The following is a 57671-nucleotide window of genomic DNA, read 5'->3' as shown; positions in this document are numbered from 1 at the left end:
ATTTTATCAAAAATCCTTTACTTGTTTATATGGAACCATATGCATCCTCAACTGCGGAATTGGTAACGGAGTTTCTTGAATATCAGCCAAAACGCGGTAAAATTGAAATGATTGAAGCTACAGCACTTTTAGCGGGTATTATTGTCGATACCAAAAGCTTTACATTACGGACCGGTGCACGGACCTTTGATGCTGCTGCCTATTTACGGGGCCAGGGTGCTGATACCATTCTTGTTCAAAAGTTTTTGAGGGAAGATGTAGAAACGTATATAAAAAGGTCAAAGTTAATAGAATCTGCTTCCTTTTATCGGGAAGGTATTGCGATTGCCAAAGGAAATGAAGATGAATACCATGATCAAGTAATGATCGCTCAAGCGGCAGATACGTTGTTAACGATGGATAGTGTGATAGCTTCCTTTGTGATATCGAAGCGCAGCGAAGAAGTAATTGGAATAAGTGCCAGGTCTTTGGGAAAAGTCAATGTCCAGATCATTATGGAAAGCCTCAAAGGCGGAGGCCATCTAACAAATGCCGCCACTCAGATTTCAGGGCTGACAATTGAAGAAACAGAAGCGCAATTAAAGCTGGCAATTGATGATTATTTTGAAGGAGTGAAAAAGGAATGAAAGTAATTTTTCTAAAAGATGTTAAAGGTAAAGGTAAAAAAGGTGAGGTCAAGAATGTTGCCGATGGCTATGCGCATAATTTTTTAATCAAGCAGGGCCTGGCGCAAGAAGCGAATCAGACAAATATCAGTACACTGGATGCGCAAAAGAAGAAAGAAGAAAAGCTTGCAGCCGAAGAGCTTGCTGAAGCGAAAAAATTAAAAGAAGTAGTGGATAAAATTACGGTGGAGTTAACAGCTAAAGCAGGTGAAGGCGGCAGATTATTCGGTTCTATTACAACAAAGCAAATTGCCGAAGAACTGCAAAAGAAGCATGGCATTAAAATTGACAAGCGGAAAATGGAATTGACGGATGCAATTCGTACGCTTGGCCACACCAAGATTCCTGTGAAGCTTTATCATGATGTAACAGCAACATTAACAGTTCATGTTAAAGAAGGAAACTAAATTTGCCAGTTCGAATTTCCTGACAAACATGTTAAAATAATAAATGTTAAACAAGTGATGTGATCGGTATGAACTGGTCACTTTTTTCTTTTTGAGATATGATAGTTTTAATTCTTTAATAAATGATCCTCTAAATAGGAGGTTTTTGATATATGAGCGATTTATATGCAGACCGCCTGCCCCCTCAAAACATTGAAGCTGAACAGGCTGTTCTAGGTGCTATATTCCTGGAACCATCTTCATTAACAATGGCTTCTGAAATCTTAATCCCTGAAGACTTTTACCGTGCTGCCCACCAAAAAATCTTTAATGTGATGCTAAAGCTGAACGACCTTGGTAAGGCAGTTGACCTTATCACCGTTACCGAGGAGCTTGCCGCTGCAAAGCTATTAGAAGATACAGGCGGTGTCAGTTATTTAAGCGATCTTGCCGGCTCGGTTCCGACGGCTGCAAATATTGAATATTATGCTAGAATAGTAGAAGAAAAGTCCTTATTAAGACGCTTAATTCGGACGGCTACCGGAATTGCCTCCGATGGGTATTCCCGTGAGGATGAAGTAGAAGCATTATTAAGTGAAGCGGAAAAAAGCATCCTGGAAGTGGCACAAAGGAAGAATGCCGGTGCTTTCCACAACATTAAGGATGTTCTTGTGCGTACGTATGACAATATTGAGCTCATGCATAACCGGGTTGGTGATATTACCGGGCTTGAGACTGGATTTGTTGAACTTGACCGGATGACAGCAGGATTCCAGCGCAATGACTTAATCATTGTCGGCGCCCGTCCTTCTGTAGGTAAAACAGCGTTTGCTTTAAATATTGCCCAAAATGTTGCCAAAAAAACAGGTGAAAATATTGCAATCTTCAGTCTTGAGATGGGCGCTGAGCAGCTAGTTATGCGTCTCTTATGTGCTGAAGGAAATATCGATGCCCAAAGGCTTCGTACTGGGTCACTGACCGATGAAGACTGGGGCAAGCTGACGATGGCGATGGGAAGTCTTGCAAGCAGTGGGATCTTTATTGATGATACTCCTGGTGTGAGAATCAGCGATATTCGTTCCAAATGCCGTCGATTAAAGCAAGAGCACGGCTTAGGAATGATTTTAATCGACTATTTGCAGCTAATTTTAGGGAGCGGCCGGTCCGGTGAAAACCGCCAGCAGGAAGTATCCGAAATTTCCAGGTCATTAAAACAGTTAGCCCGTGAGCTTCAAGTGCCTGTCATTGCCCTTTCTCAGCTTTCGCGTGGTGTCGAGCAGCGTCAGGATAAGCGTCCGATGATGTCCGATATCCGTGAATCAGGTAGTATCGAGCAGGACGCTGATATCGTTGCATTCCTATATCGTGATGACTATTATGATAAGGAATCCGAAGCTAAGAACATTATTGAAATCATTATTGCCAAGCAGCGTAATGGTCCGACCGGAACGGTACAGCTGGCATTCGTAAAGGAATATAATAAATTCGTCAACTTGGAGAGGCGCTTTGATGATTCTGCCGTCCCTCCTGGAGCATAAATAGGATTAGGCTAGCCTGAATTTTAGAGGCTAGCCTTTTTGATATAGTTCTAAATTAGTATTTTACGAACATATTTTTATAGCTTTATATAAAATGTTCGTGTTTTGTTGACTTTCTCACCGAATAATTGGTAAACTATCTATGGATTAAATTAGAAAATTAAATTGAAGCATAAATTTCGGAGGTGCCTTTAATGTCATCAGTTGTGGTTGTTGGTACACAGTGGGGAGACGAAGGAAAGGGAAAAATAACGGATTTTCTTTCTGAAAATGCAGAAACGATTGCCCGTTATCAAGGAGGCAATAATGCAGGTCACACCATTCAGTTTAATGGCGAAACCTACAAATTGCATTTAATTCCATCAGGGATTTTTTATAAAGAAAAAATTTGCGTCATCGGTAATGGAATGGTTGTCGACCCTAAGGCACTTATTGCAGAATTGGCTTACTTACATGAAAAAGGGATTACTACAGATAACTTACGTATTAGTAATCGTGCCCATGTAATTCTACCTTACCACTTAAAGCTCGATGAAGTGGAAGAGGATCGTAAAGGTGCAAATAAAATCGGAACGACCAAAAAGGGGATTGGCCCTGCTTATATGGACAAAGCAGCACGTGTCGGAATCCGAATTGCGGATCTATTGGAACGTGATGTGTTTGAAGAAAAGCTTGAGCAAAACCTTGCAGAGAAAAATCGCTTGTTCGAACGGATTTATGAGACGACAGGTTTTAAGAAAGAAGATATTTTAGACGAGTATTATGAATATGGGCAACAATTTAAGCAATATGTTTGTGATACATCTGTTGTGTTAAATGATGCTTTGGACGAAGGCAAGCGTGTTCTTTTCGAAGGCGCACAAGGCGTCATGCTTGATATTGACCAAGGGACATACCCATTTGTTACTTCATCTAATCCGGTTGCCGGCGGAGTAACCATCGGTTCCGGCGTTGGTCCATCTAAAATTACCCATGTGGTCGGTGTTTGTAAAGCGTACACTTCCCGTGTCGGTGACGGACCATTCCCTACGGAATTAAATAATGAAATCGGTAATCAGATTCGTGAAGTAGGACGCGAGTATGGTACAACAACAGGACGTCCCCGCCGTGTCGGCTGGTTTGACAGCGTCGTTGTCCGTCATGCCCGCCGCGTTAGCGGTTTAACGGACCTGTCCCTCAATTCAATTGACGTTTTAACAGGTATTGAAACACTAAAGATTTGTACTGCTTATAGCTACAAAGGTGAACATATTACAGAATATCCGGCAAGCCTAAAGGTATTAGCTGAGTGTGAACCTGTTTATGAAGAACTGCCAGGCTGGACAGAAGATATTACAGGCTGCAAATCATTAGATGAACTACCTGTTAATGCCCGGCATTATGTAGAACGTGTCACACAACTCACAGGGATTCCATTAACAACTTTCTCTGTCGGACCAGACCGCAACCAAACAAATGTAGTTCGCAGCCCTTGGAGACAGATTTAATCATTACTAATAAAGCCCTCCTTTCAGGAGGGTTTTTATATTTCTTGAAAAATTTTATTAAAAAAGTATTGCGCAATTTTTATTTTCTGTGATATTATAAAAAGCGTCGTCACAAACGAGATAAGTTTGAGAGCCATTAGCTCAGTTGGTAGAGCACGATCGAATAAGCTTCCAAGAATCACCATCAGGGCACACGCCGAGCCGCAGCTTGAATAAGCTTACTGAGGCGGGGGCATCTGACAAAGATTTGTGTACGATAATAAGTATGAGCCATTAGCTCAGTCGGTAGAGCATCTGACTTTTAATCAGAGGGTCGAAGGTTCGAGTCCTTCATGGCTCACCATTTTAATAATGTATGGCCCCTTGGTCAAGCGGTTAAGACACCGCCCTTTCACGGCGGTAACACGGGTTCGAATCCCGTAGGGGTCATCGGCATTTGGCTGGTCAGTAAGCGACTGGCAAGGACGGTCTCCTTGCTGACTGCCATATTTATTTATATCTGGTCCGGTAGTTCAGTTGGTTAGAATGCCTGCCTGTCACGCAGGAGGTCGCGGGTTCGAGTCCCGTCCGGACCGCCATAAAAGTGGCTCAGTAGCTCAGTCGGTAGAGCAAAGGACTGAAAATCCTTGTGTCGGCGGTTCGATTCCGTCCTGAGCCATCCCAAAAAGAAGCTTCCGAATGTAAGCTTCTTTTTTTGTGCCTTTATTTTCCAAACGATGTAATGCCTTTGTAATGAAGAATCCAGTAACTTGCAAATATACCGCGTAATTTGTCCTATTTTGTAAAATGAAGTCACTCCTCTTAAACTTCTAAAAAATCCTTATTTTTAGGTATTAGAACCTATCTTCCCTCAAAAAACCGCATGAAATTTTAACTGTTATCTTTTTAATAAACATCAAAAAATGTCAGCTATTATACAATTTTGTTACATTATAGCGACTGATAAATTTTTTAATAAAGATTATGTTAAAGTATAGTAGTTAAAATTCCGGAATATTCTTTCGTAGATATAAAGAACTAGTTTTAGAGATTTTGCGAGACAAAGGTGAAACAGGTTGGTCAAAATGGTTCAAAGGATGTTACCTATCATATATCAGAACAAAACGGAACAACAGTCATGAAGGACGCAATCAGCGAGCAGGTTCTCGTGCCGTCCATAAATCAAATTATTGTGAACGGAACCAGAGCTATTTCTTCACGCGGTGAGGGAACCTTTGCCTGGCCGACAGCAGGCGGCTATGTTTCAAGCCCAATGGGATTCAGATGGGGAAAAATGCATAAGGGAATTGATATTGCCAGGCCAAGTAATCCAACAATTAAAGCTGCTGATAATGGTATTGTTGTTTCAGCAGGCTGGGATAACGGCGGTTATGGAAATATGATTGTAATTGACCATCAAAATGGTTTCCAAACTATTTATGGTCACTTAGCATCCATCAGTGTAAGGGCCGGTCAATCCGTGGAAAAGGGTTCGAGCATAGGAATTATGGGCCAAACCGGTGATGCAACCGGAGTACATTTACACTTTGAAGTGCATAAAAACGGGGGCTTACAAAACCGCTTTCTTATCTCAAATAATAAAAATAAAGGTCTCTAGTCAATGCTGGAGACTTTTTATATTTGTCGGAAAAAGGCGCCTCCCTCTCTTCTTACAATTACTACCTGCTGTTAATAGATGAATTAAAGCTCATAAAATGGTAAAGTAAAATAGAGTAGGTATGACTGTTATTCGTTTTTGAATCAATAGATATTTTTAATATAAAGGAGCAATAGGTATGGAAAAGAAAATTCTTGTTGTCGATGATGAAAAGCCGATTGCGGATATTTTGCAGTTTAACTTAAAAAAGGAAGGTTATGATGTTTATTGCGCCTATGATGGTATGGAGGCGCTAACGATGGTAGAAGAAATCCAGCCTGACTTAGTTCTCCTGGATATCATGCTTCCGCTAAGAGACGGAATGGAAGTTTGCCGTGAAGTCCGTAAAAAATACGAGATGCCAATTATTATGCTGACGGCAAAAGATTCTGAAATTGACAAGGTGCTGGGCCTTGAACTTGGCGCGGATGATTATGTGACGAAACCTTTTAGTACAAGGGAATTAATTGCACGGGTTAAAGCAAACTTACGCCGTCATCAGCAAATCATTTCCCAACCGGATGCTGAGACGGAGACGAATGAAATTGAAATAGGCTCCCTGGTTATTCATCCTGATGCCTATGTCGTTTCAAAGCGTGGTGAAACGATAGAATTAACTCACCGTGAGTTCGAGCTGCTTTATTATTTGGCCAAACATATTGGGCAGGTCATGACGAGGGAGCACTTATTACAAACCGTTTGGGGCTACGACTATTACGGTGATGTAAGAACGGTCGATGTCACGGTCAGGCGGTTACGGGAGAAAATTGAGGATAGCCCGAGTCATCCAACATGGATCGTCACTCGCAGAGGTGTGGGATACTATTTGCGGAATCCTGATCAGGAGTAATTGCCTTGATGAGAAAAGTCGGTTTTTTTCGTTCAATACACGTTAAATTTGTCATCATCTATGTCCTGCTTATTTTAGTTGCCATGCAAATTATTGGAGTGTATTTTGTCAAACAGCTTGAAGAAACCTTAAGGACGAATTTCCAGACTTCATTAAAAGCACGTGTTAATTTGCTTGCTTATAATATTGTTCAAGAGATGGAAAAAGAGCGGACAACTGAAGATCCGACACTTGAAGCAGACGTAAAGAAAATTCTTAGGGACTTTTCAGCTGTTGACATTTCTGAAGTTCGGGTAATTGATGGCAGATCATTAAAGATTATTGGAACGTCGGATCCTAATAATCAAGGACTGGTAGGCCAAAGGACTACAGATCTTAGAATCAAACAATCCTTGGTCTTAGAAGAAGACCAAAGTAATATTTTAATTGACCCGAGAACAGGACATCGAATTTGGGTCCTCTCCACTCCGATTAAATCGGGTAAAAAAGTGATTGGCGCAATTTATCTTGTCGCAAAAATAGAAAGTGTCTTCGAACAAATGAAGACGATTAATCGGATTTTTGCAACAGGTACAGCGATCGCCTTATCGATAACCGCTGTTCTGGGTATTTTATTAGCCCAAACCATTACAAGACCCATTGCGGACATGAAAAAGCAGGCACTGGCGATGGCAAAGGGGAATTTTTCACGTAAAGTAAGAGTGTATGGCAATGATGAAATAGGTACATTAGCGATTACCTTTAACAATCTAACGAAAAAGCTTCAGGAAGCGCAGGCAATGACTGAAGGAGAAAGAAGAAAGCTTTCGTCTGTCCTCTCTTATATGACGGATGGCGTGATTGCGACCGATCGAAAGGGCCGGGTAATTTTAATTAACGATCCTGCGGCAGAAATGCTGGATGTTTCACGTGAAACAGTTCTCTCACAGCCAATTGTTTCTTTATTGGGGTTAAGTGATACCAATTCCTTTGAGGACTTACTAGAGGAAAATGATTCTTTAATCTTGGATTACAGTACAAAAGCAAAACGCTATATTCTCCGAGCTAACTTTTCCGTTATTCAAAAAGAAACCGGATTTGTGAATGGCTTAATTGCTGTTCTTCATGATATTACCGAACAGGAAAAAATCGATGCCGAGCGAAGAGAGTTTGTGGCCAATGTATCACACGAGCTAAGAACGCCGTTAACTTCAATGAGAAGTTACTTAGAGGCCCTTGCTGATGGAGCCTGGAAAGATGAAGAAATAGCCCCGAAATTTTTAGAGGTAACCAAGACGGAAACCGAAAGAATGATTCGGATGGTTAATGATCTGCTCCAGCTTTCGAAAATGGACAGCACGGATTATCGGCTTAATAAAGAGTGGGTGAATTTTGTTGTTTTCTTTGATCGAATTATTGATCGATTGGAAATGGCAAAGAATTCAAATGTGACCTTCAAAAGACAGCTGCCAAAGCATGCCATCTTTGTTGAAATCGATGAAGATAAAATGACTCAGGTACTTTATAATATTATTTCAAATGCCATCAAGTACTCACCGGAAGGCGGACAAGTCAGCTTCTCTATTAAAGAAGAAGAGGAAAAAATCATTGTCAGCATTTCCGATGAAGGGATGGGGATTCCAAAAGAAAATATCGGAAAGATTTTTGACCGTTTTTATCGGGTTGATAAAGCAAGGACCCGTAAATTGGGCGGAACCGGGCTTGGTCTGGCTATTGCGAAGGAAATGGTGAATGCGCATGGCGGGGCGATATGGGCGACGAGTGTAGAAGGAAAAGGGACGGTTATCTCCTTTTCACTGCCTTATGAGCGATTTGAAGAGGATGAATGGTCATGAGATACGAAAAAATAAAATCAGCTATTTTAGGGATACTCGTGTTGGTGAGTATTGTGTTGACTTGGAACCTTTGGACGTATCAGCCCAATTATGAAACGATGCAAAACAGTAATTATGTAGCAGAGGTCAATGTAAGTGAAAAACAAGAAGTACAAAAAATTGTCACACCCGATCAGATTCTCTACCATATTAAGGGTGCACATTACGGGACCAACAGTAACACGGATATTGAAAAGATCATTAAAGAATTAAGCTTATGGTCTTTCTACGATGTCAAAAATTACACCGATAAAGTCAGCAATTTTAAAGAATTGACTCAAGGAAATGGCAACACTGAAATTGCCTTTCCCGGTGAGGTACCGATTGAATTATATCGGAACGTTCTAAATTTCAAGGAAAAAAAGATCCCTTCTTTTAATTTTGATCGGATTATCATCAATGTTGAGAATTCTGACAAAGAAAACGGAATTGTATATTTTGTTTCCTCTGTCAATCAGCAGGTTTATATAAGTCATATATCGCCTGCCTATCTCAGTAATTTTAATCATAACTTTTATAAAAATGCAGAACGGTTTCCACGCTACTTTGCTTATAATTTAAGCGATAAGCGAACGATTTTTTTACCTGAGAAGGAAACGGATATGATGGAGTATAAATATTTGCCGGTTACACTGCCATCGGATGATTTCAAAGATGCCCTATTCAGCGACCCGAGCTTTGTTCAAAAAAGCTTTATCCAGCAAGGGGAAGAGTACACAAACGGTTCAAGTAAAATGACCGTGAATAACAGCAGCAATATGCTGATTTATGTTAATCCGACTGCAGAGAATGATTATATTGAAAAACCTTATGAGCTGTTAAAGCGAAGTATTGATTTTGTCAATGAGCATGGCGGATGGTCAGACTCTTATCATTACGTTTCTAAAAATGAAACGAACGGCTCTGTAACCTTCAGACTATACAGTATTGATGGATTTCCAGTATTTAATGAAACAGGCCTTTCGGAAATCACAGAGGTTTGGGGCAAGGACGAAATTAATAAATATGTCCGGCCAAATATTTCATTGGAGCTTCCATTAAGGACGGAAATGCAAAAGATGACCCTTCCCTCCGGTCATGATGTACTGAAGTTACTGCAAGGCCGTAAGAATTTTAGGCCCGAACTCCTTGAGGACCTGGTTTTGGGCTATCAAATGGGAAGAGATTCAGAAGAAAAGAAATTAATCCTCTTAGAACCTGCCTGGTATTACCGCTATGATAAAACATGGGGGCAGCTTTCAATGGATGACCTGGGAGGATTAAAACATGGATTGGAGTAAAATTAAAACGATATTTATCATAACCTTTTTAATTCTGGATGTTTATCTCTTATACCAATTTTTGAAAAACCGTGATGCCAATAAGTATGAAGTGATTACGGAGGCCTCTGTCGAAGAAAAACTAAAAGCTGATGAAATTCAGTATGTAGACCTTCCTAAAGCTGTGATTAAAGATCAATATTTAAGCGCAAAACCAAAAATGTTCAATAAAGGTGATATCGCTAAACTAAAGGGACAAATGGCTACTGTAAAGGATGGAACGACGATTGAGTCCGTATTAGAAAAACCAGTGCAAATTAGCTCAAAATTTGAGCCTTCGGACCTTTCATCCTTTATAAAGGACAACCTTCTTTACGGTGATCATTATCAATTTTGGGAGAAAAGCAACAAATTGAATACCATTACTTATTTTCAAGAAAATGATAATTATCCATTTTATGAAAATATTAATGGGATGATCACCTTCAAGATTAATTCAGATAATCAAATTGTTTCCTATGAACAAACCTATCTTGAAGAGATTGACAAACTTACGGCAAAAGAGGAAATACTCCCGCCATTAAAGGCAATTGAAACATTGCATCAAAAGGGCTTGCTGAAGCCTAAAAGCAAAATTACAAAAATTGAGCTCGGGTATTCGACCATAATCCAGCTTGCAGCCTCACAGGTTTTAGCACCGACATGGCGATTTGTGGTGGATGATAAAGACAGTCTCTTTGTTAATGCGTTTGAGGGGCAGATTATTCAATTTAATAGCGATGAAAAAAAGTCAGTGGAGTGAAATAGTATGTCATTAAGTTACAGCGTCTTAGCAAGCGGCAGTACGGGGAATGCCCTTTATGTGGAGTCTGATGAACATTCATTTCTCGTAGATGCGGGGTTTAGCGGGAAGCAAATGGAAGCCCTTTTCGCACAAATTGACCGTGATATTAGTAAGCTTACCGGTATATTCGTCACTCACGAGCACAGTGATCATATTAAAGGAATTGGAGTGCTGGCACGCAAATATAAATTGCCTGTTTATGCGAATGAATTGACATGGCGCGCCATGGATGGCCTAGTCGGTGAAATACCTCTTGACCAAAAGTTTATTTTTAATATGGAAACGGTAAAAAGCTTCGGAGCAACGGACATTGAATCGTTTGGGGTATCACATGATGCGGCTGAACCTATGTTTTACGTTTTTCATGATGGCGGGAAGAAGCTGGTTTTGATCACAGACACAGGGTATGTCAGCGACAGAATGAAAGGGATTATCTCCAATGCCGAGGCTTATATTTTTGAATCGAACCATGATGTCCAGATGCTGAGAATGGGCAGGTATCCATGGAACATCAAGCGAAGAATCCTTAGTGATGTCGGGCATGTATCCAATGAAGATGCAGCAATTGCCATGAGTGAAGTAATCGGCGACAACACCAAGAGGGTCTACCTTGCCCATTTAAGCCTTGATAATAATATGAAAGACTTGGCGCGAATGTCAGTAACACAAACACTGCAAAGCCAAGGTTTAATTGTTGGCGAACAGTTTGAGCTTTACGATACAGATCCGAAAATACCGACGATATTGACCGCAGTATAGAGATTCATGTATACAATGAAATAATCCGGGAATAAAGAGTGAAGAAGCTGTTAAGCCTCCTCACTCTTTATTTATAATGAAAAAAATTGGAAGAATTTTATAAATTTTTATATCAAGGAGTATAATTGTTTTTATAAGCCAAAATAGTAATTAGCAATCTTTTCGAAAGAGAGGAATGGTGTAAAGTGGGTTATTATGATGATCATTCACAGGGGCGCTATAAGGAACAGAAAGGAAGCAAAGGCAGGTATTTTATTTCTAGTTTAGCGGGTGCAATTATTGGTGCACTAGTAGTTGTTCTTGCCATTCCAACATTGTCTAACCAAGGATTACTTCCGTATAAAATTCAAACGGGCCAAAATCTTGGTACAGAAACGAATAATAATAATCAAGGGATCAACACTGAACAGGTTTCAGTTAAGGTTAGCACTGATACCACGAAAGCTGTTGAAAAAACCGGTGGTGCCGTAGTTGGAATCACCAATATCCAATCAACAAATTTTTGGTCTGACAGTGGAAAAAGCTCCGACCAGGCTGCAGGGACGGGCTCTGGTGTTATATACAAAAAAGAAGGAAATAATGCGTTTATTGTCACCAATAATCATGTTGTGGAAGGTGCGACTAAACTAGAAGTAAGCCTTAACGATGGGACAAAGATTCCGGCAAAACTTCTTGGAACTGATATCTGGACCGATTTAGCTGTGTTAGAAATTGACGGAAGCAAAGTGAAAGAGGTTGCAGAATTCGGTAATTCTGATGCCTTAAAATTAGGGGAACCGGTGATTGCAATTGGAAATCCACTTGGTCCGACCTTCTCTGGCTCGGTAACTGAGGGAATTATATCAGGGCTCAATCGGACGATTCCGGTAGACATTAATGGAGATGGTGTGGTGGATTGGCAAGCAGAGGTTTTGCAAACAGATGCTGCCATTAATCCCGGTAACAGTGGCGGTGCGTTACTCAATATTGCTGGTCAAGTCGTCGGGATTAATTCGATGAAAATTTCCGAACAGTCGGTTGAAGGAATTGGCTTATCGATTCCAATTAATTCGGCAAAGCCAATTATTAACGACCTTGAGCATTATGGAAGTGTAAAGCGCCCATATATGGGAGTCGATTTGAAATCAGTTTCGGAAATTCCTGCTTACTATCAGCAAGAAGCTCTTAAACTTCCCGGAAATGTCACCTATGGAGTAGCTCTTCGTCAGGTAGTGCCAAACTCGCCGGCCTCTCAGGCAGGTTTGAAAGAGCTGGATGTGATAGTTGAATTGGATGGAGAAAAAATAAATGATGTCATCGATCTTCGGAAGCATCTGTATCAGAAGAAGAAAATTGGCGAAACTATGAAGGTAAAGTTTTACCGGGCAGGAAAATTACAAGAAACAACCTTAAAACTAGTTGCGGATACTTCTTCGCAAAAATAGGAAAAAAGCAGGAATGTGACGTTCCTGCTTTTTTCTATGGTAATATGATTGAGGAATCTTGCTTTTGTATGGTAGCAGAATGAAAAGTATAAAATAAAGCTAATGGAAAATTATTTAGTTCGGAAGGTGAAGTGGAAAATGATTTATTGCTGTGAGGAACATGTGGATATTGCTTTAGATACGATTGTGGATGAATATGAAACATTTCCGTTATTAACAAAAATTCCTGGGGATAACTTATCAACAACCTGTGAATATTGTCGAAATATGGCTACATATGTTGTGGCGAACGAGTGATCCCATACAAGATGTGGATAAAAATTGTGGACATGTGGATAACTTCTGTGGATATCTTGTTTGTAAGCTGTTTGTAATCATTTTGAAAAGGGTTGTGGATTGTGAATATCTCGATTGTAACGGTCGGCAAATTAAAAGAGAAATATTTGAGGCTCGGTATTGATGAATATTTAAAGCGGTTATCGGCCTATGCAAAGGTGGAGATTACCGAGGTTGCAGATGAAAAGGCCCCTGAAGAATTAAGCGAGCTGGAAATGCTGCAGGTAAAGCAAAAAGAAGGTGAACGGATCTTAGCAAAGATTAGCCAAGACACATATGTGATTGCTTTAGCGATAAACGGGAAAATGCAATCGTCAGAAGAACTTGCCAATACATTGGATAAATTAGCTACATACGGAAAAAGCAAAATTGCCTTCATCATTGGTGGATCATTAGGGTTGAGTGAGGAAGTATTGAAAAGGTCGAATGAACAATTGTCTTTTTCAAAAATGACCTTCCCCCATCAGCTCATAAAGCTGATCCTTGTGGAACAGATTTATCGGGCTTATCGGATTAATCGCGGGGAACCATACCATAAGTAAATGAGGTTATTAATTAATCAAAAAATTGAATAACATGTTTCTTAGGGGAAAGCTGTAACACACAAGAGTTTGTATGTTACAGCTTTTTTTAGATTCACATATGAGTTTAACGCCTTAAATATTGGCTAGGTGTAAGATAGACTTAAGCTGCTCCATCCCTCCCCATTCTTCAAACTTTCTCTTTCCGATTCTATCTATTTCTTCAATTGTTATTGGTTTATTTGGTTCTTCCCGCATTGCACCTGAACCTGGGAATACAAGATATACTATTTCCCTTTTTGTTGTGCCTCCGCCATTTCTTGGATTTCCCATCATCCCCAGAAGACAAGCCAGTTTTATTGATCCTTCCCCTATCCTGCTTATCCCTGCCTCATCGGTGGGCCACGCATCAGCAAATATGGCAAATGCCATTCGTCCGTTGGCTTTATTATAGACCATACCAATGTCTCCAAGAACCACATCCTCCTCGAAGGATTTAGTTCCCCAACTTGTATATGAAGGATAGGGAAGTACAAAATAGGGAATTGTTTCGGAATCAACATATCTTTTAGGATCGTTTTCATCATAGAAAATAAATTCAAGAGAAGTCTGGATAACATAATAGCCAGGAGCAGGATCTGTTGACTTCTGTTTAATATAATCTCCTGGATTTTCAGGGTCTGGGATTAGTGACCACCAGACATTTCCAAAAGAATCAAAACCAATATCATTCGGATGACATGCCCTATAGGCACCATCAGCATCAATATCCATTTTGCTCGTGAAGAAAAAACCCTTTTTATCTCGTATTTTGCAAATTGGTATATCTACATCCAAATTGGCATCATAAATCATTTCAATTATCGTTATTTTTTTATCCCAATTATCATATTCACTGTCATTCATCCAATCTATCCTCCCTCTGGACAAGGGGCTATTCAATCAGGTTTTCCAGTTGATCTTGTGGTAAATATATCCTCCATTGATCAATTTATTAAATTGATAGAGGAAGCTTTGACACCGAAAACCACACTGCTGTTGATGGGTTTCTTTTGTGATGAAAAATTAAACTTAATTGAAGTAAAGGAAACGGTAGATTTAATAAATAAAATATTATCACAGTAAAAGTGGGGGAATTCCTCCTCTAAAAATATTAAAGAAATATTTGCTTAAATGGGTTACGACTGTTGGATTTTTATTGAGGACAATGATGTTAAGTGGTCTAAATAGTTAAATAGATTTATACACTTATTGTAGTTAACTGGTTCCTTTTAAGGAGCCTTTTTATTTAAAATTAAGACATATTTTTATTTGAGAAATGAATGTAAAAGAAGTAAATCCTCATGCTCATTATTCAATTATTAGTGACCAAAAACCCTTGTATTGCTGAAGAGGTTTTAAAAATTATATTATGCTAATGTTTTTCAGAGTTGCTTTCTCTCATCCGATCTTTCCTTTCCAATATAAACCTCCTGCAATACCTTTATTCCTGTTTTTTACTTCCCCTATTTTTTATCAATTTTTGATTTGCAAGCTGATTTTTAATTTATTTATCTAATATCGGGCCAATTTAAAGCTTTACAATAAGAAATAACATTATTTACATAATTTTGAGTCACCTCAAGTGGTGGTACTCCATTATATTTTTTTATTTTATCTGGACCGGCATTGTAGGAAGCTATTGCAAGAGTCCAATCATTAAATTCACTGAAAAGTGCTTTTAAATAACGTGCAGCTCCATCGAGGGATTCCTCTGGAATACACGGGTTAACGCCAAGGAAATTCGCTGTTTCAATTTGAAATTGCATTAATCCAATTCCGCCATCTGCAGAAACTAGATTGGGATTTCCCCGACTTTCAACAACCATAATACTGTAGAGGATTTTGCTGGGGACTTCATATTTTTGGGCAGCTTCTATGATGTTTTTTGCCCATCTTTTGGCTTGTGGGCCACCCAGAATTTGATCAGGTATTAATTCGCTGAAGGTTTCGCTCAAGAATGGTTCATCTTCGCTAATCTCTTGGATTTTAAGCACTTGATCAACAAATATTTGGTCAGAGGAGAGATTATTTAATTTTATTAGCTGCCTAATGTTGACTCCGAATTTTTTCGATATTCCCCAAAGTGTATCGGATGGATTCACAATATACATTTGGAACTTTTTGGCTTGTGTGCCGCCTGAAATCTGATCAGGCTTCATTTCATTGAAAGTTTCGTTCAAATTCTGCTTTTCCTCGCTAATCTCTTGGATTTTAAGCACTTGATCGACAAAAATTTGATCAGAAGAGAGATTATTTAATTTTTTTAGCTGCCTAATGCTGACTCCAAACTTTTTCGATATTCCCCAAAGTGTATCTGAAGGTTTTACAATATAATATAATTGGAATTTTCCCTTTTCCGATTTTTTCATTTGAACAAAAAACTCCCCTTCTTTCAAAATGGTAATTTACGGTTCTGAACTCTTTTTTGTTGCAAATATTGATTCTCATTATGGGATCCTTTTTTCCGGTTAATAACAGTGAGTCTATTATTAGTGGAACAATATTACGGGTTTAAATTTTTATTAAAATACGATTGCCCCGCATCTATCGTTATAGCTTGGCCAGTAATTGAAGTTATTACGTGAGTGACTGAGTAGAAAGCATTAGCCACTTCTTCAGATGTTGTTATACGCTTTAATGAAGTTGTATTAGCAATGGCGCCCAAGTCTCTGCCAACCGAAGATGATGCTCCAGTCTCTACTGTTCCTGGCAGGATCACGTTTATTCGAATACCGTATTGTCCAAGATAATCTACTAAAGATATGACGAAGCCTAGTAAACCTGCTTTCGCTGCACTATAGGATACTAACTTGTAACTGCGGGTAGCGTTAATGGAGGATGTTAAAGTAATAGATTTATCATTTGATTTAGAAGCAATAACTAATGGGAAGAATTTCTGTACAAGGGCAATTTGAGCAGTTAAATTTAAAGCAATGGATTCTTCAATTGCTGTTCTAGATAAGTTTCCAAATCCTACAAATTCTTTTGGGGAGGGACCCCCTGCGAGAGATAATATATGATCGATAGAACCACAAGAATCTTTTATATTGTTATATAAGTTATTTAGTGATTCATCGTCTAAAATGTTAAATGGATAAAAAGTAACATTAGAGTATGACTCCAACTGCCTCCCTTTCTCTTCGTTAATATCAGCTGCTATTACATGAAATCCTTCTTTGGCATAACGTTTGACACAAGCAGAACCGATCCCGCCTGAACCACCTATTATTAATACTGTTTGCTTATACATAAGTGGCTCCCTTCATAAATTAAGATTCAATAAAGGTATTTCACATATTGTTTAACATTTTACTTATATTTTCAATGTGATAATTTTTCTCTAGAGCTTTTTCAACCATATATGGAAGTGCTTTTAATGACGATTCAGTTGGGTGCATCAAAATGATTGAGCCATTCTTGATATTTGGGACAATTTTATCAATGATCTCATTTGCATTTTTAATTTTCCAATCGAGTGTATCCAGTGACCATAAGACAGTAACCATCTTAAGCCGTGCAGCTATTTCAAGGACTTTCGTATCAATATAGCCAGACGGGGGAGTAAAGTATTTAGGCGTAACCCCTAATACTTCATTGATAATTTTATTCGTTTGAGTTATCTCCATATGGATTTCTTCTACTGATAATGTTCTCATATCCCTATGAGAATAGGAGTGATTTCCAATTTCCTGATTAGAATTTTTAATCATGAGTGCATATTCAGGGTACTGTTCCACCCACCATCCCTGGAGAAAAAAGGTGAGGCTGATATTTCTTTCCTTCAGGAAATTTAATAATTCGATTAAATACTCATTTCCCCAAGCCACATTTACAATAAAAGAAATTTTTCGAAGGGTTTCATTACCATGATAGATAGGAAACGGGATTTTATTATCTTCCATAAATGTTCTTCCCCTTGTTTTCTGATTCAATACTATATGTTAAATACAAACAAAATGCTTGTTTATATGTCACGTCTTTTAATTTTCTCAAAGAAAGAGCCCATTTCCCTGAAAAGGTGGTCCAATTATCTATCCATCCTTCTAATTCGCACATACTATGTTTTTAGCTTCTTTTATTAGCTAACGCCTTAAAAAGTAAATTACAGTTGGTGAAAAAACATGAGTGTACAGCAAATTGATATTTATTTGGATGGTCAACCGGTGAAAAGCCATTATTATATAAGCAATGGATGTATAATGATTCCAGCCTTGTTCTTTAAGCATGCTAATGTCTTAGTAGACTACGAGAGGGAGAATCAATGTATAAAGATGAAACAAAATAAGACAACCATCACCTTCATTAAAGACCAATACGAGGTTTTAGTACAAAACGAAAATCAAATAAAAAAAGAAACTTTGGCGGTTGCCCCCTTGGAGCTCCATGGAAAATTTTTTATACCGTTTCAATATGTCACTCAACATCTGGGGATGTCTTTTTCGGAATGCTCATCCCCCAATAGAATTGATTTGGTGGCGAATCATTCTGCCCGCTCTCATCAAGCAGTCTTCTATAAGGGGCCAGCAAATAAAAAAAGAGTGGCTTTAACCTTTGATGATGGTCCGGATCAAGTTTACACGCCTAAGATCTTGGATATTCTAAACGGAAAAAAAATTAAAGCGACTTTTTTTGTGATTGGTCAACAAATTAGCAAAACACCCGAAATGCTCAAACGAATTATGAATGAAGGCCATGAGATTGGGAACCATAGCTGGAGCCATCCAAACTTTATCGAACTAATGGCGTCCGATCTAATAAAGGAAATTAAATCCACCGAGGCTGAAATTCATTCACATACTGGAAAATTCACGCCCAACCTTCGCCCCCCATATGGCTTTGTTACGAAATCAGATATTCAAATCATCAACGATTTAGGTTATAAGGTAATCATGTGGACAGTAGATACACTCGACTGGACTGGATTAACAGACAAGGAGATTATTTCAATTGTAAATAGGGATTTAACGGAAGGGGCGATAATATTACAGCACTCTTTTCAATCCTCAACAAGCAAGCTCGATGGGACAGTCAAGGCTTTACCTGTCATTATTGATAAGTTAATAAACGAAGGGTACGAAGTTGTCACCATAAGTAAATTGTTCGAATGATTTTATAAGTTTCTTAACAAACCAAAGGGAAGTGAATCTATGCGCGTTTTATTCTTAGAAAGTCATCCTATGTGGATTCATGGATTACCAAATGGATTTATCGACGCGGGACATGATGTAAAAATTTCCGGTCCAATCGATCAGCTCGATATCCATAAACTTATTTCAGAATTTCAGCCCGATTTAATCATTACAATGGGATGGGGTCCTGAAAACACAAGGATAGACAAACAAAAGAAAATTTATGAAAGTACGGTACATGTTAATGTTCCCCATGTATATTGGGCAACAGAAGATCCGACATCTACAGAAATATTTACGATGCCGTATATTCGTAGAACTCATCCTGACTTTGTGTTCACAATTTGCCGGGACCGGGTCAGTTACTACAGAAGACTGGGAATCCCTTCAGAACATTTAGATTTTGGCTATCATCCGAAAGTTCACCATCCTTTAGAGTTTGATGCTCAATATTATTCGCCCGTCTCTATTGTTGCTAACGGATATCCAAAAAAGCTTTCCTATTTCCCCCATCATTTTAGACACCAATCTATGAAAAATTTAATTACACCACTGCTTCAAAATAATATTCAAATAAATTTTTATGGGAATAACTGGGACAGTATGGGCCCTCATTTGGGGGTGGAAATTCCTAAGGACTGGATCCGGGGTTACATTGATTATACTGACGCAAATAAAGTATACAGCTCTTCTGATATCATCATTGGACTGCAAAACCTGCCTACACAATTAACACAGCGAACATATGAAGTACTGGGCTCTGGAGGGGTATTTTTAACCAATAGCACACCTAAAATCAATCGGCTTTTTAAATCCGGAGAAGATTTGCTCACATCCTCAACACCTGAAGAAACGATTGAGTTAGTAAATTATTTCCTTCAGCACCCTGAGGAAAGGAAAAGAATACAGAAAAATGGACTTGAAGCCGTACGTAAACACTCCTATAAAGAAAGAGCCCAATATATGTTGGAAGTTTTGGACAAAGAGGGAGTCTTTCACAAAGGGAAAAGTTTGTACAGTTTAGATACAGAAAAAAGAACAACCTATCAACAGGATAATTTTGAAATCTATATTGTCCAAAATGGAGATACTTTGTCTTATATTTGTAAAGAATTTGGAGTAACGATTAATCAGTTAAAGCAGCTAAATGGATTAACCTCAGATATGATTGATACCGGCTTTCCTATGAAAATTAGACTACTAAAGAACCAAGGTGAAAAATCTTGTGAATAAAAAATATGACTACTATACAATCAGCTATGGAGATACGTTAGGTAAAATTGCAAAGGATATTGGTATTTCAATAGAAAAACTAAAAAAGGATAACTGTTTAACATCAGACTTTATCTATGCTGGCCAACTTTTAAAGATTGATAGGGAGTATACAGGATCAAAAGCAATGCCGTCTGTTTTCATTTCCAAGGGTTTAAAAGATGACAAAATGATTTCCCTTACCTTTGACGCCGGTGATAGCGCGGAGAATACAGAAAATATATTGGATGTCTTAATAAGAAATGATGTCCAGACAACCATGTTTTTAACAGGAGCCTGGGTTGAACAATTCCCAAAACTTGTTAAAAGAATTGTTTCAGACGGACATGAGATCGCCAATCATTCTTATAGTCATCCGGATTTCACGAAATTATCCCAAAATGAAATGATCATGGAATTAACAAACACTATTTCAAGTTTTGAAACGATTGTTGGACAAAAAGGGAGCTCTTTATTTCGCCCGCCGTATGGTTGTTGGAATAAAACCCTTTTGGAGGCTGCGGGTCAAATTGGCATCCCTTTTACCATCTATTGGAGCATAGATACGATTGATTGGCAGGAACCAACTCCAGATACGATTTATAATCGAATTTTCTCAAAACTTACAGGTAATGACATTGTATTAGCTCATTTAAATGGGAAGCCTACTGCCGCCGCAATGAATCTTGTCATACCTGAGCTCAAAAAACGTGGATATCAATTAGTTAAAATAAGTGAGATGCTTTGGGACTAAGTCTTTATAGGAGAGAGAAAAATGAGAGTGTTGTTTTTGGAAAATAACCCCATGTGGATTTATGGACTTCCAAAAGGCTTTTGTGATGCTGGACATACAGTCATCGTTTCCGGTCCTTTGACTTCTGAAGGTCTGAACGATATGATATCCAACTTTCAACCGGATTTAATATTTACGATGGGGCATACGTCTGAACATACACCAGAAAAACAAAAAATGATAAAAGAGTATGTTTCGCCTACAAAAATCCCTCATGTCTATTGGGCAACAGAGGACCCTGGGTATACGCTGACTTTTTCGCTGCCTCTTATTCAGACCATCAAACCAGACTTTGTATTTACTATTTGCCCCTCCAGGGTTGATTTTTATAAAGATCAACAGATTCCAGCAGCACATCTGGATTTTGGATATCATTCAAGTGTTCATTTTCCTGACATTTCTGAAAAGTATGAGGTTTCGCTTGCCGTTGTAGCTAATGGTTACCCCATGCTTTATGAAACAAGACCTGATCACTACCGTTTTAAAGCACTAAGGTCACTGCTCAGTCCATTTTTGGAAGAAGATATTAGAATTGATTTCTGGGGCCGTTACTGGGATCAAATGGAGCATATCCTTGGCAAAAAGATTCCTGATGAATGGATCCATGGGTTTCTCCCTTATACGGAAGCAAATAAAGTGTACAGTTCAGCAGATTTTGTTTTAGGTGTCCAAAATCATGATTCGCAAGTAACGCAGCGTACGTATGAAGTACTTGGATCGGGTGGTCTCTTGCTTACAAATGACACATCTGAAATTAGGAGATTATTTTCCCCAGGCCAAGATCTTTTATCCAGTAATTCATCCAGAGAAACGATTGAGCTAGTCAAATACTATTTACGTTATCCCGAAGAACGAACGAGAATAAAAAAGGCCGGTATGGAATCGGTAAAAAAATATTCTTTTAAAAATCGGGCTGAGTATGTTATTAACACCCTCATCGATGCCGGTATTCTGTCTAAAGGTGCAGAAAGCTCTGGAACAGGGGAATTCATCCATTATGTAGATAAATTAAAGGAAAACTATGAAATTTATGTTATTCAGCCTAAAGATACTTTATGGAGTATTTCAAGAAAATTTGGAGTAAGTGTTGATGAACTTAAGCAGTTGAATAATCTTAAAACAGATATCATCTTAGTAAATCATTATTTAAAAGTAAAAAAGAAGTAGCTTAATTTAATAATACTAGAGGTGAAATAATGCGTATTCTCTTTATAGAAAGCGGGGAAATTTGGAGTAATAATTTAGCCAAAGGATTTACCGCTAGCGGGCATGATGTCCTCATTTCCGGTCCAATTGACAATGAGAATCTATCAAGCATGATTAAAACCTTTAAACCTGATTTTTCCATTACAGTCGGTTGGGGAGCAGAACATACAAAAGATAAGCAGAAGATTATACGAGAACAGATGGCAGCACATAAAATTCCTTTGGTGTATTGGGCGGTAGAAGACCCTGCTTATACGGAAGCATGGTCGCTTCCATTAATAAATGCGATTGCACCTGACTTTGTGTTTACAATATGCCCGGATACGGTAGAAACCTATAAGCAATTAGGTATACTGGCCAGCCATTTAGATTTCGGTTATGAAGAGACTATCCACCAGCCCATTCATATCCATTCCGAATATAAATCACAAATAGCAATAGTTGCAAATGCATATCCAGATATTTTGGAAAACTATCCAAATCATTTCCGCCATAGATCTATAGATATTCTTATTCGGCCGCTTCTTAAGGAGAATATTCGTATTGATTTTTGGGGGAATAATTGGGATAAGATGGATGACTACTTGGGCTTCAAAATACCAAACGAATGGATTCACGGTTTTCTAAACTATAAAGATGCAAATAAAGTGTATAGTTCCTCAAAAATTTTATTAGGGTTACAAAATTACCCTGCATTATTAACTCAACGAACCTATGAAATTTTAGGATCAGGCGGCTTTCTTCTTACACTGGATACACCTGGTGTAAGGAAAAATTTTATACCTAGAAAAGATTTAGTTGTCTCTTTATCCCCGGAAGAGACCATTCACAAAGTTCATTACTACCTTAATCAACCCGAAAAAAGATCCCAAATCCAAATGCAGGGCCGGAAATCGGTTGAAGAACACTCCTATAAATTTAGGGCAAATCAAATCATCAGCACATTAATTGAAAATGATATTTTAAAAACTGGTTTAAATGAAATGAAAGGAAAAGGTGAAATTATTTATTATAGTCCCAATGATCATTACGAAACCTATAAGGTCCAAAAAGGAGATACTTTATATAAAATTTCTAGAAAGTTTGAGGTACCAATTGAGGAATTAAAAACTTTAAATGTGTTAAGCTCTGATTTGATCATTGAAAATCAAATACTAAAAATAAGAAAAAGATTTGTTTAAACCTCACTTACTTATGTTACGGTGAACCGTATCATAAGTAAATAAGGTTTTTAGCCAAATGCCTCTCCTTAAGGTTGGGGAGGCTGGAATATAATAAGTTTTCTTAACGGAAATAGAAATGATAAGAATGATATTGTCGAAATATAAAGAAAATCGATTGACAATTTTAAGAATTCTATTAAACTAAAAATAATTCTATCCTTAAATTTTTTTTATATTAGCTACTCCGAAAGTCTTTATTTTCCTTTTACTTTCTCCAATTTAAGCCACATTAAACCTCTTTTTCTCACTCGCATTAACACTCATTAATTTTAAAGAATCGTTTCCAAATTAGTTAAGTCATTTAGGCCAACTGTATAATTTTTGTAGTTTTTCCACTAAATTTGTTTAAATAATTTATTTTCAATAGTATATAAAGGTTGCTGAAAAAGACATGACTATTGGATAGGAGGAGGAATGCTATGGGATTTGAAGAAGAATACCAGGCTTTTATGAATGCTCACTTGCAGGCAAGAACCGGTGAACGGTTGCGGCGCTTACAAGAAGGTCACAAACAAGCTGAAATGTTGTTTGTGAAGCAAGTGTGGTGGCCCTTATTTCACCATTTTCGGTATCTTCATCCAGAATATGAAGTCGATGATTTCAAGGATGGCAAAAGGTATTTGGATTTTGCTTATATTCGTCCCGCCATCCGGATTTGCCTTGAGATCGACGGGTACGGCCCTCACCTAAAGAACATAAGTAGATGGCAATTTTCCGACAGTCTGGAACGTCAAAACCAGTTGGTGATTGACGGATGGACCGTGATCCGCTTTTCTTATGACCAAGTTAAAGAGAAGCCTCGTCGATGCCAACAGATTGTTCAGCAAGTGATTGGCCGATGGCTGGGTGATGAACTGGACCAGACCTCCCTGTCCTTTGTCGAAAAGGAAGTGCTTCGGCTAGCGATTCGAAAAGGAGAAGCCATATCCCCTATAGAAGTCGAGAAGTATTTGAAGCTAAGTGACAAGACGGTAAAAAAAGTACTTTCTCAACTAGTCGATAAAAAGATGCTGATTCCCGCATCTGGGATCGTGAGGGTCCGCTCTTATCGGTTAGGGGATCAGGTTAAGCATCCGATCTGATAAATAGACGGAGAAATTTCTCTTAATTTGTAAATAGCACTGAAAATAGCTTAAATAGACGGAGAGATTTCGCCTATTGACTCGAAAACCGAGAAAATGGGTAATTTTCTTTGCATAAACGGAAAACCTCCCCTTATATACCCCGAAACGAGCTCTATTCTGCATCTAACCGAAAAATCTCCGCTTATTTTACTATCGCTGGTTACTCAATTAAGGACAAGACTTCTTATTCTATTTTTTAGAAAAACCTCATTTACTTATGATAAGGTTCACCGTAACGTACCTAAATGAGGTTCTCTTGGATTTTTTTGAAATAACAAAAAAGGTGCTAATTCAAAGCACCCTTTTTAAAAAACCCGTCTCGTGATGGGTTTCATCTCACTTCCTTTTTCCCGATTGTTTTCCATTCCGATTTACAAAAAGCTTCCACGCAGCAAAGCGGCAGGAATGTTACGGGTAAAGATCCCTCTCAAGCCATTTTCACTATGATGGGTAAAGAGGCCTTTAAGAATAAGCAAGGTCAAGAGGTTACATTAGATCAACTTGCAACCCTTGCACCAAATTCAGATCCATCCGTAATTCAAGAGAAGGATGGGCTTCCCTTTGCAGTCGTAACTGCCAACATTACTTCCAGTGATATAGAAAAAGTAACGAAACAAGTCAAAAGTACATTAAAGAATATTCCGTTTCCGGTAGGAGTGAAGTATTCCTTTGAGGGTGCGCCTGAACAAGTAAATGAAATGATTTATGAAATGTCCATTGCCTTATCATTTTCCATTTTACTTGTTCTCTTAATCATAAGTGCCGTTTTTCGAGGATGGAAAGCACCTCTCTCCGTTTTAATGTGTATACCATTAGCATTTATCGGATCGGTAATAAGTATGTTCATCTTTAATAAGCAGTGGAACCTTGCAACTCTCGTCGGATTATTGATGCTAACAGGAATTGTAGTAACAAATGGGATTGTTCTCGTTGATAAAATAGAAAGAAATATAGCAAGTGGGATGGCTCTCGAAGAGGCTGTTTTAGACGGTACGCTGTCGCGGGTACGTCCAATTCTGACAACGGCCTTAACGACGATATTAACTTTACTGCCTTTGGCTCTATCTTCAAGTAATGATACAGTAATCTCTCAAACTTTGGGAATCGTGGTTGTGGGAGGGTTAATCAGTTCGACCATAACAAGTATCCTTGTTATACCTATTATTTACCAATGGATGCATCGAAACCAAACAGCCCCCACCCCTAAGCTTGCAGTGAAGGGATTTCGCTTTCAGAAGATGAAAATGGAAGAAATTTCATAATTGGGATCAATCAATATTATCAAAAACAAAAGATGTGTAGCAGTGATACTTCTGTCTGTCTGAATGCAGGTCTTATTCGGACAAGAGCAGGAGAAAAAAGCATGAGCCTGTCTGAATGCGGGTTTCATTCGGACAGGGGCAGGAGAAAAAAGTGTAAGCCTGTCTGAATGCAGGTCTTATTCGGACAAGAGCAGGAGAAAAAAGCGTAAGCCTGTCTGAATGCGGTTCTCATTCGGACAAGAGCAAGGCAAAAGGAGTAGGAAACCGCCAGTATGATAGATGCGGGGAACCTTACCATAAATAGAGGCGGTTTTTATAATTACCTTTAAAATTAATTGTCTAAAGGGATGATGGGAATATATGGAGGTGGAAAAATATACTGTTGTTGTATTCGACACAGGCTTAGCCTTCTCTCTAATCCAAAAAGAAGGGTACTTGTATAATTTAGTAAAGTTTATTAAAAAAACACTGAATCCCCTTGGTACATAAAGGGGATCCAGTGTTTTTAACGCTAAAATGGAATCCTTAGGATAGACATTTTAATTTAATATTGTTACTTTTAATTGTTTTACTCCGAAATTGATTGCGTCATGTTCAGATGGAATAAAGACATCGATTCGATTTCCCTTAATCGCACCGCCGGTATCTGCAGCTGTGTATTCACCAAGACCTTCTACAGACACTTTACTGCCAAGCGGGATCACAGATGGGTCAACGGCAATGACTTTTTCATTTGGGTTTGCTTTAATGTTAATTCCAGTAGCCGTTGTGCCGGAACATCCAGCACATGAAGCCGTATAGGCTGTAGCTTTCACGATAATTTCTTTTGCAGCTTTTACTGCAGGTGCAGCTGGAGCAGGCTTTGGTGCTTGTACAGCTGGTGTTGGTGCAGCTGGCTTCTCTTGGTTTTCTGTTACAGCGTTATTAGTAGTATTTAAGCCATCAAAGATTAATAGATTTAATCCAGGGTGGATAAGATCGGTATTTAAATTGTTCCAATCCATAATTTGTGAAACAGATATATGATGATCTTGGGATATATCCCATAATGTGTCACCTTGTTTAACGATATAATGTTTTTCAGGTACTACTGTTAATTTATCCCCAGGGTGAATAAGGTCTGTATTAAGATGATTCAATTTTTGGATGGTTTCTACTGAGGTATTATGTACGCGTGATAGATCCCAAAGGGTATCCCCTTTTTGTACAGTAAAGGTTGCAGCTTGTACGTTAGCACTTACAGTTCCTGAGAGTACAGCAACTGCTACAACTGCTATAAATCTTTTAATTTTGTTAAGCATTCTTTTACCCTCCATGTTCTTTGGTTGCTAATTTTAAATAATCTTAACATGAAATTTTCTGAAACAAAGAACAGGGATATGTTAAATCGTTTACATTCGCGGCATTTATATTACGATAATATTTCTAAATTAACTGAATAATCAAAAAATAAAACCGTCTAAAGCCTCTTTCTAAGCAAAAAGCGCAGTGGTATGCCTCTTAGCGCTCAACCTCTCTTTATTACATTTTTATTTCTTCAGAATTTTTCTAGAAGAAAAACACCTCCAAAATCGTTAGATTACAAATACGATTCAGGGGGTGTTTTTTTGTCTCATTTATCTGTGTCTCTCCATATAAATCACAGCTTTTTTATGGTAATTAAATTGCTGCAAGTTTTTGAAGAATGCAATCTACCAATTCATTGATATCCTTATTTTTCGTGTCTATTAAAAATTCCGGCTTAAGAACTTGGAACTTCTTCGCCTTATAATAATCGTACAAAGCCTGTTTCAATGATAATTCCTCTTCCATTAAAAAAGAGGTATTAATCAATTTTCTCAATACTGTTTCATCCTGGATAATTAAAATTGCAGGGTTCAACTCATTAAAAACTCCTGTTTTCATGCCATTTTGATAAAATGAATGAATAGCAGACAATTGTTCTTTTCTTGACTGCATCTTCTTTTCATAAAGAGACGGACAGCTTCTTTTTAAATCATTTAAATAAATATCTGAAGCATAAGCAGCTGAAAAAACAGCTTGTTCAAATACTTTTTGAAGACGAAGTGGATAGGATAACTCTTCATTGGAAATCGTTTGACCAGCTTCATCAATATAAGTAATACAGAAATTAGTCAACTCTAAGATGATGTCTTCCTTTGAAGAGAAATAGTTATATAAGGAAGCTCGGCTTAAATTCATTATATGAGCGATATCTTGAATGGTAAGGGAAAGGAATCCTTGAGTCCGAATCACATTTATCATTTTTTTTACATAGGATTGCCTCATCATCTGTCTTTCATCAGGTGCAATTTTTCTCAAAATACCACTCCCTTTATCCCAAAATTATATCATAAACCAAATAAAAAATATTAAGACTATCCAATACCAATCTTTATCAGTTTACAACTGAAGGAAATTGGAGTAAGGTATACATAGATAATATTTTAGACTGTTTATAACATTTTTGTCTAAAATGTTTATCTGTGTATAGGCCAATATCAATAATAGTAGTATATAAAAGTTGTTTAAAATAAAACAAAAGAGGAGAATTTCAATAACTATGACTACCCTGACAACTACACAAATGACAAATGACTTCAATAAAATTCTCAAAGAACGCCGCTCTATAAAAAATTACGACAAATCCGTAAATATTAGCAAGGAAGAAATGACAGAGATCCTGACTTTAGCGACACTCGCTCCTTCTTCCGTTAATATGCAGCCATGGCGCTTTCTTGTGATTGAAAGTCCCGAAGGAAAAGCAAAACTTGCGCCTCTTGCTAAATTTAATCAAAATCAAGTCGAAACATCTTCTGCAGTCATTGCCGTATTTGGTGATTTGAACAATTTTGAAAATGCTGAGGAAATTTATGGAGCAGCAGTAGACAAGGGTTTTATGCCTCTAGAAGTAAAAGAACAAATCCTTACATCATTCTCTGGGTATTATGAAACCATTTCACGAGAAGATATGAAAGAAGTTGTTTTAATTGATGGAGGTCTTGTGTCCATGCAGTTAATGCTTGCCGCCCGCGCTTATGGATATGATACAAATCCAATCGGCGGATATGAAAAAGACCAAATTGCAGAAGCTTTTGGATTGGAGAAAGACCGCTACATTCCAGTTATGCTCATCTCAATCGGTAAAGCAGCAGACAACGGACACCCATCTGTTCGTCTTCCAATTGAGAAAGTTGCACAATGGAAATAAAAGAATGTTGTTCATAAAAAAGGAGAGGATGACTACGATGATTATTATTCATGCCAAGTTTCATATTAATCCAGCGAAGCAGGATGCGTTTCTAAAGGAGATTCAACCACTGATTGCTGCTTCCAAAGCAGAAAACGGAAATATTTCTTACAGTCTCCAAAAAGATACGGAAAACGAAAATGTATTTACAATGGTTGAAGTTTGGCAGGATCTTCAAGCTGTTGCCAGTCATAATTCAAGTGAGCACTTCACCGCGTTTGTATCTAAAGCGAAAGATTTCTTGACCGCACCATTAGATGTTAAATCATTTGAGGGGCAACCATTAAAATTATAGTTGGGTATACAGTTTTTAAATAATACCCAAGACGAAGTGTGTTGCAGTTATAGTAACACACTCTTTTTTACATTTCTCCACTAGATAATTTTTTAAAAAAACTGAATTAACTTGACAATATTTACATAGATTGATAAATTTATAAAAAAATATTCTTATCCAGAGAGGTGGAGGGACTGGCCCTATGAAACCTCAGCAACAGGTCTGCTTAAGACACTGTGCTAATTCCAGCGGGTGATAATCCTGATAGATAAGAGCGTCCGTTTTTATTTGTCAGTAGCGCACTCTTTTTTAGAGTGCGTTTTTGTTTTTTTCTGGATAGTAACTAAAGGAGAGTAGAAATGGAGAACAAAAATAGGCAAGAATTTCAAAGAAAAATGCAAGCACGGCATTTAGTCATGCTATCGCTTGGCGGGGTGATTGGAACGGGCTTATTCTTAAGTTCGGGTTACACGATTCAACAAGCGGGCCCGTTTGGTACAATTCTAGCCTATCTGATTGGTGCACTAGTGGTTTATCTAGTCATGCTATGTTTAGGGGAGCTTTCCGTACATATGCCTGAAACGGGCGCATTTCATAGCTATGCAGCTAAATACATTGGACCGGGGACAGGGTATACAGTAGCCTGGTTGTATTGGCTAACTTGGACAGTTGCTTTAGGTTCTGAATTTACAGCTGCAGGATTGCTTATGCAGCGATGGTTTCCATCCATCAATGTTTGGGTATGGAGTGCTCTTTTTGCCATTTTGATCTTTGTATTAAATGTCCTGACAGTTAAGTTTTTCGCTGAATCCGAATTTTGGTTTTCATCGATAAAGGTTATAGCTATTGTGATATTTATTATTTTAGGAGCAGCGGCAATGCTAGGGTTTCTTCCGATGACTCATTCAAAACCAGCACCATTCTTTTCTAATTTTACAAGCGCAGGTTTATTTCCTCATGGTGCTACTGCCATTATAATGACCATGCTTGCGGTTAATTTTGCTTTTTCGGGAACAGAATTAATAGGCATTGCAGCTGGTGAAACGGCGGACCCGGATAAAACGATACCGAAGGCAATTCGAACTACCCTGTGGAGATTGATCATCTTTTTTGTAGGAACGATTGTTGTTTTATCTGCGTTATTGCCTATGTCCGATGCAGGCATATTAGAGAGCCCCTTTGTTGCCGTTCTAGAACGAATTGGGGTGCCTTATTCAGCCGACATAATGAATTTTGTTATCCTAACAGCCATTCTATCTGCTGCAAACTCAGGTCTTTATGCCTCATCTAGAATGCTTTGGTCGCTTGCAAATAAGAACACAATATCACCGATTTTTGGAAAAATGACAAAACAAGGTGTTCCAATCAATGCAATCATTTTCAGCATGGTGGGTGGAGCTTTGGCTTTGCTCTCAAGTATTGTGGCACCAGATACTGTGTATATCGTACTTGTTTCCATTTCCGGTCTAGCAGTGGTTGTAGTTTGGATGAGTATCAGTGCTTCCCAGTTCCTATTTCGCAGGCAATATTTGAAAGAGGGAAATTCTGAAAAGGACTTGGTCTATCGTACGCCACTATACCCATTGGTACCAATCGCTTCTTTTATCCTTTGTCTGGCATCATGTATTGGAATTGCATTTGATCCTACACAACGAATTGCCTTATATTGCGGCATACCATTTATTTTGTTTTGCTACGGAAGTTATTATCTAACAAAAAATCTAAAGAAGAGGGGCGTAGATTATGTCCAACAAAATCAACCCAATTGATGCTATTTTATCCCAACACTCCATTATGTTTCTTGACGGAGCCTTAGCTACAGAACTGGAAGCGCATGGATGTAATTTGGACGATCCTCTTTGGTCTGCACGTGTGTTACTGGAAAATCCGGGACTAATTTATCAGGTTCATTCGGACTATTTTCGTGCTGGAGCGGACTGTGCCATAACGGCAAGTTATCAAGCTACTATTAATGGTTTTTCCGCGCGTGGAATACAAGAACAGGAAGCTTTGGAGTTAATAAGGAAAACGGTATTACTTGCAAGAAGAGCAAGAGATGATTTTTGGAAGGAAAATACGCAAACGAATAGGCCTAAACCATTGGTTGCTGCATCAGTTGGACCGTATGGGGCTTACCTTGCAGATGGTTCAGAGTATGTAGGTAACTATGGTGTGACAGATAAAACATTAGCAGACTTTCACCGTTCAAGAATGTCAGCGCTGATTGAAGCAGGTGCAGATCTATTAGCATTTGAAACGATTCCTTCTCTGCAAGAAGCAAAAGTATTAGATACATTATTGCGTGAGTTTCCAGAAACATATGCTTGGCTTTCCTTTTCTTTAAAAAATGAGAAAGAGATTAGTGAAGGTACTAAGCTTGCGGAGTGTGCGAGAGTTTTTGAGAAAAGCGAACAAATTGTTGCAATAGGTATCAATTGTGCACCAGTAAACGTTGTGACTGGTGCCATCCAGGAGTTGAGGGCAAACACCAAAAAACCGATTCTCGTTTATCCAAACTCTGGCGAAATTTATAATCCAGAAACAAAAACATGGTATGGTCATGGACAATGTAACGCTTTTGACATTCAATCTGAAGAATGGTACCAAGCAGGTGCACGTTTAATAGGAGGATGCTGCAGAACAACACCTCATCATATTGAAGAGCTTTCAAAAAAGTGGCGGGCTTCCGAGGTTTTTTATTCAAACAAAGCAAAGCAGTAATGTAAGGAATTAGGACTAACTTTTTGTGTTTTTTAATGCATTTTAGCGAGGAATAAGGAACGAGTAAATAAAAGTCAAGGGTAAGCCGATCCGGATCCTGGCTGGAAATCTTAATGGCATTGCAATGCCATTAGGATTTCCATTTCCCGTTTTACGACAGCAGGATTGAATATATCCTAAAATAAAATGGCTCAAGTAGATCGGGCTCTTTCGTTAGATATGATTTAGCTGTTCCGTTTTATTTATACGATTTTTTTGCGCCATTTCGTATTCAAGAAAATCGAGACAGGTAACCATTGTTTGCGCAAGTTCTTCAATAACAGGGATTGTAACGGAATTGCCAAACTGTTTGTATTGTTGGATTCTACTTATCTTTTCAGGGAAAGAAAAAGTATCAATACCATCCTCAATGAATGCGTAATTGATAAAACCCTGTAATTTTCCCCACTCCCTGGGAGTCATTAATCTGATGCCTTCCTTATTAAGAGGGGTTTGTTTTCCTTTAACCTCTACACCGCCAATATGATCCTGCGGGTCATATACCAGGTTTCTCTCTTTTCCGGAACCGCCGGTTGCAAGCAGCGCATTGGATACGGGCGTCTCAATCCCATTTTCATTAACAACGTGATATCCAAAGCCGTTTCCTTTGCCTTTGTGCCTATCTTTATGCTTCTTTAAAGTACTAAGATAGCCTTCGGCAAGGTAAAAATCCGCTCCGTTTCCAAAATCTAAAAGATTATTCAAATCTTTATAAATTGGCTCCCTTTTTCGGCTTTTAGGTAAATTCTTTATTGGCAGCTCATTTAAATAGTCACCAAAATAATTCCGGTCAAAGCCCATGAAATATACTCTTGGCCTGTTTTGCGGTAATCCGAAATTTCTGGAATTTAATAAGAAATTAGTAGGGTTAACCATTATTTCACCGGTAAGTGGATGTTGCTCAACCCCAATTACGTAATAATTGAGCTCCATAACAAGTGTTTCGAGTATCACTGTAATCGTTTGGCCGCCTTTATGCCTAAGAAGTCCTTCAACATTTTCAAGAAGAAATGCTTTTGGCCTTGTCCGATTCAAAATATCTGCAACATCAAAAAACAAAGTACCTCGTGTTTTATCCATGAATCCTTCTTTTTTCCCTGCAATAGAAAAGGCCTGGCATGGAAAACCGCCTAGCAAAATGTCATAGGAGGAATTCTCCGCTCTAGCCTTAAAGTCTTCACTTGTCACATCATTAAATGGGTCTTCATTATAGAGATGTTTGTATGTTTCACAGGCATATTTGTCTATTTCAGCAGACAAAACATTTTCAAAACGACCTGTCATTTCAAATCCTCTTCTAATACCGCCTATCCCGGCAAACAAGTCTATTGTTTTATATTTCAAAGGAATCACTCCTACAAATCAAAATGAACAATGTATATGACTGGAAACCGGTATTGATCATTAACAAATGCCTAAATAGGATTAGTTTTAATTATATCATATTCTTTCACCTTGCTTTAAAAGTAAAATAATCACCCGTTGACAAGGGCCGAACATAAGGAAGCTTTTATCGGACAGTTATCCAGGACATACCCCTCTCTTATTCGGGACGTTCATTGCTATTTTCTCCTAAAAGAAACAGTGAATTTAATAGAGTCATATATAAAATGGACTATGATTATCAACACTAATTAATGAAATAGAAAAAGGATGAACCGAAACTCGGCACATCCTTAAATTTTTTACCATTCCTTCGGTTCATAGTTAAGATCTCTAAATAATTGATTACGTTCTTTTTTTGATAAATCCCGCCATTGTCCAATAGGGAGGTTGCCTAAATGGATATTCATAATTCGGGTTCGCTGCAATCTAAGAACATCATAGCCAAGGGCTTCACACATCCGGCGAATTTGCCGATTTAAGCCTTGAGTTAAAATGATTTGAAAAACATATTTGGATAACTGAGTGACTTCACAAGGCAGTGTTTTTGTATTTAAAATTTCGACACCGCTCGCCATTCTTTTTAAAAACTCAGGAGTAATCGGCTTATCAACGGTAACAATATATTCTTTTTCATGCTTATTTTCGGCACGTAATATTTCGTTGACAATATCTCCGTCGTTCGTAAGCAGTATTAAACCATCAGAATCCTTATCAAGTCGTCCAATATTAAATATTCTTAATGGATGGTTAACTAAATCAATAATATTTCCTTTAACATTTTTCTCGGTAGTGCTGGTAATGCCTACGGGTTTATTTAAAGCGATATAAACATAATTTCTTGCCATTCTGATGGGATTGCCACTAACCCGAACATCATCCCCCGGCTCTACTTGACTGCCTATTTTGGCAATCTTGCCATTTATCGTGACTCTTCCTTCACTAATTAATTTATCTGCACCGCGCCTGGAGGTTTTTCCGGACTCGCTAATAAACTTATTAATACGCATGTTTACCACACCCTTAAGTGGAGAATTTATTTATTAGAACACACAATCACCTTATTTAAATGGGCTTTTCAAAACCCCAATTTGATTAATAACGGTTAACCGTATCACGTGTGATGACTGTTAAATTCAAACTATAGCTTTAATAATATATAAAAAAAAAAGAACAAGCAATTCTATTCAAAAAGGGAATAGTTTGTCGGATTTTGTTTCCTATTTTAGATGCATTGTCAGAAGCAGAAAAAAATCTTTTAAAGAAAGACGAGAGTTCTTAAGTGGGTTGGCCCTATTCCAATAGGTATAATCTGATCATAAAAAAATTGAGGTGTAAAAGCTTCAGGTTTTTATGATTGGCTGGCTTTTGAGGTGTCTTTATTGTTCATTACTTTTCTTGTTTACCGATATGTATACATGTTTACTTAATGTAAACTGAATGTATACAAAGATGTTTACGTGTATACAAACTCGTCTACTTCCTTTTGTAGCAGCATGTGTACAAGTTTGTCATCATTGTTTACATATCTGTTTACTAATCGGGAATAAGTTAGCAAGTTATGTTTATAGCCTATTGTTTTATGTCTTTTCAGTAAGTGTCATTTAAGAATCTATTAATCTTCTATACTTTAAAAAAGCTAAATGCATTGCCACTTTTTTTAAAATAAATCTATTAAAACGAAAAAGAATGATGTTTAGTTCCAGTGGGGCAAACGATCAATTTTGCAATTGTTTTCTGTTCTTACGTAATGATATGTACCATTACAATAATGAAGTAAAGAGGGGATTTTTATCTTAAGGGAATTTGATAACATCCGATAAAATTACAATTACCCTTGCTATTGATGGTGATACGGTGAATTGAGCATGCCGCATTGATGCACTACGTAAATTCACCTGAAAGGAATTTTTCTAGGATACCGAAGGAAAAGTGAAATGGGTTCTGAACTACTCCTCATTCTATGACCATCAGTAGAATCTTTGATGAGAATTCTATAAAATTAAGCTAATTTTCAAGTAGGCTGAGCTATGCGGTAAATGTTAATCATACATGAGAAAAATGTAGAGTAAAAAACTACATTTTGTTACAGATATAAAGCCCTCTAATGTTCAGCATTTTAATGTTTACAAATATGTATACATGTTTACTTAATGTAAACTAGACGTAAACAAAAACGTTTACTTGTATACAAATTGGTTTACTTCCTTTTGTGGCAGTATGTGTACAAGTTTGTCATCATTGTTTACATATCTGTTTACAAACTGGGGATAAGTTGGAAGTTGTGTTGGTAGCTTATAGTTTTATTTTTTTCGGGTAGCGTAATTGAAAATCTATTAATCTTCTATACCTCCATTCATAAAGAAACTAGATACATAGCTGCTTTTAATAAAAAGCCTTTTATCTTAAGGGGAATTGGTACAGTTATAAAATTAGAAAACACTTGCTATGTGGGCAGATGAAGTGAACTTTAGCACGAGGATAAAGTTCGCCAACGGTTTTATTATGGGTATGCAATCTTATACGAGCGAATGTCTTGCTGGAGTAACGAACTTGAATCCGAAATAGAAAAAGGGATTTATACAAGGAAACAACTGGCGGGTTATGAACTATATCATAGTATCCGTTAGGGGCGTTTGAGTTAGCTGAAGCATGTTGCATTGATCCGCTTTTTGAGATGTGGCACTAATCGTTAGTCTTAAAAATTAAGAGAAAAAAACTTTAGGAATTTTTATTAACAGATGTAAGGTCCTCTATAATGTTCAGCACTTTAAATGTTTACAAAAATGCACACATGATTACTTAATGTAAACAATCCGTTTACAAAGGAGTTTACATGTTTGCGGATCTGTTTACTTCCCTGTAAGAATGCGTGTTTACAAAGTTGTCATCATTGTTTACGAAAAGAGCACGAGTTTACGAGTTGTTTACAGGTTTACAATTTTATTTCTTTTTGTTAAGTGTATTGAAGAATCTATTAATCTCCTATACCCTTAAGATAAGGCAACTAGATACATATTCATTTAAAAAAAATAAATCTATTAAAAAGAAAAGGAATGATTTTTATGACTAAATCCAGAATTGCAGCGGTTGATGTAGGAAATGACTCAATTAAAGCTATTTTCGGGGAAATAGACTATGAATTAAATATCCCTAATATTGTGGCACGAGATACAGAAGATCGACCGGTAATCGGAATAGAAGAATTAGATAATAAAAATCCATTAGATGGAATTCATATAAAAGTGCACTCACCGGCTTTAAAAGAGAATAATGTTATTTATCGTATTGGTAATCTAGCAACCAAAACTGACAATGCCACAGAACTTGACCCAGGCAGCAGTAAATCGGAAGAAGACCAAACATTAGTCATGCTTTTTACTACATTGGCATTGGATGCAGTAAGAGCTGAAAACACGAATATTTTTCCAAAAACGAAAAATGTGATTGATGCAAACTATACATTAGGGACAGGTCTCCCTCTTCGTGAAGTGAAGGAAGGCAAAGATGCAGGCTATCGTTCTAAATTAATTGGCTCTGTGCACCAAGTTGAATTTCTTGTTACCCCAAAATACCAAGGATTGAAAGTAAATATAAAGTTTGATGAAGTAAAGGTATATCCTGAAGGCTTTGCTGCCTACATTAACCTGGTTATGGATAATAATTTAAAAATTATTAATAAGGATTTAATAGATAAAAGGATCTTAATCCAAGATATTGGCGGTTTGTCAACAGATATCGCGGTCATTAAAAATCGAAATGTCGATGACGATAAGGCACAAGGATTTAATCTTGGTGTATCTGAATCTTTAGAAGCAATTAGAGAAGAAATTAGAAAAAAACATGGCGTAGAGCTAGATAGCCGCAGGGATGTTGTTGAAATTATCACAAGGAAAAATGATCGCAATCATATTATGGTCAAAGGAAGCAGGACAAGTGTTCATGATATTACCGACCGCATCCTCCTTGATTTAGCAAAGAAACAATATCGGTTATTACGAAATGTATGGTTAAAAAACTCGCAAACAGAAATCTGCTATTTTGTTGGCGGAGGAGCCAATGTGTTAAAGGAATATATTAAAACATTAAATAATAATTTAGACGGATATAATATTGATTTCTTTGAAGATGAAAAAGAGAGTATTTGGATGATGGCAAATGCTTATTATAAGCTAATCACCGATTTTGTAAGAAAAATGGAGAAACCAAAAATGGTCCAAGTGGTCCAAGAGCCTGTAAAGAAATAAAATAAGGTGATTCTATGAAAAAATCCGCCTCAAATGAGGTAAAGAGAGGCCAGGCGATATCCTTTCGCGTCCCTTCTGATACACCTGACCATATCTTAAAGCATTTGCAAAAATTAAAGGAAATTGAGAGAAGGAATTTTTCGAGCAAAATTGCTGATTTTGTGATGCAAGGCGTCGGTAACTCCTATACGAGGGAACGGGAAACGATCACGATTCCCCTCCCCCATAAATTAAGTAAAGCACAGCGGGATTGGTTAAAGCATGAGCACTCAGAAGCATTGCTTGGAAGTATTATTTATCAGCTGCTATCTGACCCAATTCGCGCTACTTCATTACTGGCTTCAATGAATAGTAATTCTTTGGATATCAATGAAGCGTTATATCTTCAGGAAGGACCGGTACAGAGTGAAGTAAACGATGAAAGCGGGAATAATTTAGTTTCTTTTGAAGAATCCGCTGCAGCAAATGATATAGATGAAATCGATAATGACTTAAGTGCATTTGATTGGGAGAATGCAGACCGAAACCCCTCATCTATCCAAGAAAAGAAACAAAATAAAATAGAAAATGACCTGGATGACCTCCTTGGTGATTTCCTTGCTAGCATGAATAAGTAAATACATGAAAAGGCTGACAAAAGTTATATGTCAGCCTTTTTCTTATGATTTATTTTGCAACAGAGGCAATTTTTGAGGACTCTATGAATATATTTGTTATAATTTTCATATTATTTGGGTTTTTGAGGATTTTGTTCATTTAATAAATCTAATTAGTTGGTGAGATAATGGAGTTACTAAAAAGTATTGTCCTTGCTGATGGGACATTAAATGATGAAAAAATTCTCAAAAAGGAAATCCTCTATAAAGGGATGAATGGAAAATTGGTGGAAAGGTTTTTTGTGTCACCAACCAAAAGCTATGTGTTTAAGCCCTTAACCAATAATGATCAGTTAGGAAAAGAAGTCTGGGTTAATGAACATGTCCTTTCTTTATTCCCCAATATTTATCCCAAAATGGTCTCCTATTCAGCAAATCCTAATGATCCTAATCTTAATTGGGTAATTTTCGAGGACCTTGGCCGGCTTACACATGTGTTCAATGAGGAAACTGTATTCGGTGTGACAAAGCTTATCGCCTGGTGGCATTCCTTCGATAGCAAGGAAATGGATATTCCCTTAACAGGACCTAAACCGCCGTTTAAAGATATTTTATTGGAGGTCACTTTAAAAAAAGCAGTATTTATTAAGCTATTACCATTGTTAAATATTGAGAAAAAAATGATTCATCGCCTTTTCTCGCTTCTGGAGGGCGTAGAATTTTCAGAGAAGCTGGTATTATCACATGGTGATCTTCACCTGGGAAATTATGCAGTTGTGAATAACCGAATGGTCGTTTTGGACTGGGAGCATGCACACTTAAACACGCCGTACTGGGATCTATATCATGTCATCGATATGTCGCATCCGATTTTTCCAAAGCAAATTACCAGTCAGTTTAGAGGAGAAGTTTTAAAAGTGTATCTTGAGCATGTTAACGACATGATTAATACGGAGGACTTTATAAGAGAATATCATTTATTCTCGGCAGTGTTTTCGATCTGGATGATTCTTCTTATTTTAAAGGATTTAAAGAGCAATGATGGAAAGTGGTCAAAAGAGCAGCTTGAAATTCAGCTTAAGGAAACAGAATCGAGCTTAAGGCAATGTGTGAATTTCTTATAGAAAAAGCTAACCCGTGGGTTAGCTTTTATTTTTTATGCTTTTTGTTCAAAAAGACGGGTAATTTCAACCACAACGTTTGTGGCTTTGATCATATTATCAACAGAGATAAACTCGAACTTTCCATGGTAGTTTTCTCCGCCTGTAAAAATATTTGGCGTCGGCAGCCCCATATAGGAAAGCTGTGAACCGTCGGTGCCGCCGCGAATTGGCTTAATGTCCGGCTCAATATCCAAGTTTTTCATGGCTTCATAAGCAATATCGACAATTTCCTTAACAGGCTCAATTTTTTCCCTCATGTTGTAATATTGATCCTTCAATTCAAGAAGAATATTGTCTTTTCCGTATTTTGCTTGCAGCTCATTAACAACGTTTTCAATTGTTGTTTTCCTCTGATTGAATTTTTCTCTATCAAAGTCCCTGATAATATAGTAAAGCTTTGTTTGCTCGACATCGCCATTAAAGGAAATTAGGTGGTAGAAGCCTTCATATCCCTCGGTATATTCCGGTGCTTCTTCTTTTGGAAGTTTGCTGTTGAGCTCCATCGCAATTTTCGTAGAGTTCACCATTTTGTTTTTCGCTGAACCGGGATGAATATTGTTCCCTTTAATCGTGATTTTAGCTGATGCCGCATTAAAGCTTTCGTATTCCAATTCTCCTAGCGGACCACCGTCGACTGTGTATGCATATGTAGCATTGAAGGCCGCAACGTCAAACTTATGAGGTCCCCTGCCAATCTCTTCATCCGGTGTGAACGCAACGCGGACCTTACCGTGCTTGATTTCAGGATGTTTAATCAAATAAGCCATTGCCGTCATGATTTCGGTAATGCCTGCTTTGTTATCGGCTCCAAGAAGTGTCGTACCGTCTGTTGTTATCAGTGTATGTCCTTTATATTGCGGCAGGTTTGGAAAATCCTTTGTAGTCATAACGACCTTTAAAGCTTCGTTTAAAACAATGTCATTTCCATCATAGTTTTCGACGATTTGCGGCTTCACATTTTTACCGGTAAAATCGGTTGCTGTATCAACATGGGCTAAAAATCCGATGGTTGGTACGGACTTTTCAGTGTTGGAAGGTAAGGTGGCCATTACATACCCATTCTCATCCATCGTGACTTCTTGCATACCGATAGCTTTCAATTCATCGACAAGCATGCGAGCAAGCGTCAGTTGCCCGGGTGTTGAAGGACAAGTCTCGCTGCTGTCATTAGATTGCGTGTCGACTTTAACATAGGAAGTAAATCTTTCAATGAGTTCATTTTTCATGGTTACTACACTCCCCTATAGTGGTTTTTTCATGCTTATCATATCACTCTGAGAGAGCGGTTACACGTTTTTAAGAAAAATCGTTATTTTAGAAAGTAGTAACTGTCGGATAAGGATGTGATACTGTCGGATAGGGCTGCGATACTGTCGCAAAAGCATGTATAACTGTCGGAGAGACTCATAACTGTTGGATGAGCACGCATTACTGTCGGAGGGTAAGTGCTTCCTTGTTTTGACTTGTATTACCGTTACATAAATCCATAATGTATAACCGGTTTCGAAATGTCCCTTGGCTTTGCCAATTCATCATTTGTAAAATACGTTTGGCGACTTGAATATCATTTATTTGCAAAAAATCCCGGCACTCTCTATTCGTGATGTTCCTCTTAAAAATTAAAAACCACTCCCGTAAGGTCTTAAAATGAGCCTGGCTATTCGTCACCTTGCAATGTGGGCAATACCACGTCCTCGGGAGCTTAACCATCCTGATCCTACCGCACGCCTCACACCTAACCCCTGTTTTAAATTCACTAAAAGGAATATCGTAAGTCTCACAAATCGGTTTCGGAATGAAAATTTGATGACTTTTAACAAGGTCAGCTGAAACCCAATCAAAAGTCTCTTTATCTAACTTTTTTCCTTGCTGCGGGATGCTTCTAATAAAGGAGGGAATTAGGTTAGGGAATAAAAGTTTGGTTTTCGCCGGGGAAACGGCAACAATTTGTTTTGGGTAGGCCAGAACAACGGCACCGTAAATGGGGAGATGGATACTTCGGCGCATAAGCCATTCCTTCAATAATTCGCAATTACGTTCCAATTGGACGACAGGGCTTTCAAACCCATCCTTGTGTCCATCCTCTCTCGTTCGGATTAACTGAGGAGGATTGTCCCTGAACTCCAGGACGCCGCCAATATTTTTTACTTCTAAAACGGCACCATACCAAGGAGTCAAATAAAAGGTGTCAAGTTGAAATTTTTCATCTAAAGAGGGAGATAAACGTGAAAAATGGGATGTTCAAATGGAAATGAATGCTTCCGGAAGATCTCAGCTACTCTATCCTCCCCGCCAATACCGGCTTCTACTGACGCTTGTTTAGCCGCTAATAGAATGTGAGCATGTTGACCTGGGGACAACCGATCTTGAGCGGAAATTAAACCTTCTAAAGTCAATGATGGATCCCTGTCTTTAACATTAATGGTTCTTCACCTCCGTAAAAATACCCTTTCACATGCATCGTAGCACATCCCGAAAAACCATACTATTACCACAAAAGGAAATTCATATTTTTGTAAAAAATAAAGCTTGTCAGCTATTGACCATATAGGTCAATGGAGTTACACTATCATTGACTGATGTGGTCAACAGCTTTAAGAAAGGGGCTGCCAGGATGTTTACCAAATTTCTTAACCTAGAAACGGAAAAACAAGATCGAATCATAAATGCAGCAATAAAAGAATTTGCCCAGAAAGGATATGATAAGGCATCGACAAACGAAATTGTCAAAGAAGCCGAAATATCGAAGGGATTACTGTTTCATTATTTCGGCAATAAAAAGCTTATGTATTTATTTCTGTTTGATTATTGTTACGAGACGATTGCCGATGAATTTTACAAAAAGATCGACTTGGCGGAACGGGACTTTTTTAACCGAATCCGTCAGGCGGTATTAATCAAAATGGATTTACTAAACAAATACCCGGAAATCTTTAAATTTATCGAAGAAGCCTATTTTGAAGACTCAATAGATGTAAAGGCTGAATTAGAAAAGAAAATAAAGGAACTGAATGATATCAATCTCGGTAAAATTTACGAGGGCATTGATCTTTCTAAATTTAGAGAGGATATGGATATCAAAAAAATCTTAAAGATTATCAGTTATACCTTTGAAAAATTGAGTGAAGAGGAGCTTCAGAAAGCAAAGTTATCACCTACACACCAAATTGATTATCAAAAAATCAGTAAAGAAGCTGAAGAGTATTTTGAAGTCTTAACCAAAGCTTTTTATAAATAGGAGGGGTAAGAAATGAATGTGATTGAGATTAACAATCTGACGAAAACTTACGGCAAAGCAAGAGGGATTTCCAACATCAGCTTTCATGTCGAAGAAGGTGAGATTTTCGGATTCATCGGCCCGAATGGAGCCGGAAAATCAACCACGATTCGCACGCTGTTATCACTAATTTACCCTACAAGCGGCAGCGCTACGATTTTTGGAAAAGACTGCGTTCAGTTTGCACCTGAAATTAAAAAAGAAATTGGCTATTTGCCATCAGAAGTGTTTTATTACGACAATATGAAGGTAAAGGACCTATTAAAGTACTCAGCGAGTTTTTATAAGAAGGATTGCAGTAAAAGAATCAAAGAATTAGCGGAAATCATGGATTTGGATCTGGGTAAAAAAATTGATGACCTCTCATTGGGTAACAAAAAGAAGGTTGGGATTGTGCAAGGACTGCTCCACGAACCGAAGCTGATTATTTTAGATGAACCGACGAGCGGGCTGGATCCATTAATGCAGCAAAAATTCTTTGAATTACTAGAGTTTGAGAATAAAAAAGGCGCTACGATCCTATTTTCTTCCCATATTTTAAGTGAAGTCCAACGGTTATGTAATCGTGTGGCGATCATTAAAGAAGGTAAAATTGTGACGGTTGAAAAAATTAGTACGCTGCAAGAAAACAACTATAAAAAGTTCAAAATTGAAACAAGAGCCCACCTTGACAAGGATTTCTTCAATATCAGCGGTGTCAATAATTTAGAGGTAAAGGATAACGTTACCAGCTTTTTATTTAGAGGAAATATCAATGATGTGATGAAAAAGATTGCTGATATTGAAATCGCCAATCTTTGGATTGAAGAGCCGGACCTTGAGGAGATCTTTATGCATTACTACGAAAAGGAGGCCTAAGAAGCTATGAATATATTTCTACATGAGTTGAGAGCTTATCGGAAATCGACGCTCATTTGGTCCATATCCTTAGTGTTGATTGTCGTTTTATTTATGTCGTTTTATCATTCATTCGCAAAGGATACGGAGGCGTTTAAAAAAATACTCGAAGGTTATCCGGCGGCGATAAAAAATGCATTAGGATTAAATCTGGGAAATTTCTTTACTATTTTGGGCTTCTATTGCTTCCCATTATCTTTTATTACGCTTTGCGGCGCCATACAGGCTATGAATTTAGGGACTGCCATTGTCAGCAAGGAAGTCCGTGAAAAAACAGCAGATTTTCTGTTAACAAAGCCTGTTACCCGCACAACAGTTTTGACAGCTAAGCTGCTGGCAGCATTGGTTTCCATCGTTATCACGAATATTGTTTATTTAACGGCGGCGCTCATCATGGCAAATCAAGTCAAGACAGAGGGTTTTAGCTTCAAACTGTTTATCATGCTTTCACTCACGATGTTTTTTATTCAGCTGATTTTCCTGGCATTAGGAATTATTGTTTCCGTTATTGTGCCTAAAATTAAATCAGTGTTGACAGTCTCACTCGGCACTGTCTTTGCATTCTATTTTCTCGGTATGTTTAGCGGCGCGACCGGCGATGAAGCGAAACGATATCTTTCGCCGTTTAAATATTTTGATACCGCCTATATTATGAAACATTCCGGCTATGAAGCTTCGTTTTTAATCGTTGGTGCCGTCATCATTGTGCTGGCTATCACGGCGAGTTATGTTGTTTATGTTAAAAAGGATATCCATGCTGTTTAATGGAGGGGATTGGTCATGAATATATTTTTAAAAGAATTGAAGTCTCATCGAAAATCGCTTCTGTTTTGGAGCATCGGTGTCTTCCTAATGGTTGCATCCGGAATGGCGAAATATGCGGCCTATTCGTCATCGGGCCAATCAATAAATGATCTGATGGCCGATCTCCCGAAATCGCTGCGTGCGGTTTTAGGTATCAGTGCCATGGATTTATCAAAGGTTAGCGGCTATTATGCCATGCTGTTTCTTTATTTGCTCTTAATGGCGACCATCCATGCTGCGATGCTTGGAGCAACGATTATTGCCAAAGAAGAGCGGGACAAAACGTCTGAGTTTTTATTTGTAAAGCCGGTTTCAAGAAGTACCATCATTACCGCAAAATTATCGGCAGCCTTCACGAATATCTTGATCTTTAATCTCGTAACCTATGCTTCGTCGATTATTCTCATCGGAAAATACAATCACGGTGAAGCGGTTAATGGTGATATCGCCATGTTAATGGCGGGAATGTTCATTTTACAAATCTTGTTTATGGTCATTGGCAGCGCACTCGCTGCTGTAAAAAGGAAACCGAAAACTGCAGCATCATTGGCAACCGGCATCCTTTTGCTCACATACATGTTGTCGATTGTTATTGATTTGAATGAGAATTTGACAGGCTTAAAATACTTTACCCCATTTAAATATTTTGAAGCGAAAAATATTATGCTTGGCGGTGGATTAGACACAGTCTTTGTCGCTCTATCCTTCGTTTTGATTGCCGCACTTTTAGTTATTACCTATGTGTTTTATAAAAAAAGAGATTTAACAGTATAAAAAAAAGACCGATTTGGTCTTTTTTTAAAAGATAAGAATGTATAAATTTTTGACTTTGAGAATTGTCCAGTTCCAGCGCCCAGCGACTAGTGTACTTCGCTCACCTCCTTACGATAAGTCAACATCGAATCGCAAAAAACGCGATTCGTGTTTCCTTTATCTCATACGGTGTGCTCCAGTCCATACGTCGCTAAACGGGCGCTTGCGCTTTTCTTATAGTTTATAGAGCAAAACAAATTGCCCGGGTCCTATAAGAGCAACCCCTATTACTACTGCTATCAGGACCATATTATATTCATATCCACCATTTGTCATCCAATAACCGTTTTTTCCATGAACTGTAAAAATAGCGTCAATCATAACGATGACAATCATAATAGCCCCGAGCCAAGAAAGGATGCCGGTGGCAAAGAGCAGCCCGCCGATCAACTCAAATATGCCCGCGAGTGTAGCCCATATTTTCGCACCGGTCTTTATACCAATTGATTCAAGCCATTCCCCGGTTTTGTTAATCCCCGTACCGCCAAACCATCCAAATAGCTTCTGAGCCCCGTGTCCAACAAAGGTTAAACCTACTACTAATCGAATGATTAATAAACCAATATCCGCCATTCACTTACCTTCTTCCGGTTACTATTTAACAATAGGAAAGCAGTTATCGCCTGCCGTATCTTAGAAAGATAAGTATAAATTTTGACTTTGAGAAATGTCAAACTCCAGGGCACAGGAACTAGTGTACTTCGCTAAACGGATGCTTGCTCTTATTCCTATTTTTCTCTTGTCATTTGTACAAGTATATTGATATCGCTGGTTAGCTTGCTGTATGAAGGTGTGGCTGACTTGATATTTGCTTTAATTCCATCAATTAACGGAAGTGCTTGCGGGTTTGTAATCGTCAGGATTTGTACTTGACCGTTAAACGCCTTGCTCATAAGTGCCTTCGCTTTGTCCAAATTATCTTCCGTATTATTCAGTTTGTTCGGGTTAACCCCTTTATAATCCCCTTTTCCCGAAGCTCCCGAAGTATTGCTTAATACCTTGCTTTGCATTTCATCATAGCTGGTTGAGGTCGTTTGCGGTTGTGCCCGTGCGAGTATGATGGTGTCATCAAGCACAAATACTTTTATGCCCGGTATTCCTTGACTAGAAAGGCGTGATTCCAAGTGGGAAGAAATACCGCCATCATGTAAGCCGGAGCTGCCAATCAGACTGTAGACATTTGTTCCAAGTCCGCTTGTTGTCGTATCTTTTTCATTCGTTGTTTTTTTCTTTGTTCGGTCAATGCTCGGAATGACATTTACACTAGCATTTTGGCCGTGAACATGGCTATTTCCTTTTTGATTTACGGTTTTGTCATGAAAATCAAGATTGGCTGCTCCTACCTGATTTTCCTGCATGCTTTGTTGCCCTGTACACGCCGTAAGCACAAGAAATGCGCCAATAAATGGCGTACACCAAACGATCCGTTTCCTCTTCATCATTAGTAACCTCCTTAAATGTTTAGCTTTAAACATGCCTAACTGTCTTCCTCAATGAGATTTTGCAGCGGAGCGTTACCTCGCTTTTCTTTTACTGTTTCCTTTTCCTTTTCTAAGTATGAATGGATTATTTTGGGAACATAATAAAATCACAAGCAGGGAAATTGCCGAAAATTTACTAATTATGTCGAATTTTACTCTGGAGGTACCAGCATGACGGAAGAAAACAAAGAAAATCCAGAATCATTATCGAGAAGGAAATTTATCCGTAATACCGGTTATACCGTTGGGGGGCTGGCCGTTGGCGGTGTTTTGGGCAGCCTAATTCCTTTAGGGATTGCGAAAAAAAATGAGAAAGCTGAAAATTTCAATCAGGCATTAATGTATTTTACGCCTGAACAATTTCGCATTGTCGAAGCCGCTACGGAACGTATTTTTCCCTCAGACCAACATGGCCCGGGGGCAAAAGCATTGGGTGTAGCCTTTTTCATTGACCACCAGCTTTCCGGTGATTGGGGATTCAATGCCAGAGAATATATGCAGGCACCTTTTTTTGTGGGTGAGAAGGTCCAAGGCTACCAAGGACGCTTAAAACGGAGAGATGTGTTTGATATTGCCTTAAGGGAAATTCAAAACCACAGTATGGCCGTTTATAAGAAAAACTTCACCGACTTAAAAGGGGATGAACAAGATGCAATTCTTAAAGACTTTGAGGGAGATAAAGTGAATGTAACAACCATTTCCCCAAGTGGATTTTTCCAAATGCTGCGGAGCGTTACTTTAGAGGGCGTTTACAGTGATCCATTATACGGCGGAAATAAAAACATGGACGGCTGGAAAATGCGAAATTATCCTGGAAGTCAAATGGCCTATGCCCAGATTATTGATAAGGACTTTAAGAAAATTAAGCCGCAAAGCTTACAAAATCATATGGGTCACTAGGAAAAGCGGAAGCGCCCGTTTAGCGAAGTACACTAGTCGCTGGGCGCTCCTCGGAAAAGATAACGCTTTTCCTTCGTGTGAAGTATCGCTTCCGAAGCTTACTCTTGTGGAGCTGGACAATATTCAAAGTACAAAGAGGTGGAAACATGAGAAAATTACCGAAAGTCGATGTTGTTATTGTCGGTGTAGGATGGGCCGGAGGAATAATTGCCTCCGAGTTAACGAAACAAGGATTACAAGTAGTTGGCTTGGAACGGGGAAAAGAAAGAAAAACCGAAGATTATTTCATGGTCCATGATGAGCTTCGATATGCACTGCGCTATGACCTTATGCAGGACCTTTCCAAAGAAACGATTACATTTAGAGGCAATGAAAAAGTACGTGCCCTCCCAATGAGGCAATATGGTTCGTTTTTACTTGGAGACGGCTTAGGCGGTTCCGGTGTCCACTGGAATGGGCAAACCTTCCGTTTTCTTCCCTACGATTTTGAAATTCGCAGTAAAACCATTGAAAAGTATGGAAAAAATAAAATTCCTGCAGAAATGACGCTTCAGGATTGGGGCATTACTTATGATCAGCTGGAACCATACTATGATAAATTTGAGAAAACTACTGGTATTTCAGGTGAAGAAAATCCTCTTGGCGGAAAACGTTCTGATAAATATCCAAACCCGCCGATGAAAAAATCACCGGCCATGAAAATGTTTGAAGATGCAACGAAAAAAATGAATCTTCATCCTTATATGATGCCGTCTGCAAATTTATCCCAGTCATATAAAAATCCCGATGGCATCGAACGAGCGGCCTGTCAATATTGTGCCTATTGCGAACGGTTCGGCTGTGAGTACGGTGCCAAAGCGGATCCTGTTGTAACGGTCATTCCCGTGGCAAAAAAAACCGGTAAGTTTGAAATCAGAACCCATTCCATTGTCAGAAGAATCTTAAAGACAGGAAACAAAGTAACCGGTGTCATGTATACGGATGTTACAACAGGTGAGGAGATTGAGCAGCCCGCGGATATTGTTGTATTAACAAGCTATGTTTTCAATAACCTTCGGCTTTTACTTATGTCGAATATCGGCAAGCCGTATAATCCGGTTTCGGGTACGGGAGTGATTGGGAAAAATTATGCCTACCAGGTCATCAAAGGGAATGCCGTCGGATTTTTCAACAATAAAGAATTTAATACATTTGCCGGTGCAGGTGCATTAGGGGTAACCCTGGATGATTACAATGGCGATAATTTTGACCATTCAAATTTGGACTTTATTCATGGCGGAATCGTTTCCTATACCCAAACTGGTATGAGGCCGATTCAAAATAACGCTGTACCCGGGGGAGGACCAACTTGGGGGAAAGAATTTAAGGACAAATCATTAAAATATGCCAATCGCTATTTAGCTGTTGCGGCACAGGGATCCTCAATGCCTTTTAAGCATCACTATCTGGACCTTGACCCAACCTATAAAGATGCCTATGGCGATCCGTTAATTCGAATTACCTTTGATTTCGAGAATCAGGACCGAAATCTAGCCACGTTCCTTGCAGGCAAATGTGCGGATATTTTAAAAGAAATGGGTGCAGACCATATTGATTCATTAAAAGAGCTTGGGCCCTACGATATTACAACCTACCAGTCCACACACAATACAGGCGGTATCATCATGGGCGCTGACCCGCAGACATCAGCAGTAAATAATTATTTACAAATGTGGGATGTTGACAATCTATTTGTGGTAGGGGCATCAGCATTCTCTCACAATTCCGGCTATAATCCGACAGATACCGTTGGTGCATTAGCCTACCGTGCAGCAGAGGGCATTATGAAATACCATGATAAGGGCGGACAGGTCGTTTAAGTGAAATGTCAGGCTGCTACAACTAAATGCTCTCAATCTATGCGTGTCAGTAAAATGAGATAACAATAGTGTAAATGTGATAAAATAAACTCTAATAAAGGAGGAGAAACGAATGAATCTACAAAATGAAAACAATACATTACCGCCAAAAACATGCTCAATTGAACGCTTAGTTACAATCGAAGAGGATGTTAAAAAGGTGCTTTCAGGAGAAAAAACAGCGACACGCAGGAACGGAAGATATGCCGATCCCGGTGAAATTATGACCCTGGAAGGACGTAAGTTTGTGGTGGAAAATGTTTATTCGCAAAGCTTAGGCGAGTTGACGGATGTTGATGCACGCCGCGAGGGCTTCGAGACGGTTGAAGACTATAAGCAGTCTATTCTTTCCCTTCATCCGGGAATGCCTTGGCTGCCGCAAATGAGAGTTTGGGTACATGAATTCCGTCCTGTTCAAGATTAATTAGGAATGTCATGGACTTGTTCTACCGCTTCCTTGTGTATTTACATATTTTGAGTGTCATCATGTCCATAGGTCCGTTTTTTGCGCTGATTCCGATGGCTAAAAAACTACGTAAAGCGGAAGGCGAGGTACAAAAAGTGTACCTCGATTCTTTCCGTTTTGCTGTCAGGTTAACGAAGCATGCAGGTCACGTCTTGGTTGTTTCAGGCATTCTATTAGTCGCGCTGGGGCCGTGGACATGGAAAACCTCGTGGATTGTCATGACGGTTGTCATCATGATGAGCTCGCTCTTTTTCCTGGCACGTGCATTCTCCCCCCTATTAAAGAAATTTATGGAAGTTGGGCATGAAAGAGAACAGTTGGTCAAAAAGCTTTCTTGGACAACCGTTGCCTACATCCTACTTTTACTATTGATGCTTTGGTTTATGGTCACAAAACCCGCTCTTTGGTAATGAAGCTAAGCAATGGCCTAAATTAATGGGCTGTTGCTTTTTTTAATTTAATAGGTTCCTATTTTTTAGCGTTAAAATTTGTTTAAACGCAAGGGACGAAATTATAATGAGAGTATTCCATTTCGACTTCCGAATTATTTTTAACAAGCAGGGGTGAACGATACATGAAGTTTTTATCCAAATACGCAAGGAAGTATTGGAAGCTCTTTAGTGTGGCTGTACTATTTCTAACCTTCGAGGCACTTTGTGACCTGTTGCAGCCGACAATCATGTCTAAAATAATTGATATCGGCGTTGCCGGGAAGGACATCCATTATGTGTTAAAAATGGGCGGGCTAATGCTGGCTATTACCGCCTTCGGGGCAGTATCCGCTTCAACAAGAAGTGTGGTGGCAAGTATTGTCTCCCAAAATTTCGGTACTGAGCTTAGATCTGATTTGTTTAAAAAAATTCAAACCCTGTCTTTTCGAAATATTGATCAGTTTGACCGTGCTTCCTTAATTACACGGTTAACAAATGATGTGACACAGGTACAGGTATTTGTGAATGGCTTAATGCGGGTTTTTGTGAAGGCTCCGCTCTTGGCAATTGGCGGGTTAATCATGGCATCAAGATTAAATTTACGGCTATCAGTTGTATTAGCGGTCGTTGTGCCGATTGTTGCATTGTTAATCATCCTCAATATGAGATTGGGATTTCCGCTTTTCTCCCGCGTTCAGAAGGCGTTAGACCGGGTAAACAGTGTGATGAGGGAATATTTATCCGGAGTTCGTGTTGTGAAAGCATTTAATCGTTTTGATGTCGAGGTTAGTAAATTCACAAAGGCAAATAATCAATTTAGAGATCAATCCATTTCCGCTAATCGTCTAATGTCGATTTTCAGTCCCTCTATAATGCTGACCGTTAACCTGGGGATTGTGGTCGTTCTGTGGATTGGAGGCTTAGGAGTTAATACAGGCCATATTCAAGTTGGTCATATCATTGCATTTACCAACTATATGACACAAATATTATTTTCATTAATGATGATATCGATGGTATTTAACATGTTTGTAAGAGCAAGGACATCAGCTGTGAGAATTGGAGAGGTATTTTTGAAGGTTGACAATCAAACATGGAAAAGTGAAGCCGCCCCGCTATCTACCGAAAAAGGAAGAATTGACTTTGAAAATGTCTCGTTTTCTTATGACGGAACAAGCGGTGAACCGATTTTAAAAAATATTAATCTCACCTGCTTACCAGGGGAAACGGTCGGAATTATTGGTTCAACCGGGTCAGGAAAAAGTTCGCTTGTCGGGCTAATTCCCCGCTTTTATGATGTATGCTCCGGAACCATTAAAGTGGATGGGGAAGATATTCGTCATGTCAGTCCAAAAAGGCTAAGGGAAAAAATTGCGATTGTTCCGCAAAAAACAGTTCTTTTCACGGGTAGTGTAGAAGAAAACATTCGCTGGGGAAAAGAGGATGCCAGTGATGAGGAAGTTGTTTCAGCAGCATCCATTGCCGGGGCTCACGACTTTATTGCTGCTTCACCTGAAAGCTACAGAACAATCATTGGTCAGGGCGGCGTTAATTTTTCCGGCGGTCAAAAGCAGCGGCTCTCAATCGCAAGAGCATTGGTCAAAAAACCTGAAATTTTGATTTTAGATGATAGTACAAGTGCAGTCGACGTGGCAACAGAGGCAAAAATTAAAGAATCCTTAAAAAATTATGCAAAAGGACTCACTTGTTTACTCATTGCTCAGCGGATTACATCGATTATCGATGCCGATAGAATCGTTGTAATGGACCAAGGGGAAATCGTCGGGGTTGGCACACATGATGAACTAATTCACGAATGTAGGGTCTATCGGGAAATCTACCAATCGCAAATTGGTAAGGAGGTGCTATAGATGTCGAAGAGTACTGAACAAACACATAACAATCCGCCCCTGCCGGGCCCTCCGGGGAGACCGGGTGGTTTTGGCGGTGGAGCCTTTCGAAGAGGACCGGTTGTAAAACCAAAGAACTTTAAAGGGACATTAAGAAGGCTATGGGATTACTTTGGGAAAGAAAGAAACATGCTGACGTTTGTTTTTCTGTTTATTATCATCGATTCGGCACTTACTCTATCAGCCCCCTACCTAATCGGTAAAGCAGTAGATGCCATGAGTCTGCATAAAGGGAAGGTTGATTTGGGATTACTCGAAATGACCATCATAATTCTCATGGCTGCCTATCTCGGAGATGCCCTTCTTACCTTTTTACAGGGTTGGTTAATGGCTGGGATTTCCCAACGGATTGTAAAGAATTTAAGAGATCATCTCTTTAAAAAATTGCAAAAGCTGCCTGTTGCCTTTTTTGATACGCGTACACACGGGGAAATGATGAGCAGATTTACCAATGATATTGATAATGTGAGCAATACGATCTCCCAGTCAACGACACAGTTAATGTCCGGTATTATTATCATTCTCGGATCGTTAATTATGATGATCATTTTAAGTCCCATCTTGACATTAGCCAGCATCATTACCGTACCCCTTGTTTTTTTATTAACACGTACCATTGCTAAAAGGACCAGTGTTTTGTTTAAAGGTCAACAGGACCAGTTAGGGAAATTGAATGGACATATTGAGGAAACCGTTTCGGGAATAGAAGTAGTAAAGGCATTTAATCATGAGGGAAAAGTAATTGAGGAATTTGAAGAGGCGAATACATTGCTTCGTGATGTTGGATTAAAGGCTCAAATTTGGTCCGGCTTCCTTATGCCCATCATGAATGTGATCAATAATCTTGGCTTTACCCTTGTCGCAGTTGTCGGAGGAATACTTGCCGTAAAAAGTTTGGTCACGGTTGGGGTGATAGCGAGCTTCATTACCTACTCAAGGCAGTTTGTCAGACCGCTGAATGACCTGGCTAATATTTTTAACGTTTTGCAGTCGGGTGTGGCCGGGGCTGAGCGGGTCTTTGAAATTTTGGATGAGCAAGAGGAGATTGCCGATTTGCAGGGGTCTGTAGCATTGGAAAATCCAAAAGGGCATGTCGTTTTTGAAGATGTCAGCTTTGGTTATCGGCCGGATGTACCGATTTTAAAGAATATTAGCTTTGAATCAATGGTCGGAAGCAGTACTGCACTTGTCGGCCCAACCGGTGCGGGCAAGACAACGATTGTTAATCTACTAACGAGATTTTACGATGTTACAAGCGGAAAAATCCTCCTTGATGGCCGCGATATTCGCGAATATTCAAGGGATAGTTTACGAAGATGCTTTGGCTTCGTCCTTCAGGATACTTATTTGTTTTCAGGTACAATCAAAGAGAATATTAAGTACGGGAAACCGAATGCAACCGATGCGGAAGTTGAAAAAGCAGCCAAAATGGCGAATGCCGATGGTTTTATTAACCGGCTGCCGAACCGGTATGAAACAGAACTATCAGAAAATGGCGGGAATCTCAGTCAGGGGCAGCGTCAGCTGTTAGCGATTGCCAGGGTAATCTTGGCGAAACCATCGTTACTTATTTTAGACGAGGCTACGAGCAGCATCGACACACGTACCGAGCTCCATATTCAAGAAGCATTGCTGACCTTAATGGAGGACCGCACCAGCTTTATCATTGCCCACCGCTTGAATACGATCCGTGATGCTGACACCATCATGGTTATTGATCAGGGACAAATTCTTGAAAAAGGCAATCATGATAGCTTAATGAATCAACAGGGACGATATTATAACATGTTCTTTAACCAGTTTAAGAACGTGGAAGGTGCACTTGATTAAAAAAGGAAAAAGAGGTTGACTCGTTGTATGAGTCAACCTCTTTTTGTTGTTATTTTTTCCATACGCCATTTGGTTGGAAATAATTAACCTTCCCGCTAATCGTATACGTGCTTGTTACCATTGAACCATCGGGCTTAAAGTAGTACCATTGCTTTCCTTGCTGTAGCCAGCCTAATTTCATAACGCCGCTATTATCAAAGAAATACCATTTGTTCCCGTTATAAAGCCAGCTGGTTTTCATCGCGCCGCTGTTGTCGAGGAAGTACCACTTACCTCCATCTTTTACCCATCCGGTCTTCATTTGCCCATCTTTAGTGAAGAAATACCACTTACCATTAATGAAGGCCCAGCCGGTTTGCATCGCACCGCGGCTTTGGTCAAAATAATACCAATTCTTGTTATAGGAAAGCCATCCGGTATACTTTGTTCCGCTGTTAGTGAAGTAATACCAGGTCGAGTTGTTTTGGTACCAGCCCTTCCCGCCGGTCTTTGTTTTAAAGTTCACTTTAATAGGTTTCAGGCTTACATTATCCCAAGCATCCATTGCATAAATATCTAAGCTATAATTTGTGTCAGGAACTAAGTTGTTAATGACAGTGGATTCCTTTAGAGAAGGATCCTAATAATGTGAGTAATAATATTGTAGCATGCCGGGGTTGGCAGATGAATTCTTATTAACCCATTCTTATACTGGGAAAAAATTCTTGCAATTTTAATAATACAATATTATTCCATAAAAATGTAAGTACTTTATTTAGCTTCTTAAAGATAATTCACGAATGTAAATTTATCCCTCTGTTTTATTAATTGCCCCTATAATTCCAAAATATGATAATGTGTATAAGTAGCTTTATTGAAAAAATAAAAGGATGATCCAAACGTGAAAAAATGGAAAATTACTGTAACTATTTTTGTGTTGCTTGTTGCCGCGGGGGCCGGGACAATTTATTATTTTCTTAATATCAAAGAATATAAGACAAATGATCCTAAAGTGGTCACCATTGTGAAAAATGATTACAAGATTAAGTTACCTGATGACAAAACGATTCAGGGTACGGCTGGCAAACAAGCTAAGGTAAACAATTCTGGTTCTCAAACCAGAGGACTGGCAACTTCAAAGGATAAAAGCGAAGCAGATAACGGGACAACTCAAATTAATACAGGCTCCACTGCTATCGGCAAGCAAATCACAACTGTGAAGCCTACAGAAGCGGCGATTATTGCGAGATATCAGCTAACATTTAAAAATCTTGAAAACCAGGCTGACGGAAAGATTAATACACTAATGTCCTATGCATTTAGTGAATATCAGACAAAGAAGGCAAACGGCGAAGATATTTCCTATTTTTACTTCTATTCAAAATACAACGGTGCGGCGAAAAAATTAGAAGCGGATACGGATGCTTCGTTTAATTATATTTACGGGGCCCTCGTGAAGGATTTAGAAAATTCGGGGTATAGTGCAAGTGCTGCACAACCGCTCAAGGATCAGTATATGAGCTTGAAAAAAGAAAGACGATCGGCCTTATTGAACAAGGCAATAGCACATTTTTAAAGTTTGTGAAATATTTTTGAAACATATTGTAATAAAATGGCTTTTTATGTAAAATGAGACTGTTGTTTCACTATTAAGCTGGTAAACTAGCTAATTTTTGGCAAAGTTAAAAATTACATATAGGAGGATTAACGTGAAAAAGATTATTGCATTTACAAGTTTTTTATTTCTTTTTTTACTTGCAGTGCTTCCGGCGAATGCTTCTTACGCTGCAACTACAAGCGGTGCACCTGTACTCTCTGGTATTAGTTTTACCACGGATAAAGGTGAAATTAAGGCGACAGGTTCTAATAACAACTATACTTTAAATTTAGTCGGGGTTCCCGGAGATATTCAAATTTCCAAGTTGCAAGTAACTTCTGCTACTGCATGGACTTTGTCTATTTTTGAAAAAAATGACCCGATTTATCTTAACAGCCCCGATGATTTAGATATCCGGTTTGCTAATGGTGTGGCTTATTTAGATAAGGCAAAGCTAGTAAACTGGGCAAGCAGAGTGAATGGTGGAGCGGATATTCCATCTGATGGAACTAACAATCTGATGACCGTACAAGAGTTAAGAGACTCTGCTGCATTAATAGATTCCAAATCCCTATCAGACCTAAAATCAACTGCAGATTCAAACTATGAGCCTAAATCTCCATATCATATCGTTTTATATGCTGTTGATAAAAGCGGAAATGAGTCAACTGCAAATTTAACAATTGTTACAGAAGGCTGGAAGCTTGAAAACGGCAAATGGTATGACTACAACGATCAAGGAACAAAAAATACAGGCTGGCTTTCATATGGCGGTAAATGGTATTTCCTTGATAAAAAGACAGGCGCAATGCTTTCAAACACTTGGGTTAAAGATGGAGCAAAATGGTACTTCCTTAATGCTGACGGCACGATGAAAACAGGCTGGATTTACAGCGGTAAGAAATGGTACTTCCTGGATAAAAAATCAGGTGCAATGGTTACAAATAGCTGGGTTCTAGATGGCAATAAATGGTACTACATGGATGCTAACGGTGTAATGAAAACAGGTTGGATCCAATTATCGAAAAAATGGTACTACCTATACAGCGATGGACATATGGCGGTTAATACGAAGATTGGTTCATATAAAATCGGTAAAGATGGAGTATGGATTCATTAATCAAAAAGAGAGAGTGCGAAAGCATTCTCTCTTTTTTTGACAAAGAAGAAGGCTTTGTCGGAATTCGTGATGACAAGTGTAAAGACAACTGCTAGAATACAAATTGTTTAGTAGATGTACGTCCCTTATTGTAAAAAGCAACAATTGGGGAATAATAATACAATAATTGGTATGAGGCAGGAGATATTTATGGGAAATAAAAAGGAAATTTCAGGCCGAAAATTGCTCGGAATTGCCGGGATGGGCTGGATGTTTGATGCAATGGATGTGGGGATGCTTTCCTTCATTATCGCTGCGTTAAAAGTAGAATGGAATTTATCAGCGGAACAAATGGGCTGGATTGGAAGTATCAACTCGATTGGAATGGCAGTCGGTGCGCTGCTCTTTGGCTTAATGGCAGACCGAATTGGCCGGAAAAATGTCTTTATCCTTACATTATTATTATTTTCAATCGGAAGCGGCGCATCCGCATTTGCCACGTCCTTAACGATTTTCTTAGTCTTTCGGTTTATTATCGGCATGGGACTCGGCGGAGAGCTTCCGGTCGCCTCCACGCTCGTTTCTGAGAGTGTTCCGATGGAAAAGCGGGGAAGGATTGTGGTCCTGCTTGAAAGCTTTTGGGCAGGGGGCTGGCTGGTTGCTGCCCTTATCTCTTATTTCGTGATCCCAAAGTACGGCTGGCAGGTTGCGATGCTTATCAGTGCGATTCCCGCCCTTTATGCCCTTTATTTAAGACTTGATCTACCGGACTCCCCCCGCTTTACGGCGGCAAAGGAAAAGGAAAAAATCTCCGTGTTACAGGGTATAGCAAAATTGTGGTCGAAAGAACATGGCCGCCAGACTGCCATGCTATGGATTGTTTGGTTTTGCGTCGTCTTCTCGTATTATGGAATGTTCTTATGGCTTCCAAGCGTAATGGTCATGAAAGGCTTCAGTTTGATTAAAAGCTTTGAATATGTCTTGATCATGACTCTAGCGCAATT

General features: G+C 38.7%; 54 protein-coding genes, 4 tRNA genes and 1 riboswitch (2 of these 59 only partly in view). Of the genes, 44 read left to right on the top strand and 14 right to left on the bottom strand.

Annotated elements, in window-relative coordinates; translation table 11 throughout:
* From J2S10_RS20770 to rlmH, 17 genes are all read left to right on the top strand, one after another.
* A protein-coding gene (locus J2S10_RS20770; protein WP_307411761.1) for a DHH family phosphoesterase crosses the window boundary here: on the top strand, positions 1-626 show its end. Its footprint begins 1348 nt before the window's first position; 626 of the gene's 1974 nt are visible here — the last part of the coding sequence; its start codon lies off the left edge, out of view; the stop codon is at positions 624-626.
* Positions 623-1072 carry a 50S ribosomal protein L9 gene (gene rplI / locus J2S10_RS20765; RefSeq protein ID WP_307411759.1) on the top strand — a complete coding sequence of 150 codons (450 nt, stop codon included), beginning with the start codon at positions 623-625 and terminating at the stop codon, positions 1070-1072. Before J2S10_RS20770 ends, rplI begins: the two co-directional genes overlap by 4 nt.
* 152 nt (positions 1073-1224) lie before the next feature.
* Positions 1225-2589 carry a replicative DNA helicase gene (dnaB, locus tag J2S10_RS20760; RefSeq protein ID WP_307411756.1) on the top strand — a complete coding sequence of 455 codons (1365 nt, stop codon included), beginning with the start codon at positions 1225-1227 and terminating at the stop codon, positions 2587-2589.
* A 194-nt stretch (positions 2590-2783) separates the two neighbouring features.
* Positions 2784-4076 (top strand): adenylosuccinate synthase, encoded by a 1293-nt coding sequence (locus J2S10_RS20755; RefSeq protein ID WP_307411754.1) that lies wholly within the window; start codon positions 2784-2786, stop codon positions 4074-4076.
* Between the two features lie 267 nt (positions 4077-4343).
* Positions 4344-4419, top strand: a tRNA-Lys gene (locus tag J2S10_RS20750).
* A gap of 14 nt (positions 4420-4433) precedes the next feature.
* A tRNA-Glu gene (locus tag J2S10_RS20745) sits at positions 4434-4505 on the top strand.
* Between the two features lie 72 nt (positions 4506-4577).
* Positions 4578-4654, top strand: a tRNA-Asp gene (locus J2S10_RS20740).
* 7 nt (positions 4655-4661) lie between these two features.
* Positions 4662-4734: transfer RNA gene (locus tag J2S10_RS20735), tRNA-Phe, on the top strand.
* A gap of 387 nt (positions 4735-5121) precedes the next feature.
* Complete coding sequence (locus J2S10_RS20730; RefSeq protein WP_307411751.1) at positions 5122-5673, top strand: peptidoglycan DD-metalloendopeptidase family protein; 552 nt, start codon at positions 5122-5124, stop codon at positions 5671-5673.
* Positions 5674-5851: 178 nt separating this feature from the next.
* A complete protein-coding gene (yycF, locus tag J2S10_RS20725; protein WP_307411750.1) occupies positions 5852-6562 on the top strand; it encodes a response regulator YycF in 711 nt (236 codons plus the stop codon).
* Between the two features lie 8 nt (positions 6563-6570).
* Entirely contained in the window at positions 6571-8397 is a 1827-nt protein-coding gene (gene walK, locus J2S10_RS20720) for a cell wall metabolism sensor histidine kinase WalK (RefSeq protein ID WP_307411874.1), read from the top strand.
* Positions 8394-9716: a YycH family regulatory protein gene (locus J2S10_RS20715; RefSeq protein ID WP_307411747.1), complete on the top strand. Its 1323-nt coding sequence runs from the start codon at positions 8394-8396 to the stop codon at positions 9714-9716. Before walK ends, J2S10_RS20715 begins: the two co-directional genes overlap by 4 nt.
* Positions 9703-10497, top strand: a complete 795-nt coding sequence (locus J2S10_RS20710; protein ID WP_307411744.1) for a two-component system regulatory protein YycI — start codon at positions 9703-9705, stop codon at positions 10495-10497. The genes J2S10_RS20715 and J2S10_RS20710 overlap by 14 nt, the downstream gene beginning before the upstream one ends.
* A 6-nt stretch (positions 10498-10503) precedes the next feature.
* Entirely contained in the window at positions 10504-11298 is a 795-nt protein-coding gene (locus tag J2S10_RS20705) for an MBL fold metallo-hydrolase (RefSeq protein ID WP_307411741.1), read from the top strand.
* 185 nt (positions 11299-11483) lie between these two features.
* Positions 11484-12722, top strand: coding sequence for a S1C family serine protease (locus J2S10_RS20700; RefSeq protein ID WP_307411738.1), 1239 nt, complete (start codon positions 11484-11486; stop codon positions 12720-12722).
* Positions 12723-12860: 138 nt separating this feature from the next.
* Entirely contained in the window at positions 12861-13019 is a 159-nt protein-coding gene (locus J2S10_RS20695) for a CxxH/CxxC protein (RefSeq protein ID WP_307411735.1), read from the top strand.
* Positions 13020-13120: 101 nt separating this feature from the next.
* A complete protein-coding gene (rlmH, locus tag J2S10_RS20690; protein WP_307411732.1) occupies positions 13121-13600 on the top strand; it encodes a 23S rRNA (pseudouridine(1915)-N(3))-methyltransferase RlmH in 480 nt (159 codons plus the stop codon).
* 114 nt (positions 13601-13714) lie between these two features.
* Here the strand turns inward: rlmH and J2S10_RS20685 are convergent, their stop codons facing one another.
* The 4 genes from J2S10_RS20685 to J2S10_RS20670 all read right to left on the bottom strand — a co-directional run bounded on the left by J2S10_RS20685 (position 13715) and on the right by J2S10_RS20670 (position 17523).
* On the bottom strand, positions 13715-14485 hold the full coding sequence (locus J2S10_RS20685) for a glycoside hydrolase family 75 protein (RefSeq protein WP_307411728.1): 771 nt from the start codon (positions 14483-14485) through the stop codon (positions 13715-13717).
* A 644-nt stretch (positions 14486-15129) separates the two neighbouring features.
* A complete protein-coding gene (locus J2S10_RS20680; protein ID WP_307411726.1) occupies positions 15130-15990 on the bottom strand; it encodes a lytic transglycosylase in 861 nt (286 codons plus the stop codon).
* A 134-nt stretch (positions 15991-16124) separates the two neighbouring features.
* A complete protein-coding gene (locus J2S10_RS20675) occupies positions 16125-16871 on the bottom strand; it encodes an SDR family NAD(P)-dependent oxidoreductase (protein WP_307411723.1) in 747 nt (248 codons plus the stop codon).
* Between the two features lie 40 nt (positions 16872-16911).
* Positions 16912-17523, bottom strand: a complete 612-nt coding sequence (locus J2S10_RS20670) for a polysaccharide deacetylase family protein (protein WP_307411721.1) — start codon at positions 17521-17523, stop codon at positions 16912-16914.
* Positions 17524-17742: 219 nt separating this feature from the next.
* On the opposite strand from J2S10_RS20670, the gene J2S10_RS20665 reads away from it, so the two are divergent.
* The 7 genes from J2S10_RS20665 (at position 17743) to J2S10_RS20635 (ending at position 25609) form a co-directional block, all read left to right on the top strand.
* Entirely contained in the window at positions 17743-18729 is a 987-nt protein-coding gene (locus J2S10_RS20665; RefSeq protein WP_307411717.1) for a polysaccharide deacetylase family protein, read from the top strand.
* Between the two features lie 39 nt (positions 18730-18768).
* On the top strand, positions 18769-19983 hold the full coding sequence (locus J2S10_RS20660; protein ID WP_307411712.1) for a glycosyltransferase family protein: 1215 nt from the start codon (positions 18769-18771) through the stop codon (positions 19981-19983).
* Positions 19976-20755 carry a polysaccharide deacetylase family protein gene (locus J2S10_RS20655; protein ID WP_307411709.1) on the top strand — a complete coding sequence of 260 codons (780 nt, stop codon included), beginning with the start codon at positions 19976-19978 and terminating at the stop codon, positions 20753-20755. The genes J2S10_RS20660 and J2S10_RS20655 overlap by 8 nt, the downstream gene beginning before the upstream one ends.
* 21 nt (positions 20756-20776) lie before the next feature.
* A complete protein-coding gene (locus J2S10_RS20650) occupies positions 20777-21961 on the top strand; it encodes a glycosyltransferase family protein (protein WP_307411705.1) in 1185 nt (394 codons plus the stop codon).
* Between the two features lie 29 nt (positions 21962-21990).
* Positions 21991-23181 carry a glycosyltransferase family protein gene (locus tag J2S10_RS20645; RefSeq protein WP_307411702.1) on the top strand — a complete coding sequence of 397 codons (1191 nt, stop codon included), beginning with the start codon at positions 21991-21993 and terminating at the stop codon, positions 23179-23181.
* Positions 23182-23642: 461 nt separating this feature from the next.
* The gene (locus J2S10_RS20640) at positions 23643-24305 is read left to right on the top strand and encodes a DNA-binding response regulator (RefSeq protein WP_307411699.1); all 663 of its coding nucleotides are present in this window, start codon (positions 23643-23645) and stop codon (positions 24303-24305) included.
* A 485-nt stretch (positions 24306-24790) separates the two neighbouring features.
* Positions 24791-25609 carry an efflux RND transporter permease subunit gene (locus J2S10_RS20635; RefSeq protein ID WP_307411697.1) on the top strand — a complete coding sequence of 273 codons (819 nt, stop codon included), beginning with the start codon at positions 24791-24793 and terminating at the stop codon, positions 25607-25609.
* A 539-nt stretch (positions 25610-26148) separates the two neighbouring features.
* Here the strand turns inward: J2S10_RS20635 and J2S10_RS20630 are convergent.
* Positions 26149-26910, bottom strand: coding sequence for a LysM peptidoglycan-binding and 3D domain-containing protein (locus tag J2S10_RS20630; RefSeq protein WP_307411694.1), 762 nt, complete (start codon positions 26908-26910; stop codon positions 26149-26151).
* Between the two features lie 358 nt (positions 26911-27268).
* Complete coding sequence (locus J2S10_RS20625; protein ID WP_307411691.1) at positions 27269-27931, bottom strand: TetR/AcrR family transcriptional regulator; 663 nt, start codon at positions 27929-27931, stop codon at positions 27269-27271.
* Between the two features lie 241 nt (positions 27932-28172).
* On the opposite strand from J2S10_RS20625, the gene J2S10_RS20620 reads away from it, so the two are divergent.
* The 4 genes from J2S10_RS20620 (at position 28173) to mmuM (ending at position 31857) form a co-directional block, all read left to right on the top strand.
* Positions 28173-28820: a nitroreductase family protein gene (locus J2S10_RS20620; protein WP_370876252.1), complete on the top strand. Its 648-nt coding sequence runs from the start codon at positions 28173-28175 to the stop codon at positions 28818-28820.
* 37 nt (positions 28821-28857) lie between these two features.
* Entirely contained in the window at positions 28858-29154 is a 297-nt protein-coding gene (locus J2S10_RS20615; protein ID WP_307411867.1) for a putative quinol monooxygenase, read from the top strand.
* Between the two features lie 152 nt (positions 29155-29306).
* A riboswitch (SAM riboswitch) is annotated at positions 29307-29411 on the top strand.
* A gap of 84 nt (positions 29412-29495) precedes the next feature.
* On the top strand, positions 29496-30905 hold the full coding sequence (mmuP, locus tag J2S10_RS20610; RefSeq protein ID WP_307411688.1) for an S-methylmethionine permease: 1410 nt from the start codon (positions 29496-29498) through the stop codon (positions 30903-30905).
* Positions 30880-31857 carry a homocysteine S-methyltransferase gene (gene mmuM / locus J2S10_RS20605; protein WP_307411685.1) on the top strand — a complete coding sequence of 326 codons (978 nt, stop codon included), beginning with the start codon at positions 30880-30882 and terminating at the stop codon, positions 31855-31857. Before mmuP ends, mmuM begins: the two co-directional genes overlap by 26 nt.
* A gap of 213 nt (positions 31858-32070) precedes the next feature.
* On the opposite strand, the gene dcm is transcribed toward mmuM, so the two are convergent.
* Together dcm and rluF are read right to left on the bottom strand one after the other, a co-directional pair.
* The gene (dcm, locus tag J2S10_RS20600; protein WP_307411682.1) at positions 32071-33240 is read right to left on the bottom strand and encodes a DNA (cytosine-5-)-methyltransferase; all 1170 of its coding nucleotides are present in this window, start codon (positions 33238-33240) and stop codon (positions 32071-32073) included.
* Positions 33241-33581: 341 nt separating this feature from the next.
* Positions 33582-34298 carry a 23S rRNA pseudouridine(2604) synthase RluF gene (gene rluF, locus J2S10_RS20595; RefSeq protein WP_307411679.1) on the bottom strand — a complete coding sequence of 239 codons (717 nt, stop codon included), beginning with the start codon at positions 34296-34298 and terminating at the stop codon, positions 33582-33584.
* Positions 34299-36344: 2046 nt separating this feature from the next.
* Here rluF and J2S10_RS20590 point away from each other — a divergent pair.
* The 3 genes from J2S10_RS20590 (at position 36345) to J2S10_RS20580 (ending at position 39246) form a co-directional block, all read left to right on the top strand.
* Entirely contained in the window at positions 36345-37526 is a 1182-nt protein-coding gene (locus J2S10_RS20590; protein ID WP_307411676.1) for a ParM/StbA family protein, read from the top strand.
* A gap of 14 nt (positions 37527-37540) precedes the next feature.
* The gene (locus J2S10_RS20585) at positions 37541-38143 is read left to right on the top strand and encodes a hypothetical protein (protein WP_307411673.1); all 603 of its coding nucleotides are present in this window, start codon (positions 37541-37543) and stop codon (positions 38141-38143) included.
* 167 nt (positions 38144-38310) lie between these two features.
* Positions 38311-39246: a phosphotransferase family protein gene (locus tag J2S10_RS20580; RefSeq protein ID WP_307411670.1), complete on the top strand. Its 936-nt coding sequence runs from the start codon at positions 38311-38313 to the stop codon at positions 39244-39246.
* Between the two features lie 32 nt (positions 39247-39278).
* Here the strand turns inward: J2S10_RS20580 and pepT are convergent, their stop codons facing one another.
* The 3 genes from pepT to J2S10_RS20565 all read right to left on the bottom strand — a co-directional run bounded on the left by pepT (position 39279) and on the right by J2S10_RS20565 (position 41681).
* On the bottom strand, positions 39279-40511 hold the full coding sequence (pepT, locus tag J2S10_RS20575) for a peptidase T (protein WP_307411667.1): 1233 nt from the start codon (positions 40509-40511) through the stop codon (positions 39279-39281).
* A gap of 202 nt (positions 40512-40713) precedes the next feature.
* Complete coding sequence (locus J2S10_RS20570) at positions 40714-41463, bottom strand: nuclease-related domain-containing protein (protein WP_307411664.1); 750 nt, start codon at positions 41461-41463, stop codon at positions 40714-40716.
* Between the two features lie 29 nt (positions 41464-41492).
* Positions 41493-41681, bottom strand: coding sequence for a hypothetical protein (locus tag J2S10_RS20565; RefSeq protein ID WP_307411661.1), 189 nt, complete (start codon positions 41679-41681; stop codon positions 41493-41495).
* Positions 41682-41899: 218 nt separating this feature from the next.
* On the opposite strand from J2S10_RS20565, the gene J2S10_RS20560 reads away from it, so the two are divergent.
* Genes J2S10_RS20560 through J2S10_RS20545 form a run of 4 tightly spaced genes read left to right on the top strand, consistent with a single transcriptional unit; the run spans position 41900 to position 45037 of the window.
* The gene (locus J2S10_RS20560; RefSeq protein WP_307411658.1) at positions 41900-42523 is read left to right on the top strand and encodes a TetR/AcrR family transcriptional regulator; all 624 of its coding nucleotides are present in this window, start codon (positions 41900-41902) and stop codon (positions 42521-42523) included.
* A gap of 12 nt (positions 42524-42535) precedes the next feature.
* Entirely contained in the window at positions 42536-43420 is an 885-nt protein-coding gene (locus J2S10_RS20555; protein WP_307411656.1) for an ABC transporter ATP-binding protein, read from the top strand.
* Positions 43421-43426: 6 nt separating this feature from the next.
* A complete protein-coding gene (locus tag J2S10_RS20550; protein ID WP_307411653.1) occupies positions 43427-44224 on the top strand; it encodes an ABC transporter permease subunit in 798 nt (265 codons plus the stop codon).
* 15 nt (positions 44225-44239) lie between these two features.
* Positions 44240-45037 carry an ABC transporter permease subunit gene (locus tag J2S10_RS20545; RefSeq protein ID WP_307411650.1) on the top strand — a complete coding sequence of 266 codons (798 nt, stop codon included), beginning with the start codon at positions 44240-44242 and terminating at the stop codon, positions 45035-45037.
* 213 nt (positions 45038-45250) lie between these two features.
* Here J2S10_RS20545 and J2S10_RS20540 read toward each other — a convergent pair whose 3' ends face one another.
* Positions 45251-45649, bottom strand: coding sequence for a DoxX family protein (locus tag J2S10_RS20540; protein ID WP_307411647.1), 399 nt, complete (start codon positions 45647-45649; stop codon positions 45251-45253).
* Between the two features lie 155 nt (positions 45650-45804).
* Complete coding sequence (locus tag J2S10_RS20535) at positions 45805-46518, bottom strand: hypothetical protein (RefSeq protein WP_307411644.1); 714 nt, start codon at positions 46516-46518, stop codon at positions 45805-45807.
* Positions 46519-46728: 210 nt separating this feature from the next.
* Here J2S10_RS20535 and J2S10_RS20530 point away from each other — a divergent pair, with 210 nt between their 5' ends.
* The 6 genes from J2S10_RS20530 (at position 46729) to J2S10_RS20505 (ending at position 53992) form a co-directional block, all read left to right on the top strand.
* Positions 46729-47457, top strand: coding sequence for a gluconate 2-dehydrogenase subunit 3 family protein (locus J2S10_RS20530; protein WP_307411641.1), 729 nt, complete (start codon positions 46729-46731; stop codon positions 47455-47457).
* A gap of 146 nt (positions 47458-47603) precedes the next feature.
* Positions 47604-49316: a GMC family oxidoreductase gene (locus J2S10_RS20525; protein ID WP_307411638.1), complete on the top strand. Its 1713-nt coding sequence runs from the start codon at positions 47604-47606 to the stop codon at positions 49314-49316.
* A gap of 112 nt (positions 49317-49428) precedes the next feature.
* Positions 49429-49779, top strand: coding sequence for an ASCH domain-containing protein (locus J2S10_RS20520; RefSeq protein WP_307411637.1), 351 nt, complete (start codon positions 49429-49431; stop codon positions 49777-49779).
* A 17-nt stretch (positions 49780-49796) separates the two neighbouring features.
* Positions 49797-50231 carry a DUF2269 family protein gene (locus J2S10_RS20515; protein ID WP_307411635.1) on the top strand — a complete coding sequence of 145 codons (435 nt, stop codon included), beginning with the start codon at positions 49797-49799 and terminating at the stop codon, positions 50229-50231.
* Between the two features lie 164 nt (positions 50232-50395).
* On the top strand, positions 50396-52123 hold the full coding sequence (locus J2S10_RS20510) for an ABC transporter ATP-binding protein (protein ID WP_307411632.1): 1728 nt from the start codon (positions 50396-50398) through the stop codon (positions 52121-52123).
* On the top strand, positions 52124-53992 hold the full coding sequence (locus tag J2S10_RS20505; RefSeq protein WP_307411629.1) for an ABC transporter ATP-binding protein: 1869 nt from the start codon (positions 52124-52126) through the stop codon (positions 53990-53992).
* A gap of 49 nt (positions 53993-54041) precedes the next feature.
* On the opposite strand, the gene J2S10_RS20500 is transcribed toward J2S10_RS20505, so the two are convergent.
* Complete coding sequence (locus tag J2S10_RS20500) at positions 54042-54536, bottom strand: hypothetical protein (protein ID WP_307411626.1); 495 nt, start codon at positions 54534-54536, stop codon at positions 54042-54044.
* A 336-nt stretch (positions 54537-54872) separates the two neighbouring features.
* Here J2S10_RS20500 and J2S10_RS20495 point away from each other — a divergent pair, with 336 nt between their 5' ends.
* The 3 genes from J2S10_RS20495 to J2S10_RS20485 form a co-directional block, all read left to right on the top strand.
* Positions 54873-55547 carry a hypothetical protein gene (locus J2S10_RS20495; protein WP_307411623.1) on the top strand — a complete coding sequence of 225 codons (675 nt, stop codon included), beginning with the start codon at positions 54873-54875 and terminating at the stop codon, positions 55545-55547.
* A 133-nt stretch (positions 55548-55680) separates the two neighbouring features.
* Entirely contained in the window at positions 55681-56688 is a 1008-nt protein-coding gene (locus tag J2S10_RS20490; RefSeq protein WP_307411620.1) for an N-acetylmuramoyl-L-alanine amidase family protein, read from the top strand.
* A gap of 189 nt (positions 56689-56877) precedes the next feature.
* Positions 56878-57671, top strand: partial view of an MFS transporter gene (locus J2S10_RS20485; RefSeq protein WP_307411617.1) — the 5' portion only. It continues 412 nt past the right edge of the window; 794 of the gene's 1206 nt are visible here — the first part of the coding sequence; the start codon lies at positions 56878-56880; its stop codon lies beyond the right edge, outside the window.

Source organism: Neobacillus ginsengisoli (assembly GCF_030813055.1).
Note: the sequence above shows the minus strand (reverse complement) of the source record. Positions and strands in the feature narration are given on the sequence as shown.

Coding starts and splice junctions, on each gene's coding strand:
- J2S10_RS20665 (WP_307411717.1), top strand. CDS start 17,743: ATGAGTGTACAGCAAATTGATATTTATTTGGATGGTCAACCGGTGAAA.
- J2S10_RS20560 (WP_307411658.1), top strand. CDS start 41,900: ATGTTTACCAAATTTCTTAACCTAGAAACGGAAAAACAAGATCGAATC.
- J2S10_RS20510 (WP_307411632.1), top strand. CDS start 50,396: ATGAAGTTTTTATCCAAATACGCAAGGAAGTATTGGAAGCTCTTTAGT.
- walK (WP_307411874.1), top strand. CDS start 6,571: ATGAGAAAAGTCGGTTTTTTTCGTTCAATACACGTTAAATTTGTCATC.
- J2S10_RS20590 (WP_307411676.1), top strand. CDS start 36,345: ATGACTAAATCCAGAATTGCAGCGGTTGATGTAGGAAATGACTCAATT.
- J2S10_RS20555 (WP_307411656.1), top strand. CDS start 42,536: ATGAATGTGATTGAGATTAACAATCTGACGAAAACTTACGGCAAAGCA.
- J2S10_RS20530 (WP_307411641.1), top strand. CDS start 46,729: ATGACGGAAGAAAACAAAGAAAATCCAGAATCATTATCGAGAAGGAAA.
- J2S10_RS20505 (WP_307411629.1), top strand. CDS start 52,124: ATGTCGAAGAGTACTGAACAAACACATAACAATCCGCCCCTGCCGGGC.
- J2S10_RS20545 (WP_307411650.1), top strand. CDS start 44,240: ATGAATATATTTTTAAAAGAATTGAAGTCTCATCGAAAATCGCTTCTG.
- pepT (WP_307411667.1), bottom strand. CDS start 40,511: ATGAAAAATGAACTCATTGAAAGATTTACTTCCTATGTTAAAGTCGAC.
- J2S10_RS20755 (WP_307411754.1), top strand. CDS start 2,784: ATGTCATCAGTTGTGGTTGTTGGTACACAGTGGGGAGACGAAGGAAAG.
- J2S10_RS20640 (WP_307411699.1), top strand. CDS start 23,643: ATGGGATTTGAAGAAGAATACCAGGCTTTTATGAATGCTCACTTGCAG.
- J2S10_RS20645 (WP_307411702.1), top strand. CDS start 21,991: ATGCGTATTCTCTTTATAGAAAGCGGGGAAATTTGGAGTAATAATTTA.
- J2S10_RS20620 (WP_370876252.1), top strand. CDS start 28,173: ATGACTACCCTGACAACTACACAAATGACAAATGACTTCAATAAAATT.
- yycF (WP_307411750.1), top strand. CDS start 5,852: ATGGAAAAGAAAATTCTTGTTGTCGATGATGAAAAGCCGATTGCGGAT.
- mmuP (WP_307411688.1), top strand. CDS start 29,496: ATGGAGAACAAAAATAGGCAAGAATTTCAAAGAAAAATGCAAGCACGG.
- J2S10_RS20710 (WP_307411744.1), top strand. CDS start 9,703: ATGGATTGGAGTAAAATTAAAACGATATTTATCATAACCTTTTTAATT.
- J2S10_RS20550 (WP_307411653.1), top strand. CDS start 43,427: ATGAATATATTTCTACATGAGTTGAGAGCTTATCGGAAATCGACGCTC.
- J2S10_RS20715 (WP_307411747.1), top strand. CDS start 8,394: ATGAGATACGAAAAAATAAAATCAGCTATTTTAGGGATACTCGTGTTG.
- J2S10_RS20705 (WP_307411741.1), top strand. CDS start 10,504: ATGTCATTAAGTTACAGCGTCTTAGCAAGCGGCAGTACGGGGAATGCC.
- J2S10_RS20630 (WP_307411694.1), bottom strand. CDS start 26,910: ATGCTTAACAAAATTAAAAGATTTATAGCAGTTGTAGCAGTTGCTGTA.
- J2S10_RS20670 (WP_307411721.1), bottom strand. CDS start 17,523: ATGGAAGATAATAAAATCCCGTTTCCTATCTATCATGGTAATGAAACC.
- mmuM (WP_307411685.1), top strand. CDS start 30,880: ATGTCCAACAAAATCAACCCAATTGATGCTATTTTATCCCAACACTCC.
- J2S10_RS20520 (WP_307411637.1), top strand. CDS start 49,429: ATGAATCTACAAAATGAAAACAATACATTACCGCCAAAAACATGCTCA.
- J2S10_RS20535 (WP_307411644.1), bottom strand. CDS start 46,518: ATGATGAAGAGGAAACGGATCGTTTGGTGTACGCCATTTATTGGCGCA.
- J2S10_RS20525 (WP_307411638.1), top strand. CDS start 47,604: ATGAGAAAATTACCGAAAGTCGATGTTGTTATTGTCGGTGTAGGATGG.
- J2S10_RS20650 (WP_307411705.1), top strand. CDS start 20,777: ATGAGAGTGTTGTTTTTGGAAAATAACCCCATGTGGATTTATGGACTT.
- J2S10_RS20675 (WP_307411723.1), bottom strand. CDS start 16,871: ATGTATAAGCAAACAGTATTAATAATAGGTGGTTCAGGCGGGATCGGT.
- J2S10_RS20695 (WP_307411735.1), top strand. CDS start 12,861: ATGATTTATTGCTGTGAGGAACATGTGGATATTGCTTTAGATACGATT.
- J2S10_RS20500 (WP_307411626.1), bottom strand. CDS start 54,536: ATGGATGCTTGGGATAATGTAAGCCTGAAACCTATTAAAGTGAACTTT.
- dnaB (WP_307411756.1), top strand. CDS start 1,225: ATGAGCGATTTATATGCAGACCGCCTGCCCCCTCAAAACATTGAAGCT.
- rplI (WP_307411759.1), top strand. CDS start 623: ATGAAAGTAATTTTTCTAAAAGATGTTAAAGGTAAAGGTAAAAAAGGT.
- J2S10_RS20615 (WP_307411867.1), top strand. CDS start 28,858: ATGATTATTATTCATGCCAAGTTTCATATTAATCCAGCGAAGCAGGAT.
- J2S10_RS20685 (WP_307411728.1), bottom strand. CDS start 14,485: ATGAATGACAGTGAATATGATAATTGGGATAAAAAAATAACGATAATT.
- J2S10_RS20680 (WP_307411726.1), bottom strand. CDS start 15,990: ATGAAAAAATCGGAAAAGGGAAAATTCCAATTATATTATATTGTAAAA.
- J2S10_RS20635 (WP_307411697.1), top strand. CDS start 24,791: ATGATGGGTAAAGAGGCCTTTAAGAATAAGCAAGGTCAAGAGGTTACA.
- J2S10_RS20660 (WP_307411712.1), top strand. CDS start 18,769: ATGCGCGTTTTATTCTTAGAAAGTCATCCTATGTGGATTCATGGATTA.
- J2S10_RS20540 (WP_307411647.1), bottom strand. CDS start 45,649: ATGGCGGATATTGGTTTATTAATCATTCGATTAGTAGTAGGTTTAACC.
- J2S10_RS20580 (WP_307411670.1), top strand. CDS start 38,311: ATGGAGTTACTAAAAAGTATTGTCCTTGCTGATGGGACATTAAATGAT.
- J2S10_RS20585 (WP_307411673.1), top strand. CDS start 37,541: ATGAAAAAATCCGCCTCAAATGAGGTAAAGAGAGGCCAGGCGATATCC.